Source organism: Pseudomonas sp. Hp2 (assembly GCF_006386585.1).
Lineage (GTDB): Bacteria > Pseudomonadota > Gammaproteobacteria > Xanthomonadales > Xanthomonadaceae > Pseudomonas_S > Pseudomonas_S boreopolis.
In genome coordinates this window covers 340252-395920 of the sequence record NZ_VAHJ01000002.1, presented here as the reverse complement: position 1 = coordinate 395920, position 55669 = coordinate 340252, and the positions used below count along the sequence as shown (strand labels likewise).

Here is a 55669-nt window from a genome sequence, read left to right as displayed (position 1 = left end):
CATGCCGTGATCGAGCTGTATAAGCTGCCACTCCCGGCGGCGCACCTGCATCTCGGTCCCATGACCTTGCGCGATGCGCTGCTCACCCTGGCTGGTCCGGCCTGGGAACTGCACGCGGATGACCGCGCACGACAGATTTGCTTCGAGCGGCCCGGCGACAGCGTGGCCGCCGAACCCATGCCCGAACCGACCGCCGCCGATGCGGTGCAGACCTTCCCGCTGATGCCTTCCACTCCAGGAGGCCAGCCATGAACGCTCCGCAATCTTCGCGTCGCCCGACCGCCGCCGTGGTGGTGCAAAGCCTGCTCTGGCTCTGGCTGCTCGGTCTAAGCGTCATCGTGGCCCTCGGCTACCAGGCGATGAGCGACCAGGCCGACCAGGAACGGCTCGATTCCCGTCTGCAACGCCTCGAAGCGCAGGCGGTGGCCCTGGCCGAGGCCATCGAGACCATCCAGCAGCGTCCGGCCGTCGCAACGGCGGCGGACCTCAAAGACACCCGCCAAATCCTGGAAGCACGCGCTTCCCAGGTTGAGAAAACACTAAGCGGCTACGCAGCCGCCGACGACCTTCAGGCGCTGCGCGCGGAGATCGAGCAGATCAAGACGCGCCAGACCGCCGCGCGTGCAGCAGCCCCCGTCCAGCCGCGCACATCGAGCAAGCCCGCAGCCAAGTCTGAACCGCCGCCATTGCCGTTCCGCATCGTCGGCGCCGAACTGCGCGCAGGCCAGCGCAGCGTGTCCGTCGCGCCGAGCAGTGGGGACTTCACGCCCGACCAGCTTCAGGTGCTGCTGCCCGGTGATGCGGTCGGCCCATGGCGCTTGCAGGCAATCGATGGCAGCGCCGCGGTGTTCCAAGCCGGCGACCAGACCCGTCGCGTGGCGATTCCCTGATCGGAGCACACCACATGAAGCCGTCGATCATCCTTTCCGCACTCCTACTGGCTTCAGTCCAGTGGCCCGCGTGGGCGCAGCAGTCAGCCACGGCTCCCGCCCGCAATGCGCAGAGCCAGGAGCGCCCGCTGGCCGCCCGCGTCCTGGACGACCGAGTAGCAAGCAACTGGGGCCTCCAACCCCAGGAATGGGTGCGTTACCGCGAGCTGATGGATGGGCCGCTGGGCATCTACTCGCCCAACCTGGACCCGCTGTCTGCCCTAGGCATCGAGGCACGCACCGACGAAGAACGGCGGCGCTATGCAGAGCTGCAGGTGCAAATCGAGGCACGCCGCGTCGAGAAGTTGCTCGCCTACCAACGCGCCTACGACGAAGCCTGGCAGCGCCTGAACCCCGGCATGCAGCGCGTGAACCTGCCCGACGACGGGCCGGGCGCCGGCACCGCGCGCGGCAGCGGCCGAATGGCGGTGTTCGTCAAGGACGGCTGCGCGGCCTGTGGGCAGCTCGTGCAGCGCCTGCAATCCTCGGGTGCCGAGTTCGACCTGTATATGGTGGGCAGCCGCCAGGACGATGCACGCATCCGCGACTGGGCCAAGCGCGCGCAGATCGACCCGGCGCGCGTGCGCAGCGGCAGCATTACCCTCAACCACGACGGCGGCCGCTGGCTGTCGCTGGGCCTGCCCGGTGACTTGCCCGCGGCTGTGCGCGAGGTGAACGGCCAATGGCAGCGTCAACCGTAGCGACCTCCGTCTCGCAGCTCTTGCGCGCACTGCTGCTTGCTACCGGCCTGTGCGCCTGCGCCGTCCATGCCCAGGAGGTTCCACCACCGGCCTACCAGCTCGCCGCACAGCGGGCGGGCATCCCCTCGACCGTACTCTACGCCGTGGCCTTGCAGGAGAGCGGTGTTCGGCGCAACGGGCGCATCGTCCCGTGGCCGTGGTCCCTCAATGTCGCCGGCCAGTCGCGCCGCTTCGCCACGCGCGCCGACGCCTGCTCGGGCTTGCAACAGGCAATGCGCGCCACGCCCCACACGCGCATCGATGCAGGCCTGGGCCAGATCAACCTCGGTTACCACAAGCACCGCTTCACCAGCGCGTGCGACCTGCTGGACCCTTATCGCAACCTCGCCATCGCCGCTGAGATCCTGAAGGAGCAGCACACGTCCGGCGAAGACTGGCTGTTGGCGATCGGCCGCTACCACCGTCCTGCGGGCGGCGAGCCCGCCGCCCGCTACCGGCGCAGCGTGTCGCGCCATCTCGCGCGTGTGCAGGGCGCACGCCCAAACGCCGCGGTGCTCGCCACGCGCCAGGAGACTTCCCCATGACGAAATCCCATCTGGCCCTGCGGGGCCTGCTTGTGCTGCTGGCGGGTCTGCCGCTGGCATCGCGTGCCGGCGATCCGCTGATCGTGGTCGAAGATCGCGGTGGCACGTCGGCGCTGCCGTACTACGAGGCCCTCAACCTCCAGCCGCGCGCCGATGTCCCGGCCCGGCCGCCCATTCCGACGCCACAGGTTCCCGCCACACCCGCGGACGAGGCAGCGATGCTGCCGGTGCGCAGCGCCAAACTCACGCCTGGCACCGTCGCGCGGCGCGTGATCGAAGCGCCCGGCCTGCGGCCGTTCGTGGTCATCGGCGACGACGACGCCTCCCGGGCCTGGTTGCAGCGCCGCGGCATTGCTTTGCGCGAACGCGGCGCGGTCGGCTTGGTGGTCAATGTCGAGACCGCGCAGGGCCTGGCACGGCTGCGTGCCCTGGTGCCGGGCGTGCCGCTCGCGCCCGTAGCCGGAGACGACCTGGCCGATCGCCTGGGCCTGCGGCACTACCCGGCGCTGATCACGGCCACCGGCATCGAGCAATGAAGCCATGTCGGGGAAACAGCCGATCGAGGTTCTGCTACGCCCAGCGGTGGAGCTATACACCGTCGCAGCGTGTGCAGGCGCCGCGTTTCTGTCCCTGGTGGCCCCGTGGTCGCTCGCGCTGAGCCCTGCCATGGGCGTCGGCAGCGCCCTGGCGTTCGGCGCCTACGGCGCGATCCGCTACCGCGACGCTCGCGTCATCCTGCGTTACAGGCGCAACATCCGCCGCCTGCCGCGCTACGTGATGACAAGCAAGGATGTGCCCGTCAGCCAGCAGCGGCTTTTCATCGGGCGCGGATTCCTGTGGGAGCAGAAGCACACCCATAGGCTCATGCAGACATACCGGCCGGAGTTTCGCCGCTACGCGGAGCCGACACCGGCCTATCGCCTGGCGCGTCGGCTGGAGGAACGGCTGGAATTCGCGCCGTTCCCGCTGTCCCGGCTCTCCGCTCTCACGGGCTGGGACGTTCCTTTCAACCCTGTGCGCCCGCTGCCACCTGTAGGTGGCCTGCCGCGGCTGCATGGCATCGAACCCGACGAGGTGGACGTCAGCCTGCCGCTGGGTGAGCGCGTCGGACATTCGCTGGTGCTGGGCACGACGCGCGTGGGCAAGACGCGGCTGGCCGAGCTGTTTGTGACTCAGGACATCCGTCGCAAGAACGCTGCCGGCGAGCACGAGGTCGTGATCGTTATCGATCCCAAGGGCGACGCGGATCTCCTGAAGCGGATGTACGTCGAAGCCCAGCGCACAGGCCGTGAAGGCGAGTTCTACATCTTCCATCTCGGTTGGCCGGAAATCAGCGCCCGCTACAACGCGGTAGGACGCTTCGGTCGCATCTCGGAAGTCGCCACCCGTATCGCAGGGCAACTCTCCGGTGAAGGCAACAGCGCGGCCTTCCGGGAGTTCGCGTGGCGCTTCGTCAACATCATTGCCCGCGCTTTGGTGGAACTGGGGCAGCGCCCGGACTACATGCTGATCCAGCGGCACGTCATCAACATCGACGCACTGTTTATCGAGTACGCCCAGCACTACTTCGCCAAGACCGAGCCCAAGGCCTGGGAGGTGATCGTCCAGATCGAGGCCAAGCTCAACGAGAAGAACATCCCGCGCAACATGATCGGGCGCGAGAAGCGCGTGGTCGCGCTGGAGCAGTACCTCTCCCAGGCGCGCAACTACGACCCGGTGCTCGACGGCCTGCGCTCGGCAGTTCGGTACGACAAGACCTACTTCGACAAGATCGTCGCATCGTTGCTGCCGCTGCTGGAAAAGCTCACCAGCGGCAAGATCGCCCAACTCCTGGCCCCGAACTACTCCGACCTGACCGACCCGCGCCCGATCTTCGATTGGATGCAAGTCATCAGGAAGCGCGCCATCGTCTATGTGGGACTGGACGCGCTGTCCGACGCCGAGGTTGCCGCAGCGGTCGGCAACTCCATGTTCTCCGACCTGGTTTCGGTCGCGGGTCATATCTACAAGCACGGGATCGACGATGGCCTGCCTGACGCTTCGGCTGGCGCGCGCGTGCCGATCAACGTCCATGCGGATGAATTCAATGAACTCATGGGTGACGAATTCGTGCCGCTTATCAACAAAGGCGGCGGCGCCGGGCTGCAAGTCACCGCGTACACGCAGACCCTCTCGGACATCGAGGCCCGTATCGGCAACCGCGCGAAAGCTGGCCAGGTGATCGGCAACTTCAACAACCTGTTCATGCTGCGCGTGCGCGAGACGGCCACCGCCGAACTGCTGACGCGGCAGTTGCCGAAGGTCGAGGTCTATACCACCACCATCGTCTCAGGGGCGACCGACAGCTCGGACATCCGTGGCGCGACGGATTTCACGTCGAACACCCAGGACCGCATCAGCATGTCCAGCGTGCCGATGATCGAGCCATCGCACGTAGTCGGCCTGCCAAAAGGCCAGTGCTTCGCGCTGCTGCAAGGCGGCCAGCTTTGGAAGGTTCGCATGCCGCTGCCGACACCAGACCCGGATGAAGTGATGCCGGCGGATCTGCAGCAACTGGCCGGATACATGCGCCAGAGCTACAGCGAGGCCACGCAGTGGTGGGATTTCACTAGCTCCCCTGCCTTGCAGGATGCGGCCTTGCCCGATGACCTGCTGGACGATGCTGCTCCAGCCGAGCCTGCTGCGGTGGCCACCGACACCGACCACAGTACCGACGAGGCCGCGCCATGAAGGACGCCGCCTCGACCGCGCAGCGGGAGCAGAACCAGCGCCAGGGTCTGATCGTCGGCACCATCACCTTGCCATTTCGCCTGCTCGGGGTATTGATTGGCTCGCTGCTGTTCTCGATCGTGGTGGAGTGCGTCGGCATGCACCTGTTCTGGAAGGATCAGGGCTGGCGCCATTCCCAGCAGATGTTGCAGTACGAGCTTGGGCACCTGTCCAGCCACTTCACGCGCAGCGTGGTCGTGCAGGAGCCAGGGCGCACGGCGCACGAGTTGGTGGATACAGGCTACGAATGGGTGTTCGTTCGCTCGGGGCTGCTGGCGCGCATGAGCCAGACCGCCGAGCGCGTCCGCGCGCCCAGCCACGAGCAGACGCGCAACTTCCGCTACTACATCAGCCAAGTCTATGTCTGGGCCGAGAGCTACCTCATCGCCGCAGCCTTCACGACGCTGACCTTCCTGGTGCGCCTGCTGGTCCTGGTGCTCACGTTGCCACTGATCTTCACGGCCGCTTTCGTCGGTCTGATTGACGGTCTGGTGCGACGCGACGTGCGCAGGTTCGGCGCGGGCCGCGAATCCGGGTTCATCTACCACCGTGCGAAAGCCAGCCTCATGCCGCTGGCCGTGCTGCCGTGGATCACGTACCTGGCGCTGCCGATCTCGGTGCATCCATTGCTGATCCTGTTGCCGAGCGCCGCCTTGCTGGGACTGGCCGTGAGCCTGACTGCGGGCAGCTTCAAGAAGTACCTCTAGCAGATCAATCCGGTCATCTGCAGGTTCCTATTGTTTGCGGCCTGAAACAGCCCCGATCTCCACGATCGAGCCATTGCTGATCACACAGGAATGGCGCGATGTTGGCTCCGATCTGGCTGCGCGCCGCGCATCGCGGCGTGCCCACTTTTCTCGTGACGGCCCTTGTACTGGGTCAGTCCTCGATGGCGTTGGCCGAGTCCCCGGCGCAGCGTCAGGAGTTGGTCGCAGCGCTGCGCCAGCTCGACGCGCTGGAGCGCACCGTCGCCGACAGCGCTACGCATGCCCCCATCCAGCCGGGCGAGCGCTACCACTTCGATTACCCGAGGCTGCTGGCTGACCTGGCGCGCGTGCGCGCCGGCATCCAGGCCCATCTCACACCGTCGCGCGCCCAGCCGCGCGACGCCTCCGAACTGATCGGCGACTACCGCACGGAGCGGATCGTCCCGCCATCACCGCCGACGACCACGGAGGGCAAGCCATGAACGGCGCCCAGGTCTCGGCATTTCAAGCCAACAGCGGCATCGCGCCTTCAGCGATGGCGACCGTCCTGGTCGGCGTCGTGTTCGCGGTCCTGCTCGTCTGGGGCGTCTGGGCCATGCGAACGGCCTACGTGGGGTGGTCCGAAAGCCGCCTCAACCAGCGCCAGTTCCTCGGCGTCTGCATCCGATTCGTCGCGATGTACCTCGTCCTGACTTTCTTCCTCCTCTCCTGACCTGAAAGGCATGACCATGCAAAACCGCATCCTCACTTCCCGTCTTGCCCAGCGCGCCACCGTGGCCCTGGGCACCGCAGCGCTGCCCGCGCTGTCGTTCGCGCAGGGTCTGCCGCAGTTGGAGAACCCGACCCGCGGCACAGGCAACGGCATCATGGAAACGATCCGCAACTACGGCTACGACATCATCATGCTCGTGGCTCTGCTGGTGGTGGCGTCCATGTTCATCGGCGTGTGCTACCACGCCTACGGGACCTACGCGGAAATCCACACAGGCCGCAAGACGTGGGGCCAGTTCGGCCTCACGGTCGCCATCGGCGCCGTCCTGCTCGTGATCGGCATCTGGCTGCTCACCGAAGCCACCGGCATCCTGTAAGCGAGGCCGGTATGTCCGAGCAGCAGCACGTCCGTGCGGACGGGACGGTCACGTTCCTTCCGCACCGGCTCAATCGACATCCCGTTGTGGTGCGCGGTCTCACCGCCGACGAGCTGTGGATCTGCTGCGGCCTGTCCGGCGCCGCCGGTCTGCTGGTCGGCGCACCGCTGTCGTGGGTGTTCCGCACGATCGCGCTAGCACCCACGTTCGTCGTCCTGGGCGTGGCCTTCGGCGTGTTCATCGGCGGCGGCATTCTTCGCCGCCTCAAGCGCGGGCGTCCCGACACCTGGCTGTATCGGCAACTGCAATGGCGCATTGCCACACGCCATCCGCTGATGGCGGGCTGGGTAGGCGGCCATGTGCTGATCTCGCGCTCCGGCTTCTGGACCACCCGAAGGAGCGCACGATGAGCCGCTTCAAGAACGAGATCACCCACCTGCAGGCGCACATCAAGACGCTTCGCCTGGGTGCTGGCGCCCTGATCATCGTCGCCCTGGTCATGGGTGGCGGCTGGTGGAGCGCTCCCCGCGATCTGACCATCCACGTTCCGCCTGACCTGCGCTCCGGCAGTACCAGGAAGTGGTGGGAAGTGCCGCCCGAATCGGTCTATGCGTTCACGTTCTACGTGTTCCAGACGCTCAACCGCTGGCCGACGAATGGCGAAGAGGACTACGCGCGCAACCTCCACACGCTCTCGCCGTACCTCACCCCATCCTGCCAGGCCTTCCTGCGCGCGGACTACGACTACCGCCGCAGCACGGGCGAGTTGCGCCAGCGCGTGCGCGGCATCTACGAAATCCCCGGCCGCGGCTACGGCGACGACCCCACGGCCCGCGTACGCGTGGTTTCCGACCGCGACTGGGTAGTGACGCTGGACATCACCGCCGACGAGTACTACGGCGCCGAGCAAGTCAAGCGCGCTCTGGTGCGCTATCCCGTGAAGGTCACGCGGGTGGACGTCGATCCTGCCCGCAACCCGTTCGGCCTGGCGCTCGACTGCTATGAGGGCGCGCCCCAGCGCATCAGCACGCCGGAGCCGACGCGCCCGGCGTCTGGTGGCCTGTCTCCGCAAGCGCCCCAAGGAGAAACCCCATGAAGCATCCTGTACTCACGCTGCTGGGGCTGTTGGCCGTGGCCGCGGCTCCTGCTGTCCAGGCGGTGGAGATCCTGCGCTGGGAACGTATGCCGTTGGCGGTGCCGCTGAAGGTCGGCCACGAGCGCATCGTGTTCATCGACCGCAACGTCCGCGTGGGCGTACCTGCGGGCGTCGGCGAGCGCCTACGGGTGCAGAGCGCGGGCGGCGCGGTGTACCTGCGTGCTAGCGAGCCGATCGAGCCCACGCGGCTGCAATTGCAGGACGCCGACACGGGCGCGCTGATCCTGCTGGACATTGCGGCGGAGCCAGCCAAGGACGGCGAAGCCGAGCTGGAACCAGTGCGCATCGTCGAGGGCAACAGCACCCCGGCGCGCTATGGCGATCAGCCCGGCGATGACAACGAAGCTCCGGCGCGCGCCCAGGACCAGGCCGGCGCGCGAGCGGCGCGACGCGAGACCCCGGTGTCGGTTGTCCTGACGCGCTTCGCCGCACAGAACCTCTACGCGCCGCTACGCACCGTGGAGCCGCTGCCGAGCGTCATGCGGGTGAACCTGCGCAGTGGCCTCGACCTCGGCACGCTGATGCCGACGCTGCCCGTGCGCGCGGTCGCGCTCGCGTCATGGCGTCTGGAAGACCAGTGGGTGACCGCCGTGCGCCTGACCAACAGCAGCAGCGGCTGGATCACCCTGGACCCGCGCGTGCTGCAAGGCGATTTCCTCACCGCCACCTTCCAACACGAGGCGCTTGGCCCGCGCGGGACGCCCGAGGACACGACCGTCCTGTACCTGGTGACGCGCGGGCGTGGCCTTGCGCAATCGCTGCTACCAGCGGTCAACCGCTTCGACCCGGCCGTGCATCTCCCGCAACCGGAAGCCGGTTCCCAGGATGGCACCGACCGCAAGGAGGTCCGCCATGCGCAGTAATGGACTCCTGAAGTGGCTGATGATCCCGGTTGCCGTGCTGGTGCTGTTCGTCGCCATCCGGCTGTTCTCGGGAGGCAGCACTTCGGCACCACCGACCGCGGATGCCGGCGCCAAGCTCACGCCAGCGGAAATGAAGGCGCTGGGCATCGAGGGCGATACCCCGCGCGACACCGTGGCGACGCTCGTTGCCCAAGTGAAGCAGTTGCGCACCGAGCTTCAGACCGCGCTCTCGGACAACAAATCCCAGCGCGAAGAAAACCAGCGACTGCGCCAGCGCGAGAACTCCATTGACCAGCGCATCAATTCGGCCCTCGACTCCGAGCGCACCAACCTGCGTCGCGACCAAGAGCAGGCAGCCAGCGCGCGCCAGCAGACCGAAGGACTGCTGGCCGACCTGCAACGGCGCCTGGACAGTATCGGCGGACGTGGCGGCGGCCATGCCGACCTGCCGGTGGGTCTGGGGCTGCGTGACGGCGACGAGGCCGGCATGGAAGGCGGCGTGCGCTGGGTCGAACCCGACGATGCGAGGAAAGCCGAGGGGCGCAACAGCAGTCGTGGCACGGGTAGCGGCATGAGCTTCCCGACGAGCTTCGGCCCCGCGCAGAGCACGTTGGAAACCACGGCCGAAACCGTGGCGAACGCGGGCGCACGCGCCGCAGGCGTGAAGAGCGCCAAGGCGGTCTATACCGTACCGACCAATTCGACACTGATGGGGTCGGTGGCGATGACGGCGCTGATCGGCCGCGTGCCGATCGACGGAACCGTCAACGATCCGTACCCCTTCAAGGTGTTGGTCGGACAGGACAACCTGACCGCCAATGGCATCGACATTCCCGACGTGGCCGGTGCCGTGTTCAGCGGCACCGCATCGGGCGACTGGACGCTCTCGTGCGTGCGCGGCCAGGTACGCAGCATCACCTTCGTCTTCCACGACGGCACGATCCGCACCATCCCCGAAGACCGCGACGGCAACCAGCAAAACAACCAGCAGCAGAACTCTCAAAGTGGAGGCCTGGGCTGGATCAGCGACCCATACGGCATTCCCTGCGTCAGCGGGGAGCGGCGCAGCAACGCCCAGCAGTACCTTGGCTCGCAAGCCCTGATTACCGCCGCCGGTGCCGGCGTCGCCTCGCTGATCGACAGCGACAGCGGCCAGATGTCCTACGTCGGCGCCGACGGCTCCATCGGCAGCGTCGGTATCTCGGGCAATGAAGCCGTGGGCCGCATCCTGGCCGGTGGCGTGCGCGACATGGCCGACTGGGTGAACAAGCTGTACGGCCAGGCGTTCGCCGCTGTCTATGTCCAGCCCGGCGCGAAGGTCGCCGTCCACCTCGAAAAGCCGCTCGCCATCGACTTCGATCCCGAAGGCCGCAAGGTCGATCACCGCGCAGGAGAAAGCCATGCTCTCGAACTTGAATAAGGCCCTGGCGCTGGCCCTCGCCGTCGCGGTGCTCGGCGGCTGTGCCACCAGCAAGGAAAAGCTGCTCCCCCACGGCGACAGCACGATGATGGACATCTGGCAGCAGAACGCCGGTGACGGGGGTGGTGGCGCCGGCCAGGTGGCGCGCAGGCAATTGCTCGATGCACGCCAGAGCCTGCGCCGGCCGCTGACCGAGGCCGACGTGGAGGCCGCGCCCACCGAGCAGATGCGCTACACGCGCACGGCGCGCAACGAGGTCTATCGCCAGTTCCACCGCCTGCCGAACCCCGATCTTGTCATGTATGTGTACCCGCACCTGGCGGGCACCGATCCCGTGCCGGTTCCGGGCTACACGACGGTCTTTCCCCTGTACCAGCGAGTGCAGTACGCCATGCCGGGCGAGCGCGTGGAGGACTACTGATGCGCTGGAAACTCCCCTGGCCGAAGCTGGCTGCATCCGATGGTGGCAATGACGAGCAGCCGGACGGCTGGCAGCGCCACGTCGAGGCGTTGCGCCAGGCCGGCATTGCCGAACCCGGAGCGACGGTCCAGGGCCGCAGGCCGGCGACCGTGGCGGACGAGCAGGCGATGTACGACGTTGCGCAGTCATTCGCGGAGCTGCTGCCGTGGGTGGAGTTCCTGCCGCCGTCGAAGTCCATGCTGCTGGAGGACGGGCAATCGGTCGCGGCCTTCTACGAACTGGTCCCGCTAGGCACCGAAGGTCGGGAGCCGGGCTGGCTCGCTCATGCCCGCGATGCGCTCGAAAACGCGCTCCAGGACTCGTTCGATGAGCTGGATGAGAACCCGTGGGTGCTCCAGCTCTATGCACAGGACGAGCCCAGCTTCGACCAGTACATGCAGACGCTACGCGACTACGTGCAGCCGCGCGCCCGCAGCACGGCCTTCACCGAGTTCTACCTCCGCTTCTTTGGCCACCACCTGCGCGCGGTGGCCAAGCCCGGCGGACTGTTCGAGGATACGGTGGTCACGCGGTTGCGCTGGCGCGGCCAGACGCGGCGCGTGCGCATGGTGGTCTATCGCCGGGCCGCCGGGCAGGCGAACCGCCGCGGCCAGACACCCGAGCAAATGCTGAACATCGTCTGCGATCGCCTCTGCGGCGGCTTGGCGAACGCCGGCATCCAGGCCCGGCGCATGGTCGCGGCCGATGTTCACGACTGGCTGCTGCGTTGGTTCAACCCACGCCCCACGATGCTCGGGCCCGGCGCAGAGGAGCGAGAGCGCTTCTATGCGCTGGCCCGCTATCCCGACGAGGTGGAGGAAGGTGAAATCGAGCTGGCGAGTGGTCGGGACTTCAGTCAACGGCTATTCTTCGGTCAGCCTCGCTCCGATGCCGAGCACGGCACCTGGTACTTCGACGGTATGCCGCATCGCGTACTGGTCACCGACCGGCTACGCATGCCGCCCGGTACGGGGCACCTGACCGGCGAAACCCGCAAGGGGGACGCTATCAACACGCTTTTCGATCAGATGCCCGAAGACACTACGATGTGTCTGACCATGGTGGCGACGCCCCAGGACATCCTCGAATCGCACCTGAATCACCTGGCGAAGAAGGCTGTCGGCGAAACACTGGCATCGGAACAAACGCTCAAGGATGTGCAGGAGGCACGCTCGCTCATCGGCAGCGCGCACAAGCTCTACCGCGGCACGCTGGCCTTCTATCTGCGCGGACGCGATGAAGCCGAACTTGACAGGCGCGGTCTGGACCTCGCCAACGTGATGCTCAACGCGGGGTTGCAGCCTGTGCGCGAGGACGATGAAGTCGCGCCGCTCAACAGCTACCTGCGCTGGCTACCGTGCTGCTACAACCCTGCGCAAGATCGACGGAACTGGTTCACCCAACTGATGTTCGCCCAGCATGTGGCGAATCTCTCGCCGGCGTGGGGTCGCAGCCAGGGTACGGGTCATCCGGGCAACACGTTCTTCAACCGCGGCGGCGGGCCGATCACGTTTGATCCACTGAACCGCTTGGACAGGCAGATGAACGCCCATCTGTTCCTGTTCGGCCCCACCGGCTCGGGCAAGAGCGCAACGCTCAACAACCTCTTGAACCAGGTCACGGCCATCTACCGGCCGCGGCTGTTCATCGTGGAGGCCGGCAACAGCTTCGGCTTGTTCAGCGACTTCGCAAAGCGCCTGGGTCTGACCGTGAACCGGGTCAAGCTGGCTCCTGGCTCGGGCATCAGCCTAGCGCCGTTCGCCGACGCTCGCCGGCTGATCGAAACGCCCGGCAACGTGCAGACGCTGGATGCCGATGCACTGGATGAAGAATTGCCAGCCGATTCCTCGGTCATGGAGGAGGACGAGCAGCGCGACGTGCTGGGTGAACTGGAGATCACGGCACGGCTGATGATCACAGGCGGCGAGGACAAGGAAGAAGCCCGGATGACGCGGGCCGATCGCTCGCTGATCCGCCAGTGCATCCTCGATGCCGCCGAGCACTGCGTGGCCGAGAAACGCACGGTGCTCACGCGCGACGTGCGCAACGCGCTGCGCACGCGCGGCCAGGACCCGACGCTGCCCGAGATGCGGCGCGTGCGGCTGCTGGAGATGGCGGACGCGATGGACATGTTCTGCCAAGGCACGGACGGCGAGATGTTCGATCGCGATGGCACGCCGTGGCCCGAGGCCGACATCACGCTGGTGGATCTCGCGACCTATGCCCGGGAGGGCTACAACGCGCAGCTCTCCATCGCCTACATCAGCCTGATCAGCACGGTGAACAACATCGCCGAGCGCGACCAGTACCTGGGCCGTCCGATCATCAATGTGACCGACGAAGGCCACATCATCACGAAGAACCCGCTGCTTGCGCCCTACGTTGTAAAAATTACAAAAATGTGGCGCAAGCTAGGGGCCTGGTTCTGGCTGGCTACACAAAATATCGACGATCTGCCGCGTGCCGCGGAGCCCATGCTCAACATGATTGAGTGGTGGATCTGCCTGTCGATGCCGCCCGATGAGGTCGAGAAGATTGCACGCTTCCGCGAACTCTCGCCCGCGCAGAAAGCGCTGATGCTCTCGGCGCGCAAAGAAGCGGGCAAGTTCACCGAGGGCGTCATCCTTTCCAAGAGCATGGAAGTGCTGTTCCGCGCCGTGCCGCCCAGCCTGTACTTGGCGTTGGCGCAGACCGAACCCGAAGAGAAGGCCGAGCGCTACCAGCTCATGCAGCACTACGGCTGCACCGAACTGGAAGCGGCCTTCAAGGTGGCCGAGAAGATCGACCAGGCGCGCGGCATCGAGTCGCCGGCCTTGGAACTGTCGTAAGACGGAGAACGCCATGGAACAGAAACGTCCTTCCATTCCGATGCAGGTCCAGGCGTTCCGCCGCCGCAACGGGCGACCCCGCTGGCCTTGGGCATTGGCTGCTGTGCTGGTCGCGCTGCTGCTGATCTGGCTTGTGTCGAGGTCGCCCGGCGAATCCCCGCCGCAGCCGCCCACGCCGGTCAGCATGGCACCGGTGGCCGGGCCGCCCTGGCTAATGGGCAACCCCAAAGGCCGTTTCACGCTGACGCTCTATGCCGACCTGGAGTGCCCGTTCTGCCGGGAATATTTCCCGCAGCTCAAGCGGTGGATCGGCAACAACACCGACGTGGCGCTGCAATGGCACCACCAGCCGCTGGCCGAGCACGAGCCGGCCGCGTCAGCCGAGGCACGCCTAGTGGAATGCGCTGCCGAAGCAGGTGGGCATGTCGCGTTCTGGCAGGCGATCGAATGGGTCTATGCCCACACGCGCAGCGACGGCCAGGGCTTGCCCGATGGCTTGCGCTACCCCGAATCGACGCCAGCCGTCGAGCAGTGCATGGCAAGCGAAAGGCCCAGTGCGGCTATCCGCGCCCAGGCTGCGGAAGCCACCAAGAGCGGCGTAACCGCCACGCCGTCGCTGCGCCTGCTCGATCGCCAAACGGGCCAGGCCATCCTGCTGCAGGGGCCGATCGAGGGCGATGCCTTGCTGTCAGCCATGGACATGCTGGCGGCTGACGGTCCGACCAGCACACCCACATCCGAAATGCCTGCCGACGTCGTCGGCGACATGCCCAGGTAGCCCCGGTCTTCAAGGCTACGGCGCAGTCCTCTGCGCTGACCGCGACTCGTTCGCCTTGCATCCTGGCCGCGAACGGTCACCCCAATCGCGGTGATGGATGCATCTTTTCATTCTCATCCCCAGGAGGGCTTGCCCTCGGGGGCGCGCGCCCTCCGATCTCACCGTCTGGAGGTTCGCCATGTCTTTCGCCATCAATGACTCCTGTGTGGAGTCGCTTTCCGCCGTAGCTGCCCAACACGAAGACTGGATCATCCAGCAGGCCATCGTGCTGCTGGAAAAACGGATCTTCAAAGCTGGACCATGCCTCAGCCGGCCGGCCGCCGTGCGGGACTATCTGCGCGTGAAACTGGTCGCTGAACCCAACGAGATATTTGCCGCTGTGTTCCTGGATAGCATGCACCAGGTGCTGGCCTACGAGCCATTGTTCAGGGGCACGATCAACTCGACTTCTGTTTATCCACGTGTCGTCGTACAGCGTGTGCTGGAGTTGAACGCCGCCGCGGTGATCTTCGCGCACCAGCACCCCTCGGGCATCTCCGAGCCGTCGAGCGCGGATCGTGTGCTGACCCAGCAACTGCAGGCCGCGCTGGCGCTCATCGATGTACGGGTACTGGATCACATCATCGTAGGCCAAGGTTCCCCGTTCTCCTTTGCGGAGTCAGGCCTGCTGTAACGGTCGCATTGCTTCATTGATCCTCGCGGAGGCTTCGGCCTCCGTTTTTTTATGGCGCGGGACAAGCAGGTATGCGGGCAGCCCGCGATGCGCATTGTTTGTTGGGGTGGCATCGGGTTCGCGTTTGACTATGGCCCTGATCAACTTTCGGGGCACGCGACATGCCGGCATCCTTTTCCACGTTCGCGTCGGGCTGGCGAACCCTTGGTCTCGTCGTGGCGCTGCCGGCGTCCCTGGCCGTGTTCAGCCCCGTCACCTTCGCAGCCGACGTACTGGTCGTCACCGACAGCCACCACCCGGTCAAGACCATGGGCGGCGAGCGGCTGATCGTGCTAGACGAAGCCCGCCGGATTGAAGCGGAGCTTTCTGCGGAACTGCCCGCCGCCCCCGAACAGGCGGCGGCCACCGTCAAGCGTCGGCTGAACCAAGGCGGCGCCGACCTACAGCGCCGCATCGCTTCCGCATACCAGGGCGTCACCGACGCATGGAGCCTGGGCATCACCAGCATCCCGGCTGTCGTGGTGGATCAGCGCTACGTGGTCTATGGCGAGCCGGATGTGGCCCGCGCTGTCGCGCGCATCGAGCAGCGTCGGAGGACCCAGCCATGACGCGACCATTCGACCTGATGCGCCGCATGCGGGCCGGCGTGGCTTCCTTGATGCTGCTCAGCGCCACGGGTAGCTACGCCTTGAACACCACCGCCATCGTTGCCTCGGTGGCCTCGCCCGATTGCTTGGAGTACCGGGTGGTGGGTATCTGCTACTGGCTCTACTGCACCTGGGGAGGATGCACGGTGCGCACCTCTGTCAAGGTGCGCCACTACATCCCCGATGCGGTCGTCTCCAGCTACAGCAACACGGGCGAGAACCCGTGGGTTGAAGTCCGGGCGATGAGTACGGCCAATCCGTCCGCCCAAGCGGGCGGCGATGGAACGACGAACGAGGATCACGAAAACAATCTCGCGAAATTCAAGAACGCCGAGGTGATCGGCCATCCCGGCGTCGAGGTGTTCAACCAGTTTGTTTCGTCCTCGGGCTACTTCTGCGAGGGCGCGGGAACGGCATTCATGCCGTATCTGCTCAGCACCTTGGACACGCTTGCCTGGCGCTACAACGTGCCCGAGATGGCCTACCCGGAGGCATTGATTCCCGGCATGCGCGAGGTCGGCGCACGCACCACGATGAGCCTTTGGGGCAACGTGTATCCCCGCGGCGGCTTCCTGCACCAGACCGACGACCACAAATCGGGGGCCGTGGTGGCCCAGCGTGCGGGAGATATCGTCACTCGCCGGGGGCAGTTGCACGTGTACCAGCCGCTGCTTGCCAACGCCCGCGATGGCTACTGGCCCGCCGGCGCGCTGATGGAGGGTGATGCCTCGACTGGCAAGTGGCAGGAACTCACGCCCGTCCTGTCCTCGTCCTGCACGGTTTTCCCACGCACCGGCTTCCTGACCCAGGCCCAGCAAGGCGACTACGCCTGGGCGCTGTGGCGGCCGTATGCCTGCTGCGAACGCCGTGGACAGGTGTTCCTTGGCAGCGTTGATTTCCTTTGAGGTGTCGCGATGAAGCGTTCCGACTCTATGCAGTTCTCCCCACCGGCTCGTGGCAAGATGATCTGTTTGGCGATTACCGGCGCGTTGGTTCTGGCAAGCGGCGTGGCCTGGGGCCAACTAGGCTACCAGACCAGCGGCAACGTCATCGGCGATGACGTCATGTACTCCATCGGCGGCGGCAGCGCCGTTTCGATGGGCCGCGCAGCCGGCATGCGCTCGCTCGGCGTGGGTGTCGGCTGGAACAGCAATCTGATCTGCGGCGACATGAGCATTCAGACCACGTTGAAGAATCAACTCAACGGTGTCACCAATGGCTTTCAGCAGATCATGTCCTCGGTGATCCAGAGTGCTACGAGTGCTGTGGCGTCCCTGCCGGCGTTGATCATCCAGCGTGCAGATCCAGGCCTCTACAACCTGCTCACCAACGGCGTTCTGCAAGCGCGGCTGGATTTCGACCGCTCGAAGCTGACGTGCCGCGCCATGGCCGAAAAGATGGCCGAAACGGCTGGCGGCCAACTCGGCTGGAGCCAGATGGCAGAGGGGTTGGCACTGCGTGACGCTGTTTCGAGCACGGATGCCGTCTCGGCCATCGAGCAGGCCGAGACGCGCCGTGGCAACGATGGCGTGCCCTGGGTCGGGGGAAGCAATGCCGGCGGCTCCGGTCAGCCCGCGATCAAGGTGGTCGGTGACGTCACCCGCGCGGGCTACAACCTGGTCAATGGCCGCGGGGTGACCGACACGTCGGCAATCGCTCCGGCCAGTTGCACGAGCCTGTCGTGCCAAACCTGGACCACGCCGCAGGCGGCCATCGAGTGGGCAACACGGGTGCTCGGCGAGAAGGAGCAGCGCACCTGCGACGCCTGCACCAAGACGGAGACGGTGCCCGGCGTCGGGCTGACGCCCCTGATCCAGGAGGAGTACGACGCCAAGCTGCAGGCGCTCCAGGACCTGGTCTCCAAGGCGAAGAACACGACGCCCGAAAACCTGCGGGAGGCCGGCAGCGCGTCGCTGCCCATCACGCGCGGCGTGGTCGAGGCACTGCGCGACGAACCGGACCAGCACCTGCTGTCGCAGCGCCTGGCGTCCGAGGTTGCGCTGGCGTCGGTGCTGGAGAAGGCGCTACTGCTGCAACGCACGCTGCTGACCGGCAAGAAGGAGCCCAACGTGGCGGCCAACCAGCTCGCCGTGGAGGCGGTGAACCACGAGAGCGACACGCTCGATCGCGAGATTCGCAACCTCAAGACCGAGCTGGAGCTGCGCCGGGAGCTGGCGAACAACTCGCCCATGGCGATCATCCAGCGCCACGGCACGCGCGCGGCGGGCTCGCGTGGCATCTACGAAGGCGATCCGGTGCCTGACCGCCTCGATCAGTTGCAGAAGGGCAATCCGGGAGGCCGGCCATGAGCCTGATGCGTGCGGCCTGGCTGCGCCCGCGCTGGCTGTTCAACCGGCGCGCAGCGAAGGCGCTGCTGTGGACGGTGGTACTCGCGGCCGTCGCCGTGGGTGCCAACATCGTTGGCATCTACCTCGTCGGAAGCGTCGCGGGCTGGGAGCGTTGGCTGGCGGCAGCAGCGGGCTACTTCCTGGTCTGGCGGCTGTGCCTGTATGGCGCGACGGCCTACGGCTGGGTCTGGATGCGTCGCCGGCTGCTTGCGCGTGAGGACGACGCGCAAGCGCGGCGCCGCCTGGTACGCAGCGAGATCGCCGGCGTCGTTGCCATCGTGGCGCTTGAAGCCAGCCTGTTGATGCAGGGCTGAGGGGAAGTCCGAGCCATGACGCTTTTCACAACCGACTACCTGGAGTACTACCTGACCTTGGTGTCCTGGATCGTCAACAACGGCATCTGGGCGGTACTGGTATCCAGCGGGGTATTCGCACTGCCCTTCGTGGCGATCATCGTGCAGGAATGGCTTAAGGCCCGTGCGGAAGGTGCCGACGAAGGCAACAAGGGCGTGCTCTCGGCCGCACGCATCGAGAACCGGGTGTTCGTCGCCATCGTGGTGGTGATGTTCGCCGGCATCCCCTTCATCGACGTGGACCTCAACACAATTCAGTACGACAGCTCGCGCTCGGCCCAGTGCCAGGTCAACGTGCCGCAGCCCACGGATACCGGCTGGTCCCAGTCCTTCAGCACCATCAACAACCAGAGTGCCAAGGTGCCGGTCTGGTGGGCCTTCATGCACGCGCTCTCGCGCGCCGTCACCAGCGCCTCGGTGGCGGCAATCCCGTGCGGGACAGACCTGCGACAGATGCGCATGGAGATCGACGCTACCCGCATCAATGACCCGGTTCTGGCTCAGGAAGTGGCCGATTTCACACACGACTGCTACGGACCTGCACGCGCTAAATTGTTCATGGCGCGGCCGGAGCTGGACGAAGCTCAAATGAACGACGTGACCTGGATCGGTTCGAGGTTTTTCACGGATACCGGCGGCTACTACGACAGCTACCGTTCCAGCACGGCGCGCGAGTCATGGCCCTATGACGACACCCGCGACGCAGGGCTTGCGCAGGTGGCCAGTGGCGGCGGCTACCCGACCTGCAGGCAGTGGTGGGCCGATGGCAGCAACGGCCTGCGGGCACGGCTGCTGAGCCAGGTGGACCCCAGCCTGTTGAATCGCTTGGCGGGCTGGGCCGGGTTCCTGAGCCGTACCGAGGTGGACGATTCGGTGGTCCGTACCATCGCGTCACCGCGACAGCAGAAGCTCACCCAGGGTTCGGTCTATACCGACTACGGCGGCCAGATCGACAAGACCCTGCCGAACATCGTGACGCGGGCCACGGGGGATGTAGGAATGGCGGTCGGGGCACTTGCCGCATTTCCCGCCATGGACGTGGTGCGCCAAGCGCTGCCCATGGTGCTTGCCTTGCTCAAGATGGCACTGGTCATCTGCATCCCGCTCGTACTGGTCGTCGGAACCTATGACCTGAAGACGGTCGTCACCGTCAGCGTCGTGCAGTTCGCGCTGTTCTTCACCGATTTCTGGTTCCAACTCGCACGCTGGATCGACAGCACCATCCTCGATGCGCTCTATGGGTGGGGCTTCGGCTGGAACCGGCCACACACTAACTTCGATCCGCTGGTGGGGTTGAACAATGCCTTTGGCGACCTGCTCCTGATGTTCGTCATGGGCACGATGTTCATCGTGCTGCCTACATTCTGGATCATGGCCTTGGCTTGGGCGGGCGTTCGTGCCGGCAACGTGCTGCAAGGCCTCGCCGGGGCCACCGGAGATGCCAAGGCCGCTGGCGGCAAGGGTGGAAGTATTGCGATCAATGCAGTGGGGAAAAAGTGATCTTTGCGCCGACAACCCCCGCGGCGTAGTAGGCTTATCGTAGGGAAAGATGCAGCGATCCTGACCAACTGCAACGCCAGGATTTCACACGATGACCACCAACACTCTTCGCTACCCATCCATCGTGCCGAGCGGCGAGGGAAAGTCGGTGCTCGAAGCCGTGCTTCGGCTGCAAGGGGTCGATTTCATCACTGGCCCAATTCATCTAGACGGCTCAGCAGATTTTGCTGCGGCTGATGATCAAGCACATGACCTTGAAGCGTGCATGGCAAACCTTCATGACACAGTGTTGGATGCGACCGGCAAATCCCTGTCCGATACCGATCTCCACGAGGTTCTGCTCAACCTTCCACGCGCTATCCGAAAGCAGGTGAAAACCTGGGGAGTGGCAGACACCGAAGTACGCGAGCAGATTTATCGGCACCTCCAGAACACAGCTCTGTGACGAATTAATCGTCCTCGACATGAGGATCAATGCGAAAACCGTCGTAGGTGTATAGGCCAAACCCTGCTGGTCCGTTTCGCCACTCTGGCTCGGGCAATTCATCGCCCAGGTCGGCATTGCGGGCCATCCAGGCAACCACCATGACCAACACCAGCAGCAGAGCCAGCCAGAAGGTGCTGTAGAGCAACACTCCGAGCGCGGCCAGCTTGACTATCCACACAATCGCGGCGGCGCCAGCTCGCGGCAGTCCCTTGGATACCAGCCAGTTCGACGCCCGCCGTTCGCCGCGAGCATAGGCGCGCCATCCGCGGCCAAAGGCGCGGCCGAGACGTTCTGCAGTGCTGGTGCGGGTTGTGGTATTCATGGTCGTCTCCTGCTACTGAGGGATGCCTATTCCGGTGTGCTCCACGTCATTCAGATTGGGGCTTCAATATGTTCTCTTTCTGCTTCAGGACGATCCGTCATCCGGTTCTACCGGGCCGGGGTCGGGTTCCACGCCGATGCGGTAGGTGGCAACGAAACGCGGCCAGTCCGCATGGTCAACCAGATCGATGTCCTCGATGACGCTGACCTTCGTTTCCGCACGCTCGAACAGCGCGATGCTCTTGGCGGGATAGTTGTTGCGCGACGGATAGAGCACCCCGTCGAACAGCGGCTGGCCGTCGTCGCCGAGCATCGCATGCACCTGGGCGGACACCTGCTGCGTGTGCGTGTAGTCACGGCTGGCCAACTGCTCCAGGTTCAGACCAAAGTAGCCCGCCATGACGCCCGGTGCCGTGAGATCGGCCAGAAGCACGTCGGCCACCACCCCTACGGCGCGCACCATCCTGCCCTGGACTTCTTTCAACGCGATCGAGCGCTTCGCGTCATCAAGCCACTGATGCTTGTGAAACACCGACTCCATCAGCGCCGTGGGCAGGTCGCGCCCCAGGTAGAGCACGCCGTAGGCCCGGGCCGGGTCGTCGTAGCGATTGGTGCTGCCGCGGCCATAGTACAGCGGGCTGCCCCGATAGACGACGCGGCTCACATGCTGGAGCAGTTCACCGGCATCGATCAGGAACGAAGGCAGCTCGTGGCTCATGGCGGTCTCGCTTCAATGCACCTGAACGCCCAGCACGTTGAACACGGCCTCGGCCACGTCGTCGATCGTGCCATGCGTCACCGCATCCACCGGCGAGCGACCGCCCAAGCCTTCGAGCGGTTCGGACAGTGCGCGGTAGATCGTCCAGTGATCGATACCCTCGACCTCCTGAAGCACGGTTTGGGTCAACTGCTGCTTTACCGGGTCGAGCTGCCAGTCGGGCAGCTTCTGACCGCGCGGCCCAACGTTCAGCGCCAGCAGCCGACGCGCGAGGATGTCCTTGTAGATCTGCTGGCGCGACTTGTCCGCCAGCTTGGCGAACTCGGTGGGCGGCAGGTTGTGCGGCTGGTTGAAGGCTTCCAGCAGCACAGCGCGGCCTCGCTGGACGTCGGTTTCATTCGGTGCCCAGCGCGTGTCGGCGCGCAGCGCGGCCGCCTTGCGTGCAAGGGCCTGACCAACGGTCTCGCCCTCCAAGTTAGCGGGCAGTGTCACCGCTTCCACACGCTCGTGGACGAACGCCTGCAACTCGGCCGCGAAAGCCGTGGCATCCCGGATTTCGACGGTATCCGCGAAGCGGCGCACATCTTCCACCGTGACGCGCGGCAGACGGTCGGCAATGAATTCAATGGCAGTGGGCATGGTCATCTCCCGAGTAGGTTTGAGACAGGATTCACTCTAGTCGCCTTTGTCGCGCTTGTCAACTTTGTCGCCTAGAGAGCAACCTACCTGGCGGAAGCAGCGTCTTCGCAGCATAGACCGAGGCCAGCGCCTGGTCGCCGTCCAATGCATTCGAGCGAGTTCCACATTGACGGTGGAGCCGCAATCCAAGCCCCGCTATACCGAAACGGTTAAAGGCCAAAGGGCCGAAATGGCAAGGGAATGGGGTGCAAGGGGAAAGGCCCTACCTCGAAAAGGCCAAAAGGCCTCCCGGTCGGCCCGTCATTAGGACACCTCACATGCTCTCCCTGTTCCAGCGAAAACGGCCCTCGGTCGCTGCCGATCCATCGCCAGCACCCGCCATCGATCTCCCGAAAGGGCTGCTGCGGCCTGGGTCGGCCGCTTCGCTGCTGGCGACGCCGCGCCGACAGAAGCTGCTGGAACACATCTGGCAGCGCACGTCGCTCTCGCGCAGGCAGTTCGCCACCTTGTACCGGGCGCCGCTGGAACGCTACGCCGAGCTGGTCCAGGCCTTCCCGGCTTCCGAGGCGCATCATCACGCATACCCCGGCGGCATGCTGGACCACGGCCTGGAAATCGTCGCCTACAGCCTGAAGCTCCGGCAGTCCCATTTGCTACCCATCGGTGCCAGTCCCGAGGATCAGGCGGCGCAGTCTGAGGCCTGGACCGCCGCCGTCGCCTATGCCGCGCTGCTCCACGACGTTGGCAAGATCGCCGTCGATCTGCACGTCGAACTGGCCGACGGGACCGTGTGGCATCCGTGGCATGACCCTCTGGTCCAGCCATACCGATTCCGCTACCGCGAAGACCGCGAGTACCGCCTGCACAGCGCCGCGACGGGGTTGCTCTACCGCCAACTGCTCGATCGCCACATCCTGGACTGGCTCAGCGGCTATCCATCTCTCTGGGCACCGCTGCTTTACGTCCTGGCCGGACAGTACGAGCACGCCGGCGTGCTGGGAGAACTGGTCGTACAGGCCGACCGCGCTTCCGTGGCTCAGGAGTTGGGCGGCGATCCAGCCCGCGCCATGGCAGCGCCCAAGCACGCACTGCAACGCAAGCTGCTGGACGGGTTGCGCTACCTGCTCAAGGAACAGTTGAAGCTGAACCAGCCGGAAGCCTCCGATGGCTGGCTCACCGAGGATGGTTTGTGGCTGGTGAGCAAGACAGTCTCGGACAAACTGCGCGCACATCTCCTGTCTCAAGGGATCGATGGCATTCCTGCGAACAACACTGCCGTGTTCAACGTGCTGCAGGATCACGGCATGCTCCAGCCTACCTCGGACGGCAAAGCGGTCTGGCGCGCGACCGTGACCAGCACGACCGGCTGGTCCCATTCGTTCACCCTGTTGCGTCTCGCTCCCGCGCTGATCTGGGAGTCTGGCGAGCGACCAGCACCTTTCGCAGGCACGGTAGAGATCGACGCGACGCCCGCAGAAAACGATGCCAGCACGTCGGCTCCCGCGCCTACTGTCTCGGGGAAACCAGCGCAGGGAGGTCAAGAACCTCCAATTTGGGAGGGCGACGGCACCACCATCGTTTCACCTCCCGCAGCCCAGCCCATGCCCGACGTCATGGAGGACTTGCTCGCGATGGTGGGCTTGGGTGAGTCGGCCGGCGTTGGCCAGGATGCCGAGGAGTTCTTCCACACTCCCACGCCAGCGACAGCCGCAACCTCCCTTCCATCACCTGCACCTGCGCCTACGCCTCTGTCATCGGCGACGAAGCCATCCGGGGAACATTTCATGGCTTGGCTGAAGCAGGGAATCGCCTCACGACGGCTCATCATCAACGACGCGAAGGCGCTCGTGCATACGGTGAATGACACGGCCTACCTGGTCAGCCCTGGTGTGTTCCAACGCTATGCGCAGGAGCATCCCGAAGTGGGCGCGCTTGCCAAGCAGGAGAATCAACAGGATTGGCAGTGGATGCAGAAGCGCTTCGAGAAGCTGCAGCTACATCGCAAGCACCCCAATGGCCTGAACATTTGGACTTGTGAAGTCACGGGCCCGAGGAAGTCCCGCCGACTGCATGGCTACCTCCTGGAAGATGGGTCCTTGGCATTCCCCGAAATACCGCCCAACAATCCCTATCTTGCTCTGACTCAGGAAGGATGACGCGATTCGGGCATTGATCGCCACCACCGTGTGGCGATCAATGCCCCGCGAAAGCTGGCAACATTTAGCGAACTGAGCTACTCGGCCCGCGCCAACTCCTGTGCAAGGAACGGAGCGGTTCGGCTGCCAGACGTTCGGGCCACCTGCTGAGGGGAACCCGCCACTACGATGCTGCCGCCGGCAGCGCCCGCGCCCGGCCCCACGTCGATCACCCAGTCGGCCTGGGCCACCGCGCGCATGTCGTGCTCGATCATCACCACGGTATTGCCGGCATCGACCAGGCGCTGCAACTGCACCAGCAGCCGGTCGGCATCCGACGCATGCAGTCCGGTGGTCGGCTCGTCGAGCACGTACAGGCTTCGGCCGCGCTGGCTGCGCTGAAGCTCGGTCGCCAGCTTGATGCGCTGCGCCTCGCCACCGGAAAGCTCAGTGGCCGGTTGCCCCAGGCGCAGATAGCCCAGTCCGATATCACGCAGCAGTTGCAGTGGCCTTGCCACCGCATCTTCACCCTCGAAGAATTCGCTGGCCTCGTCCACGGTCATCTGCAACACCTCGGCGATGTTGCGCCCGTTCCACTGCACCTTCAGCGTGGCCTCGTTGTAGCGTGCGCCATGGCACGTAGGGCACGGCGCGTACACGCTGGGCATGAACAGCAGTTCCACGCTCACGAAACCCTCGCCCTCGCAAGTCTCGCAGCGCCCCTTGGCAACGTTGAACGAGAACCGTCCGGCGTCATAGCGGCGGCGTCGCGCATCGGGCGTGGCGGCGAACAGCTTGCGTACATGATCGAACAGGCCGGTGTAGGTAGCCAGGTTCGACCGCGGCGTGCGCCCAATCGGTTTCTGGTCCACCTGCACCAGGCGCTGTATGGCGTCCACGTCGCCCGCCAGATGACCACCGGTCGCTTCGATCACGGCCGGCCCTTCACTGGTGGCGTTATCGGCCGCATCGTCTTCAGGCTCGTGGCCCAGGTGTAGCAGCACCAACTCCGGCAGGGCCTGCGCGACGAGGCTGGATTTGCCGGAGCCGGAGATACCCGTGACGGCTGTTAGCACGCCCAGCGGAATGCGTGCATCCACGCCATGCAGGTTGTGGCGGTGAATGCCCTGCAGCTCCAGCCAGCCGGTCGCTTCGCGTGCTCGGCTTCCCGGCGCGGGGATCTCGTCGAACAGGTAGCGTGCAGTACGCGATTCGGCAATCTTGCGCAGGCCATCCGGTTCGCCGCTGTAGAGCACGCGGCCGCCACGCTCCCCGGCATCCGGCCCGACATCGACCAGCCATTGCGCGCGGCGCATCAGGTCAAGGTCGTGCTCCACCACGAACACCGAGTTACCCGCATCGCGCAGCCGGTCGAGCGCGTCGTACAGGGCCTGGCTGTCGGAGGGATGCAGGCCCGCCGAGGGTTCGTCGAGCACGTACACGACGCCGAACAGCAGGGAACTCAATTGCGTGGCCAACCGCAGGCGTTGCAACTCGCCGGCCGAAAGCGTCGGCGTGGCTCGGTCCAGCGTCAGGTAACCCAAACCCAGCCCACGCAGTTGACGCAGGCGCGCCATCACGCCACCGGCCAGGCGCTGCGCGGCGAGGCGCTTTTCTTCCGATAGCGCCGAGGTGCGGCGCACGTCGGGCGATACCGCATGGACGGCGCGGCCGGAGGCCGCGCGTTCGGCACGGTCGCGTCGGGTCGCTTCCTTGTCCGTAGCCGCCCCCGCTGCATGGGCGCGGAAATCGCCCTGGGCGATGGGTTCGAGCAAGGCCGCCAACTGATCCAGCGGCATCTGCATGAACTCGCCGATGTCCACGCCGGCGAACGTGACCGACAGCGCCTCGGGCTTGAGCCGCTTGCCGTGGCAGGTGGGGCACGGTTTGCCCTCCATGAACCGGGACACGCGCTTTCTCATCAGCGCGCTCTGGGTGTTGGCAAAGGTGTGCAGCAAATACCGTCGGGCGCTGGTGAAGGTGCCCATGTAGCTCGGCTCCATCTTGCGTTTGAGCGCGGCGCGGGTCTCGGCAGGCGTGAAGCCGGCGTACACCGGCACCGTCGGTGTTTCCTCGGTGAACAGAATCCAGTCGCGATCCTTCTTCGGCAGGTCCTTCCACGGTCGGTCAACGTCGTAGCCCATGCTGACCAGGATGTCGCGCAGGTTCTGGCCTTGCCAGGCGGGGGGCCAGGAGGCGATCGCCCGCTCGCGGATGCTCAGGGAGGGATCGGGCACCATGTTGGCCTCGGTCACCTCGTACACATGGCCCAGGCCGTGGCAGGTCGGGCACGCTCCCTGCGGCGTGTTGGGCGAAAAATCCTCGGCGTACAGCATGGGCTGGTTGGCTGGGTAGGCGCCAGCGCGCGAATACATCATCCGCACCAGGCTGGACAAGGTGGTCACACTGCCCACAGAGGAACGCGCGTTGCTGGAGCCCCGCTGCTGTTGCAGCGCCACCGCCGGCGGTAGGCCGTCGATCGCATCGACGTCCGGTACGCCGGCCTGGTCGATCAGTCGCCGCGCATAGGGGGCCACCGACTCGAAGTAGCGCCGCTGGGCCTCGGCATAGATGGTGCCAAAGGCCAGCGAGGACTTCCCGGAGCCGGAGACACCCGAGAACACCACCAGCGCGTTACGCGGGATGGCGACATCCACGTCCTTGAGGTTGTGCTCGCGCGCGCCGCGCACTTCCACCATGCCGCTGGCGGCAGCGGTACAAGAGGATTCACCGAAAGAATTGTTTGGCATGTTTTTATCCGGTAGTTCGTCCCGCTCAGGACGGGACTTCCTGAGTTCGGGTGCCGCGGCGGCTAGCTTCGAGCGCTGCGGTGACAGAGCGGGCGTCGTAGCTGCCGCGCAGGCGGCGACCCTCGACGAAGAACGTCGGCGTGGCGTGCGCACCGCTGGCGACCGCACTGGCGAGGTCGCGCTCGACACGCTCGATCACCGCAGGGCTGTCGAGATCCGCGATGAACCGATCGACGTCGAGCCCAAGCTCTGCGGCGTAGCCGATCAGATCCTCGCGCTCCAGCGCGTGCTGACGGGTGAACACGAAGTCCAGCCACGGCCAGAACATCCCCTGATTCGATGCCGCCTCGGACGCACGCGCGGCGATCGGCCCATGCGGGTGGTGCGGCAAGTGGCGCACCACATACCGCAGGTCGTCCCCGAAGTGGGCGCGCAGATCCTCCCAAGAACCGGTAGCGTGCGCACAGTACTCGCACTCGAAGTCCACGTACTCCACCAGCGTGAGCTGCGCGTCCTCTGGCCCGCGAATGTGATCGACCTCGGGATCGACCGGCGGCTCAAGCACCATCGGCAGATCGGCGGTCTCCTCACCCCACCTGCGAGCGGCAACCTTGAAGATGAGCCACCCGAGCAACGTGGCGAGCATCATCGACACGAGCACGCCGACCGTCGCCTGGCGGCCCAGGTCGGAGGTCGTGCCGAACGCGAGCCCGATGATCAGCAGCGACACGGTGAAGCCGATCCCGGACAGCGCCGCCCCACCGAACACGCTCCCCACCCCGACGCCCTCGGGCAGCCGGCCCAGGCCGAGACGGACGGCGACGAGCGTGGTGAGCCCGATGCCCAGGAGCTTGCCGAGCACGAGCCCCGCGATGACGCCCCAGGTCACGGGCGAGCCGAAGGCCTCAGCGAGCAGCCCGCCACGCAGGTCCACCCCGGCGTTCGCCAAGGCGAAGATCGGCACGATCAGCAGCGCCGTCGGCAACCGCAGGAACTCGTGCAATCGCTCGTTCACCGAGATACCCCGGGACAGCCCGCAGTCCACCGCGCGGGCCGATGCGGCACTCGGCGACTGCCAGAAGTCGCGGAACAGTTGTCTTGCCGCAACGACCCCGTGACGTTGCGTCGCATAGGCGGGGATCAGCAGCCCCGCGGCCATCCCGGCGAGGGAGGCATGGATGCCGGAGTACAGGGTTGCGAGCCACAGCACGATCACGATCAGCACATACGGCATTGCCCGCCACTGGCGGGTGCGCCCCAGCCACCACAGCGCAACGAGACTGGCGAGGGCGATCAACAACGGGACGACCCGGATCTCCTCGCTATAGACGATGCCGATGATGGACACGGCGAGGAAGTCATCGACCACGGTCAGGGTGAGCAGGAACACACGCAACTGACCGGACAGCCGCGGACCGACGATCGCCAGGGTGCCCAGCATGAACGCCGTATCGGTGCCGACCACCGCACCCCACCCGTGCAGGCCCTGACCTCCGGCCAGCCCCACGAGCAGGACGTACACCAGAGCGGGAAGCACGACACCCGCGACACCCGCGATCAGGGCGAGACCGGCACGGCTGCGATCCCGGAGCGATCCGTGGGCGAACTCCTGACGCACCTCCAGGCCGATCAGGAAGAAGAAGACGACCATCAGGCCGTCGTTGACCCAGTGATGCAGATCCATGTGCAGGCCCAATGGCCCAAAGTTGAACCCGACGTCCAGGTGCCACAACCCGAAATAGGCATCGGATAGCGGCGAGTTCGCCCACGCCAGCGCCACAACCGTGACGATCACCAGCAGCACCGCCGCCCCGGACTCAGTGCGTAGATAGCGGGCAACTCGACTCCGTCTGATATTCGCAGAGGATTCACCGAGAGAAGCGTCTGGCATGTTCTTATTCTGTAGTTCGTGAGGTAGCGATGGGCCGATTTCGGGGGGGATATCGGTCAAGTGTACGGGCTTAGCGGCGTCGCGTCATCGAGCGAGCGCAGCCAAGTGAGCCTTTCTCCCAGCCTTCGCTCGACGCCCCTGTCCGTTGGCTGGTACCAGCCCGGCCGCGCCACGCCCTCGGGAAAATAGGTTTGCCCAGCGGCATAGCCGTTGGGCTCATCATGCGCGTAGCGGTAGCCTTCGCGATAGCCCATCTGCTTCATCAGCTTCGTCGGCGCATTGCGAAGATGGAGCGGCACAGCCTGGGAGCCGCTGCGCTTGACGAATGCCTTGGCCTGATCCCAGGCGGCATAGGCGGCATTCGACTTGGGGGCCAGAGCGAGGTAAGTCACCGCCTGGGCCAGCGGTATCTCGCCTTCGGGTGAGCCCAGCCTGTCGTAGGCCAGCGCGGCATTGAGTGCCAGTTGCAGCGCCTGCGGGTCGGCATTGCCGATGTCTTCGCTGGCCATCACCACCATGCGGCGGGTCACCTGGCTCACGTCGCCGCTGCCGTCGAGGATGCGGGCCAGCCAATACAGGGCCGCATCGGGGTCGGAGCCCCGTAGCGACTTGTGGAAGGCTGAGAGCTGCCAGTAGAACTCGTCACCGCCCTTGTCGAACCTGCGCAGCGATGGACTCGTGGACAGATTGGCGAACTCGCCATCGACCACGGTCTTGCCCGCGCCCGACGCCGCATTCGTCACCTGCTCAAGCAGATTGAGGAAGCGCCTGCCATCGCCATCGGCAAAGCCCTTTAGCAGGTCCAGCGCGTCCGCGTCCAACTTGACGCCCTGGAGATGCGGCAGTGCGCGTTCGTAGAGCTGGTTCAGTTCGTCGCTGGACAGCGGTTCGAGGGTATAGACCTGCGCGCGCGAGAGCAGTGCGGAATTGACCGCCAACCCCGGATGCTCGGTCGTCCCCCCCACCAGGGTCAGGAGCCCCGACTCGACATGGGGCAGCAGGGCATCCTGCTGCGCCTTGTTGAAGCGATGGATCTCATCGACGAAAAGCACCGTCGATCGACCATGGTTGTCCAGTTCAGCCTGGGCCTCGTCGATGGCTTGCCGGATGTCCTTCACCCCGGCCAGCACGGCCGAGATGGCGATGAATCGGCTGTCGGTCGCACTGGCGGCCAGGCGCCCCAGGGTGGTCTTGCCCACGCCTGGCGGCCCCCAGAGGATGAACGAGTGCAACTTGCCCGCCTCGAACGCGAGACGCAGCGGCTTGCCGGGGCCGAGCAAGTGCCGTTGCCCGACGAATTCATCCAGCGTCTTGGGCCGCAGGAGTTCGGCCAAGGGAGGCTTGGGCTTTGTCGTGAATAGATCGGTCAAGTTGCTCTCCCTGGCATTTCTGATAGTTGACGTTCCGATAAGGTGGGCACCTCAATCCAGAGAGCCGGATTTATCCAACGCTGTGGGCTCTTTGTCGGCAATCGCATGCATGATGATGCGAGAGCCGCGGTAGCCGATGCTGTGGTTCCATACCCAGCTCAAAGCGACGCTGAGACGATTTCGCGTACCGATCAGAAAGTAGATATGCGCGAGCTTCCAGATCCACCACGCAAAGGCACCACGCAGCTTAACCCGCCCCATGTCAATCACGGCCAGGCTGCGGCCGATGGTGGCCAGGTTCCCCTGATGCCGGTATATGAAAGGCCCGTCAGCGGACTTGCCTTTCAAACGCCGTCCAATGAGGTTGGCGACGTACTTCCCTTGCTGTTTGGCGGCCGGGGCGATGCCCGGTACGGGCTTCCCGTCGGCCATAGTGCACGAGGCGGTATCGCCGATGGCGAAGACCTCCGGGCGACCAGCCACCGTCAGGTCGGGACCAACGACCACTCGACCCGCACGATCAGACGCAGCACCCAACCAGCGAGCCGCGGGAGACGCCTTGACCCCTGCGGCCCAGACGATGGTCTTGGCCGAAAGGGGCTTGCCGCCATACACCACGCCGTCGGCCGAGCATTCGGTGACCGGCGTACCCAGCACGACCTCGACCCCGAGCTTTTCGAGTGCCTGGCGCGTATAGGCCGAAAGATCCTCTGGAAAGACCGACAACAGACGCGGGCCCGCCTCGATCAGTACAACCCGGGACGTGCTCGGGTCAATAGAGCGGAAGTCACGCGCCAGCGTGTCTCGTGCAAGCTCGGCGATGGTCCCGGCCAATTCAACCCCGGTGGGACCACCACCGATGATGACGAACGTCTGCAGCGCGGCACGCTGCTGAGGATCGCTCGTGAGCTCGGCCTCCTCGAAAGCCGCGAGGATTCGGCCCCGAATGGCCGTGGCATCTTCCAGCGTCTTCAACCCCGGCGCAAAAGCCCCCCATTCGTCGTGTCCGAAATAGGCATGGGTAGCGCCTGTCGCGAGTACGAGCGTGTCGTAGGTTTGGCGTGAGCCATTGTTGAGAATGACCTGACGCGCGTCCTGGTCGATGCCTTCCACTTCCGCCATCAAGGTGTTCACTTCCGGGCGATTGCGGAAGAGATAGCGAATAGGCCATGCGATCTCGGATGTCGAAAGTGACGCCCCTGCAACCTGGTAAAGCAAGGGTTGGAACAGGTGATGATTGCGCCGATCGATGATCGTCACATCGACCTCGGCACCAGCAAGCTCGTTGGCAACCTCGATCCCGCCGAAGCCCGCTCCGATAATGACGACGTGATGTCGGTTTTTGGAGGTCTTTGTCATAACCTGATCTCATCTCTCTCAGCGTTTCAGCGCCGATGCGTGGTATGCCATATGCTCGCCAATGAAACTGGCAATGAAGTAGTAGCTGTGGTCGTAGCCAGGGCGCAGATTCAACGTGAGCGGGTGCCCCGTCTCGTCGCAGGCTTTGCGCAGCAGATCGGGCTGAAGCTGACTCTCCAGGAACTCGTCGCCCAAGCCCTGATCCACCAGCAGCGGCAGACGCTCCTGCACGGTGCGAATCAGCTCCACGGTGTCGTACTGCTTCCACGCCTCCCGGTCGCTGCCCAGGTACGCCTCGAAGGCCTTGTGTCCCCAGGGAACCTGGGTGGGCGCGACGATGGGCGAGAAGGCCGAGACGCTTCGATAACGGCCCGGGTTGCGCAGGGCGATGACCAGGGCGCCATGCCCGCCCATGGAATGGCCGCTGATGCTCCGCTCCGCCGTCACGGGAAAGTGGGCCTCGATCAGCGCCGGTAGTTCCTGCACCACGTAGTCATACATCCGATGATTCGCAGCCCAGGGTTCCTGCGTGGCGTTGACGTAGAAACCCGCCCCCTGTCCGAGGTCATAGGCGGGATCGTCGGCAACGCCTTCGCCGCGTGCGCTGGTATCGGGCGCGACGACGGCAATGCCATGTTCGGCTGCGTAGCGCTGGACGGCGGACTTGGTGATGAAGTTCTGCTCGGTGCAGGTGAGGCCTGAAAGCCAGTACAGCACCGGCACCTTGCTGTGCTGTGCCTGCGGAGGCAGATAGACGCCGACCTTCATCGTGCAACCGAGCGTCGTGGATTCATGCTGATAAACGTCCTGCCAACCATCAAAGCTGGCGTGATGTTCGATGCGTTCCATGGTGTTCTCCTATGTTCAAAGGAACGGCGCAGCTCTCGCGCACCAGGACGGCAGCTCTTCAGGAAGATTTCTCTTCCGCTGCCGTGTCACCGTGGGCGTGTCTGATCCTGCGCACGATCCACCAGATCGTCAGCATCACCGCAGGCACCAGAACCGCCATCACCGGCGCCACGCTGTCGTGAACCATCGGAATGCCCTTGAGTAAATAGCCGAGAAGACTCACGACGTAATAAGAAATTGCCGCGACCGACAGGCCTTCGACGGTTTGCTGAAGGCGCAATTGCATCTTGGCCCGGTTGTTCATCGACGCAAGCAGATCGCGGTTCTGGCGTTCAAGCTCGACGTCGATCCAGGAACGCAGCAACGCGATGGCCCGGGTCAGCTTGTCGGAGAGCTTGGTCTGGCGCTCCTTTACGGATTGGCATGTCCGCATGGCGGGAGCGATGCGACGCTGCAGGAAATCCGCCCAGGTGAAGTACCCGGATACGGCTTCTTCCGAAAGCGCTGCCAGCCTTTCCTCGACGATCTCGTAGTAGGCACGGCTGGCGCCGAAGCGATAGAGATTCGCCGCAACGCCAGCTTCCAGCTCGGCAGCCAGGGCGGTCAATTCGGACAGCAGCACGTCGCTGTCGCGCCGTTCCACCAAGCTCGTACACATCTCGTCGGTGATCGCCGCAAGGCGCGACTCCATGCGCCGCAGCTCCGACGTCATCGACCGCGTCAACGGCAAGGACAGCAACGCCAAGGTGCGGTAAGTCTCGATCTCCAGCAGACGTTGAGCCAGCGCACCCGCCCGCGCCGGGGTCAAATCGCGGGCCAGGACGAGCATCTGCGTCAGGCCATCCTCATCCTGTCGAAAGTCGGTCAGGATGGCGGCAGAGCCGTTCTCCACCAGCGAGTAGCACAGGCTGGCAGGATCGAAGCGATCGACCTCCTTCTCCGTTTCCGGCGTCCACGGAAGAAGTCTCAAACGGATGCCGGATACGACCGGGCCGGGAGGAACAAATCCATGCTTGAACGGATTTTCGCCGCACGGCTCTCCCGTCTCGGAATCCAGCGAAGCGCACCATAGATACGTCGAGAACTCGGTGTGCTTTTCGCAGTGCAGGTCTCCTTCATCCCATGTCACGCCGTGAAGCGGCGTAGCATGGTCGGGTTCGGCAACGCCGAAGCGATGAGACAACTCACTCATCGCCATCTGATCCCTGGCCTGATCGCCTTCGGTAATGAAAGCGAGCTGCAATATGCTGCGGGGGGCCTGAATCAACAGATGCGGGCGCGCATGCACTTCACCCACGGCCGCAGCACGATCGGCATAGGCCGGCATGCCGTACACGGTGGCGGTCGGGGCGGGTTGTACGGTCGTCGTATTGATGTTGGCCGGCTCTTGCATAACGACCTCATTTCTCATTGGTTGAAAAACACGCTTCAAAGCAAATGCCCGCAGCCATGCGTTTCGCACATGGCTGCGGGCCGATCTTCATGAGCGGGCACCGCTCTACACGGTCCGTCCAATAGGCTCGCCGTGTAGAGGCTTGTGCTGGCCTTTTCAGAACGCCCTCAGCTTCCTGGCTTTCAGACGAAGGTGTACGCGCAAACCTTGTTGCCCGCCGGATCACGCAGGTAGGCCGCATAGGCACCCGGCAGGTGGCCACGCGGGCCGGGCTGGCCCTCGTCGGTGCCGCCTGCGGCAAGGCCGGCGGCGTGGAAGGCGTCCACTTCGGCGGGAGTGGCGGCCGCAAAGCCGACCGTCACGCCGTTGCCGGAAGGCGCTTCACCATTGCCCGGACGAGCGATGATGAAAGCCGGCTTTTCGCGACCGAAAAGCACCCATCCGTTGCCGAAAGGACCGAGGTTCTTGATGCCGAGAGCACCCAGAGCGGCGTCATAGAACGCGGTCGACTTCTGGAGGTCGGCGGCGCCGACGAAGACGTGCGAGAAGATACCGTCGCCGGAAATGACAGGATTGGACATGGTTAATTTCCTTGGTGGTTGGTGTTGAATGGATAGTGGGTGATCAGTAGTGGATCACCGTGCGAATCGACTTGCCTTCATGCATCAGGTCGAAGGCCTTGTTGATGTCGTCGAGGCCCATGGTGTGGGTGACGAACGGGGCGAGATCGATCTCGCCTTTCATTGCGTCTTCCACCATGCCGGGAAGCTGAGTGCGGCCCTTGACCCCACCGAAAGCCGAACCCTTCCAGGTGCGACCGGTGACCAACTGGAACGGGCGGGTCGAAATTTCCTTGCCAGCACCAGCCACGCCGATGACGATCGACTGGCCCCAGCCGCGGTGGGCAGCTTCCAGAGCCGAACGCATCACGTCGACGTTGCCGATGCACTCGAAGGTGTGATCGACACCCCAGCCGGTCATCTCGATCAGAACCTCGTGAATCGGCTTGTCGAAGTCCTTCGGGTTGAGACATTCGGTCGCGCCGAAGGTACGAGCCAGTTCGAACTTCGCCGGATTGGTATCGATGGCGATGATGCGGCCCGCTTTGGCCTGGCGTGCACCTTGAATCGCAGCGAGACCGATGCCGCCGAGGCCGAAGATGGCCACCGAGTCGCCGGGCTGTACCTTGGCCGTGTTGTGCACGGCGCCGATGCCGGTGGTCACGCCGCAGCCCAGCAGGCAGACGTGCTCGGGATTGGCGTCCGGGTTGATCTTGGCCAGCGAGACTTCGGCGACGACCGTGTATTCGCTGAAGGTCGAGCAGCCCATGTAGTGGTAAAGCGGCTGACCGTTGTACGAGAAGCGAGTCGTACCATCGGGCATCAGCCCCTTACCCTGGGTTGCACGAACCGCGACACACAGGTTGGTCTTGCCGGACTTGCAGAACAGGCACTCGCCGCACTCGGCGGTATAGAGGGGAATGACGTGATCGCCAGGCTTCACGCTGGTCACACCTTCACCCACCTCCACGACGATACCCGCACCTTCATGACCCAGCACGACCGGGAAGAGACCTTCGGGGTCGTCGCCCGACAGGGTGAAGGCGTCGGTATGACAAACGCCGGTGTTCGTGATCTTGATGAGCACCTCGCCCTTGCGCGGCGGCTCGACGTCGATCTCGACGATTTCTAGCGGCTTTCCTGGCCCAAAGGCAACTGCTGCACGTGATTTCATGATGTCGCTTCCTTTACTAGCTAACTAAATTTGCCCTCACCGAGGGCACCCTGGTGCCTCTACCGCAGATAGGAGCGGACGATAGAGATGGTCTCGTCAATGGACTTGTTCTGCGAATCGCTCCTGATTTCGCTACTGGGAAACTCTTCCCGCAGATAGCTCTCCAGAACGGTTGCCATCAATCCGTTGACTGCCCCACGAACGGCCGCAAGCTGCTGAAGAATTGCAGGACATTCCGCACCTGCATCAAGCGCTTGCTCAAGAGTCGCTACCTGACCTTTGATGCGCCTGATGCGCGTCAGTGCTTGCTTCTTTTCTTCCGGGCTGTGTGGCATCGAACACCTCTCTACTTGGGTACATCGCCGCATTATACAATACTCCCCCATAGTATATGCGGCCGAACTTCGCCACAAATTCTGTGCTCTTCGAGCACTCTTACAGGCTAGTACAGATTTGTTCCCAAGAAGCGCAAAACATTCAAATCAATGAATATTTTTTGCATGTATCGACAGCATCGGGGCAAGTTCAAAACTGGTCAAACTGGAAAAATCTATGTGCAGATAGACATGGCCTATGTACACGGATTCATCGAGCTGAAGCTATCAAGATGACCCCGGCTAGGCGACCTTACGACCCGAGTACCGAGCATTCCGCAGTGCAGGCAACATCTGACCGTCCCAGTCGCGATCGACTGCAACCTGGGCCTGTTCTTGGTTTCGTTCGAGCGCATCTACGTCAAGATCAGCGATCGCCCATGTCTGCGTGCCGCAAGTCGTCGCGAGAATGCCATCCTCCGGGAATCCACGATCCATTGGTGCGTAGATCGTGGCCTCGCCAGTGTTCGTGTCCAGCGCCGGACTCCAGTCGGCAGTTCCAGTCGTCACGGCCTGCGCGATGAACATTCGGTTCTCCAGTGCCCGCGCCATGCAGCCCACACGGACCCGGGTTGCACCTGCTCGGGTGTCGGTACAGCTCGGGACCAGCAGCAGGCGCGCCCCCGCCTCTCGCTGGGCTCGCACGGGCAATGGAAACTCACTGTCGTAGCAGACAGCGATGCCGGCACGCACGCCTTTCAGATCGAACACCTTGAGTTCGTCGCCACCCTCGATGACGCCGGTGTCTTTCTCGAACCCCGTTAACTGCAATTTGTCCTGGTAGTCGCGTGTACCGTCAGGCGCAAACCACCAAGCCCGGTTGCGATAGCGGTTCAGTCCAACCTGGGTCAAAAACGTACCGGCCTGAATGGTCATGCATAACTCGCGCGACAAGTCGGCATACAGTGCCAGCCACGGAGACTGCAAGGCCTGCAGCGCGGCCAGAGAGGCGTTGAAATCATGGCGAATGCTCGGCTCGCACGTTGCAGCCAGTTCGAGGGATAGATACTCGGGCAACACGGCCAGTTCCGCCCCGCCACGACGCGCCTCCTCCAGAACCAGTCGCTGCCGCGCAGCAAATGCCTCGAAGTCCGTGGGCTGGCCCACTGCGTATTTCGCAACTGCCACTTTCATTTCGCGTTCTCCAGGGAGTGCAGCCACATCGTGAGCGTCTGCTCGGTTTCGCTTGGCTCACCCACCTGCTTCCAGGGCAGCGTAACCTTCATGTCCGACTGCCGCACGTAGCCACGACGGGTCCAGAAGGGATCATTACTGCGGTAGTTGGAAGGACGCCGAGGATCGTCGTCTGCTCGATCCACCGACGCAAACGATGTCCACTGCATGCCGCCCAACGAACGAGCATGCGCTTCGCGTTCGTCAAAGAAGCGGTGGCCCAGGCCAAGCCCCCGGAAGGCCGGGAGCAGGACTGATTCGCCGCAGTAAAACACTGCCTCCATCGGGACTCCTCGATCGGCGAACGGCACCTGGAAGGCCGGCTCTGCATCGCCGAGAGGCAACCCCGTGGACGCACCCACGACCAGGTCATCAGCGAGCGCGAGCACCAGCAGGCTGTCTGCCGAACGAGCGTACATGGAAAGGTAGTGCTTCTCGTATTCGATGTCGCCCTCGTACAGGTATGGAAAGCTGCGGAAGACCTTCGCCCGCAGATGTGCCACGGTGTCGAACCATTCGGCAATGTCCGATCCACGACGAACCAGCACCTGCACGTCGCTGGTCATTTCAGGCATCCCCTCCGACCTGTGCGATCCAGTCGCCGAGGTTGTAGTAGTTGGTGACACGAGCGATCTTGCCATCGCGGATGTCGAAGAACGCGCCACCCGGCAGCACGTAGCGCTGGCCCTGTGCTTCCGGCAGTCCGTCGTCCGTCACTTTGTATTCGCCATGCACCACATACTCCGCGCCTGCGCGCAGGCCGTCGGCGCTGACCATCACCACGATGCCGCGCAGTTGCTCGCCATAGCAGCGATCCATGCGCCGCAGGAAGGCGCGGAAGGCTTCGCGACCGACCTCACGAGCGCCTTGGTTCAAGTCGTGCGCAACGTCATCGGTCAACATGGACAGCATGGCCTCGCGATCGCCGCGGTTGAAGGCGTCGTAGTAGGCGGTGATGAGAGTCGCAGCGTTCATTCGCGTTCCTTGTTGGGTTGTTAGGCGCGGAGCATTCGGGGGTGTTGCCAGTTTGGGCAACCGCGCCTCCCTTGTATATGGAATTGTTGCGATTTTATAATTCCACTATCTGGAACAATTAACGAGCAGCGAAACTGGCCATGAGGTGTTCGTCATGAACAAGGAAATGGAACTACTGCGCATCTTTCGGGTGGCGGCCGAAAGCAGCAGTTTTCGCGATGCGGCCGTCCGGCTGGGGACTTCTCCGCAAGGTGTCACCCGTGCCATCCAGCAACTGGAGCAACACTACGGCGAGGTGTTGTTTCATCGAAGCACACGCCAGGTGCGCATCACCGCCTTCGGCGAAGGGCTGTTAGACCAGGTGCGCCCGGCATTGGAGCGGTTCGAGGATCTATGGCGGACGCCTGGGTCCGACCAGCAGGCATCCCTGTCCGGCACGGTTCGCATCACCGCACCGCACAGTTTGGGCACCAGAGCGGTGCTGCCTGCACTGGAACGCGTGGCCGCGCGTCATCCTGGTATCACTCTGGATGTGCGCCTGTCCGATCGCATCAGCAACACGGTTGACGAAGGGATTGACGTTGGGATCAGGGTCGGATTCATGCGCGATAGCCGCTTCGTCGCGCGCAAGGCGGCCGACATGAGACTCCCAATCGTTGCCGCTCCGCGCCTGATCAAGAAAGTGGGTGTACCTGAAAACATCGATGCGCTAAGCAGCCTGCCGGTCACCGTGGCCTTGGATATCAATACCGGCCGCCCCTGGCCTTGGCACTTCAAGGCGGGACGCCAGTGGACACCCACCGCTCCCACCCTCGTCGCCGACAACGCCGACATGGAAATGGGGGCAGCGTTGGCCGGAATCGCGTTCGCGCAACTGGCGGACTACATGGCTGCCCCCTACATTGCCAGCGGGAAGCTCGTGCGAGTGCTGGAGACCGAAGAACCTCCGGCATGGGGGTTGTACGTCTATCGGCCTCAGCGTGGCCCCATTCCGGGAAGGGTTCGAGCGGTATTTGATGAAATGCTGGTCGCCGTTGGATCGTTGCCAGCTTTGCGCTGACACGCCGCAAGACGCTGTAGGACACCTGCCTTGGAAAGCGGGGCACTGAGCCTCGGCGGTTCACCCCTCCGTTTGAATGATGAGCCGACCGTCTGCCCCTTGCGCCAAGTGCAGATCGGTCGGCCATGCAATCCAATGCCGGCGAACGATTAGATATAAATAAATTGCCGGTACAACCCATCCAACTGATGACGGATATCTTCCACGCGCTGCTCGTCGCCAGTATCAGTAAATTCGAGCAACTGTTGCTCCTTGGCAGTAATTTGGTCGCAAAGGTCGGACAAATTCTCGCAAAAAGCCTCGGTATGAACTGTGGGCTCCTCCGTACTCGTCTCTTCTCCTGCTAGTTTTCGCACAGAGGAGACCGGAGAAATTCCATTTTCTTCGTTAAAGGCAATTTGAAGCTGCCTGCGCCTATTTGTCTCATCGATCGCCTGTTTCATCGCCGGAGTCGTCACGTCGGCGTACAAGATCGCCTTTCCGTTTTCATTCCGAGCAACTCGACCTATCATCTGAATGAGTGCCTGGGCCGACCGCAGGAAGCCTGCCCGATCCGCATCGAGAATAGCAACCAATGATGCCTCGGGAATATCCAGCCCTTCGCGCAAAAGGCTAATCCCAATCAAAACATCGAACTCTCCTGCGCGCAGGCCATTGATGATCTCAACACGATCCTCCGCTTTTATGTCCGAATGCATGTAGCGCGCTCGAATCCCATGGTCCGTCAAGAAATCCGTTAGCTCTTCTGCACTGACCTTCGTCAGCGTGGTCACGAGCACGCGATTTTTCTTCTTCACGCACTTCGATATTTCAGCAAGCAGATCATCTATGTACCCATCCGATTTGCGCACCTCAACCTCGGGATCAAGCAGTCCCGTCGGCCTGATAACCTGTTCGACAACCCTGTCTTTCGACACCTTCAACTCGTAGTCACCCGGCGTCGCGGAAACGAAGATGGTCTGTGGCTTGACCTTCTCGAATTCACCAAAGTTCAACGGGCGATTGTTCTTAGACGAAGGCAAGCGGAACCCGTAATCTATCAACGTCTCCTTGCGCGCCTGATCCCCCCGGTACATTGCGGATATCTGTGGCACCATGACGTGGGATTCATCGACGAACAGAAGCCCATCTTTCGGCAGGTAATCCAGCAATGTGATCGGAGGCGAGGCCGGGTCCCGGTCGCTGAAGTAGCAGGAATAATTCTCCATCCCCGAACAATAGCCTACCTCGCGCATCATCTCCACGTCATGCGTGATCCGCTCGTACAGCCTGTTTGCCTCGACCAAGCGATTATTTCTGTTAAGCTCGGCAACCCGCTCTTCCATATCAGCGAGTATCTTCTTGGACGCGGAATCTATTTTATTCGTGGGCGGTGCAAAAAGCGTCTTTGGCGAAACCAAGTAATGGTCAATTGCCCCCAGCGTTTTACCTGTAACAGGGTCTAGCCATTGAACAGACGCAACAGAGTCATCCAGCAGTTCCACCCGAACTGCCCTATGCTCGGAATCAGCAGGAAAGATATCGATCACATCACCTTGCACCCGAAACGTTGCACGTTTGAGAGTGCGCTCAGTGCGATCATATTGCAGCAGAGCCAAGCGACGAATCAGCTCTCTCTGGTTTATTTTGACGCCAGGGGACAGAGCGATCTGTAACGCTCGGTACGCATCCGGGTCACCCAGGCCGTAGATTGAAGACACCGAAGCGACGACGATCACATCGCGGCGCTCAATCAAGGATTTGGTCGTGGACAGGCGTAGGCGCTCAAGGTGGTCGTTGATGGCCGAGTCCTTTGGAATGAAACGATCGGTGCCCGGCATATAGATCTCGGGCTGAAAATAATCGTAGTAGGAAACGAAGTACTCGACAGCATTCTCGGGAAAGAAGTGCTTCATTTCACCATAAAGCTGCGCGGTCAACGTCTTGTTAGGAGCCAAGATCAATGTGGGCCGCTTCAGACGATGAATCACATTCGCCATCGTAAAGGTCTTACCTGAGCCGGTGATACCTTTCAGCGTCTGGTGTGTCGCACCTTCTTCTATGTCCGACAGTAGGCGCGCTATCGCCTCTGGCTGGTCCCCCGCCGGCGTATAGCTGGAGTGCAGAATGAACGTACCGGTTGACATTAGATATCTCCTAATTGAGCTACTTCAATTTGTCCTGATGTATCGGCTATTTCAGAAGACCTATAGCAGTACCAAACTGGGGTGTAAATGACGGCGATCCTGCCGCGCCCCACCTGGGCGCAGGCGTCGCCAACATGATAGCCCAACACATGGGCGGGCTTCCCAGTGCATATCCGCCGATCGCCACGACGTCAGCCAGCGGCCCGTCTGCCAATGCACCTGGAGCCACTCGCCTCGTTGAGCGCCGACATCGAGCCGTGGCGGGCGAGGTTGCTCTGTACGCCCAATGTGTGGCGCCGGCTCCCGCCGATACGCGCCTTTGTCTCTCTCAGCCCTCCAGACGAGGCGTTGGAAACGTGGAGCTACGTCGCCCCTCTAAAGATGCACGATCTCAACATTCGGCCATTTGCCTGCAAGGTACTCGGCCACTAGCCTCCGATGGCAGTGATGGGGCTTGTCTTCGCTGCAAAGCAGGCAACTGTTATCAATCTTTTCTTTATCGATTGACTCAATCTTTCGGGACGACATTAAATCCAGAAATTTCCTGGCGTAGATATCCCAATCTCCCCCTTTTATTTTATATTCCTCGAACATGTCTTTGGTTGGAGCAAGTGCTGGTAGATGTTCATATTCCATCCCGCACAACGCCTCGGAAAAATATCGAAGATCCTCGCGTTTAGCGAAGCCGGCCAATTGCGAAACATTATTCAGGCGAACATCGACAAGGCGCTTGGCACCAGAAGCACTTAACTTGGTGAAGAAGGACCGCGCGGAGGTCTTAGTGAATCCAATCGTGAATATCTTCATCTGCCTCATTCCCCTCGTTCCTTCATCCATAAATGGCTGTTATTGAGCTACCGCCAGGCATGTCCGTCAATCGCAGCTAAGGAAACGCTGGGGGCATGGTGTACTAGCTGCGCCACAACGGCCACGGCAGGCTCCATTCTCTCGCCGCTTCAACGACTCGCGGCCACGACCCGAACAGCTCAAGAGCTTAGCACCGCCTTTTGCGGTTGCGTGCCTCACCACTCACGCTTACTCCCTTCCAGAACGCGCCAACTGCTAAGCTACATGAGGACGACTCGCCCCACAGCGCGAAGCACCTGTGTTCGCGCTATTGGCTGTCCCGTGCGTTGTGGTGCTGACCGTCGATGACGAGTCGAACCTACTGTATGGGCACTGCGCGCAGCAGCCTTTCATGCGTGCCAGCTATGTGTCCAAGGTTGGACGCGGATCGAAGCGTGCGCAGGGTTTTTCGTGAAAGTATAAAATCTAATCAACTTTATCAGAAGAAAATATATGATCGTAAGAAACTTTGAATACTTGCTTGCTTTGCACCGTGAAGGCCATTTTGGCAACGCGGCCAAAAGCTGCAATGTTTCTCAGCCGACACTCTCCGCGGGCATTAAGCAATTGGAGGAAGACATGGGTGTCGAGATCGTGCGTCATGGCCGACGCTATGACGGCCTCACTTCTGAAGGGATGCGCGTACTGTCTTGGGCTCAGCAGATGTATGACGACTGCAAAGGGCTGGAGCGAGAACTCTCCGCACTACGGCGAGGTATAGAGGGGCAATTCCGGCTAGGGATACTCCCAGGAACTGCCGGTGTAGCGCCCACATTAAGCATCGCCCTTGCTGAAAAAACGCCCTTACTTCAACAATCAGTTCTGGTTTCCGGCGCTTCTTCCCTGCTACAGGCGATTCGAGAAAACAATTTGGATATCGCACTCATGCATTTGGAGGATATCCCAGGGGAATACTTCGATACTCACCTTCTGTACCGTGAACGCATTTTCCTTTTTCACGCCGCGAGAACACAGCAACCCCGAAGCACAACGTGGGACCATGTTCTCAATAGACAACTCTGCGTGCTGAACTCGGCAGTACCTGAACCCATTCAAGATAGGCTGACGCAATGTACCGCACAGACTATTCGCACTGATTCAATTGACGTGCTATCGGCACACGTGGCGACAGGAAAATATTCGGCAGTTCTTCCGCAATCTCTCGCCGGCCAACTCGCGCACATTCCAAATCTCCACGCAATCGCAATCAATGGACCAATGTCGCACTCAAATGTCGGATTCGTTGCTGGGAAAAATGCGTTCGAGGCACCGTCATCGCGTGCATTGCTCGAAATGGTGCACACCCCCGAACTCGCTGCCACGCTTCAATCCGTTATATCGATCCATCGTCGGTTCCAGCCCAAAGCAGACTCATCTCAAAGCCCCCTGAAATAGCGAGTCTTGAAGAGCAACTCTGTATTGCTTCAACCAGGCGAAGATTGCAGGCATGCCGTGTGCGCCGCTAACAGGCGCCACGTGCTGAGCAACCCATCGAAGTCCACCAGGTCCAGGGGCAACTAGGGGGACAGGAGTACCTGCTGCGTGCGGCGTCCTCATGTTTCGCTGGGTCGAGCTGACTGTTCCTAGATCAAGCTAGGAGGCGCGATGTAGCGATGATCGTTGCCCTCTCCCGGCTAGGAGACGAGCACGGCTCGACGAGCCCGCGTAGATAGATTGTGCCTATCTGCACATAGATTATTCCAGTTTGACCACTTCTGAGCTTGATCCGATGCTGTCAAGACCGCAGAAGGAGACGCGGCCAACGGCTAGGCAGTACCACGATCGTTCTTCTTGACAGCGGTAAGTCTCGTTTCCCACTTCGATTTAGAAGATGGAAACATTAACGCACAGAGGTGACGAAATGACTCCGACCGGTAACCGAATCGTGACTTTCGAGAAGCCCTTGGAAATGAAGGTCAACACCTTCAAATTTCCAGAGCTGATAACCCCTCAAGGGAAAAGCGCACCCCATGGCGCTATCCTCAAAATAGTTACCACAAATATCTGTGGCAGCGACCTTCACATTTATCGCGGTTCGTTTGCTGTTCCCAAGGGAATGACCATGGGCCATGAAATGACCGGCGAAGTGATCGAAGTGGGATCAGACGTCGAAGTCGTGAAGAAGGGCGACATCGTTTCCGTTCCCTTCAATGTGGGGTGTGGGCGTTGTTACAACTGCAAGCATATGCGCTCCGATGTATGCGAGAACACCAACCCCGAAATCGACTGCGGAGCCTACGGGTTCAACCTCGGTGGCTGGACGGGGGGCCAAGGTGATTATCTCTTCGTACCGTATGCGGATTTCAATCTCCTTCGCTTCCCTGACAAGGATGCCGCCATGGAAAAAATCCGCGATCTGACCCTTCTCTCTGACGTACTACCCACAGCTTTCCATGGGTTCGCTGGCCCAGACTGGCCAGCCGCACCGGCCTACGTCGTCGGCGAGAACATCCTGATCTTCGGTGCCGGGCCGGTCGGCAGAGCGGGTGCCGCCTGCGCCAGACTTCTGGGTGCAGGCGCCATCATCGTTGCCGATTACATTCAAGAGCGGCTGGACCTTCTCAAGCCACACGGCGTGGAAACCATCAACCTTTCCGACGGCGTGCCGATCGAGGAGCATCTCGAACGCATTACCGGGCACAGGGAGGTGGATCGCGTCATCGACTATGTTGGTGTGGACTGCCGCGGGTTTGGCGCGGAGGCTGACAAGATCGTGGAGAGCGCTGTTACCAACGCAATGCTCAAATATGTCCGCTTCGGCGGAATGACCAGTACGGTCGGTGTGTACTGCGCAAACCCGATCTCGAAAGACCCGAAAGCCAAGAAAGGCCATATGGATCTGGAATGGTCCAACGCCTGGATCAAGTCGCCGCGAATGTCGGCTGGTCAATCTCCGACGGCCAACTACAACCACGCGTTAATGCGGGCGATACTGAACGATCGCATGCCTTACCTTTCGCCGATGATGAACACTAAGTTCATCAAGCTCGAAGACGCGCCCGCCGCGTACAAGGAGTTCGACGCGGGTTCTGCATACAAGTACGTCATCGACCCGCATGGTTCAGTGCGGCAGTAAGCATCCGGCGCGGGCTAAGCATCAGGATGTCTCACACTTTCTGGTGAGAGGCATTCTGGCTCCGCAGGTCCCCGGCCAGCAACTGGAGCCGGCGAATATTTTCGCCGGCATTTGCCTGCTGCCCCAAGGCGTTGTGATTTTGACGGGGTACTTGCCTTGGCTCGGGCCAGGAGCAGAGCCTCAGCATCCGCAGGTGATGATCAACCGCAGGCGTGTTCGGGCGCCTGGTTCGCAATCGACCAAGGGTCGGACGGAGGCGATGCACGGCGTCCATTGACGTGCATGGCTGGACATAGCCTTCGTCTGATCCTGACCACCCCACGGACTTGATCAGGCTCGCCTGGTGTTGTGCCGGCCTCGGGCCATCGCACGATCAACCCAGCCCTGGCTCATTCAGCCAGAAGTTTCCAAAGACGTGGCCGAACTCGCCGCCGCCAGAATGGCAGTCACTTCTATAGGGAGATAGCACAGTGTTGGATAAGTCGGAACGGGAGGGTGGCCTATGGAGCTGCGCCATCTTCGCTGCTTCGTAGTTCTTGCTGAGGAGCTACATTTCACGCGGGCGGCTGAGCGCCTGCATATCGAACAACCACCGCTATCACGAGCCATCAAGGAACTTGAGGACGAGTTGGGCGTAGTGCTCTTCGACCGCAACCGGCGAGGAACAGTTCTGACGGCGGCGGGTGCGGTCTTCTTGCAAGATGTACGCCGTCTATTCACTGTGCTGGAACAGGCTCGTGAAAACGCCAAGGCTGTGGCAGCGGGCTTGCGCGGTAGCCTGCGCATTGCAGTATCAGATGGAGCTATCGATCCACGGCTGTCGGCATTTCTGGCTCGTTGTCGCGCCGAGGAGCCGGAGATCGAAATACGCTTGTCAGAGGTGCCTCTGGCAGAGCAAGTGCGTGGCTTGCGTTCGGGCGACTTCATGATCGGGTTCGCGCACACGGCCGATGTCGGCGACGGTATCGCTGCCGAAGCAATCTGGCGCGACCCGCTGGTGATTGCTGTGCCAGCTCGACACTCATTGCTCACCTACAAGGAGGTGCCACTTCAAGAACTCCAAGGCCATCCACTTGTCCTGTGCGACCCGCAGGTATGCGAGGGCTATTGCCGCGAACTCAAGCGGCTGCTCAACACGTTGGAGCACAAGCTGAATGTTGTCGAGGAAGTATCCTCGCTCGACATGATGCTCACCTTGGTCGGCGCCGGCTACGGCATCGGCTTCATGACGGCGACCAAGATTCCCATCTCCCAACGGCCGGATGTGGTGATCCGCCCCTTGGCGATGGATTCTGCCGTGATCACGACCTACCTGCTTCGGCCCGACGGCAGCAATTTATCGGCTTCGGTGGAGCGATTTATCGTTCGCCTACGCGACTCTTCGGACGGTTGACGAAGCCTGGCAGGCCAGACACTCAGGGATCAGTGTCGGCACGCAGATTGCGTTCGGTCGCCGTCATCAGGTCAGCCGCGCTTATTCCGAGTGCCGTAGAAATTTTCAGTATGAGCGGAAGCGTGGGCACGTGCTCACCACGCTCGATCTTACCCATGTGAGAACGCGAAATGCTTGCCCGAGATGCGAACTCGTCTTGCGCGACTCCCTGAGCGACGCGCGCAGCGCGCACGGCCTGTCCGAAGGCTAACGCCGACTCGGATTCATACGTCGATGTGCCAGAAGGACGGCCTGGCTGAATTGTTGATTTCTGCATTAGCAGAAGCGTCAAACAATCTGCCACAATTAACCACGTTAAAAATAACGACGTTAAACTTCACTCTTTCCTGCGACGCTGGTTTGCCTTTCTGGACAGATCGCTTATTGGGGGCCCTCATGCATGACGCCACCAGCCAGTTTTCCCATTTCAGGCTTGCTATCGCACCTGGAGTGCCATCCTCTTGCCTCACAACGCTTCTTGCCCTACAGCGAGCGGAGGAGCCGGAAGTCACCATCGCGTTCTTTGAGACCTCAGGCGACGACCTGATGACGGGCCTTGAGGAAGGCCGCTATGACGCTGGAATGTCGCTTCGGAACACTGGTGCTCCGGCCGTGAAAAGCCAGCCGCTCTGGGTCGAGAACATGGCCGTTGCAATGCCGCTGGGGTCCCCCTTACTTGCCCAGGCGAAAATCACGCTTGCCGAGCTTCTGGACTATCCGGTGTTTCGCTGGCCGACGGAGGCATGCCTACTGCTCGATCAGCGACTGTCTTCCCTTCCGTTGAGCCAACAGAGCATTCAGCATGTGACTTCGTTCGAGATGATGGCGCTTTGGGTCACCGCTGGCTACGGAGTGGGGCTCTCCGCGCAATCGCGCATTGAGCGTGCCCATGCGTGGGGGATCACTATGCGCCCGCTTTCAGACGGCCCCTACGAGATCGTGACATACCTGCAGCGGCCCCACGCCCAAGCCGACTCCGTTTTTGAGCGGTTCGAGCGCAGAGCGATGGAAGTTGCCAGGGCAGGCGCTGCGTAGCAGGCGCCCGCGGCCATAGGTTGAAGCGCGAGTGTCAGGCACCCTCAAGCACCACTGCGCTATCAACCAACCGGCGGACGCTTTGCCGCACATCCTCGGGGATGGGGTGCGGGGCAATAGTCTCGGGCGTATCCGCATGGTGCTGGTAGTCGCCCGTGATGACCCGGATGATCGCGGGCACGTTGGTCGGCGTGACCGTATCAATGGCCGCGCGGTCCCCCAGGTCAGGGTGCGGCTGGGTCAGCATGCGGTACAGGTCCCACGAATCCGCGTGTGGATACTGATTCATGAGCACCTGAGCCAGCCTGTGCTTGAGCGGTACAAGTTGCCAGTCGGGAACGCGTTGTCCCCGGTTGCCCAAGCTGATGGACAGCAGCTTGCCCGCCTTCAGCTCGCGGTTGATCTGGTCCTTGGATTTTCCGGCCAGCTTGCCGAACAGCGGGACCGGCAGGTTGTTCGGCGACTCGTACATGGCCAGCATTTCTTCCCGCTCGCGCTGGATTGCAGAGACTTCGGGCTCCGGGGCATGCGTCGGCGGTGGCGGCACCTGCGACAGCCGCTGGAACGTGATCCCGCCGCTGTTCGGGGTCACGACGATGGGCGTGGCCACCACTGGCGGGGCGACGGAGGGAGCCTGCTCGGCCACCGCGGGGGCCGCGTCCATCGCGTCCTCCACTTCCGCCATCGCCGGCACCCCGTCGATACGGATGGTCAGGTGCGCGCTCGCGGCTCCCACTTCGCCCTGTTCGAGCAGGTCGAGGCGATCGGCCCAGTCCTGCATCATCCGGCGGCGCGGCTCCACGTACTTGGCGTGGTTGTAGGCCGAACTCACCTTGTTCGGGTCGGAGTGCGAAAGTTGCGCGTCCACCCAAATCTTGGGGTAGCCGATCTCGTTGAGCGCCGTCGAGATGGTGCCACGAATGCCGTGGCCGGTCAGACGCCCCTCGTAGCCCATGAGCTGCAAGGCCTTGTTGAGAGTGTTCTCGCTGATGCGCTTCTTGAGTTCGCTACGGTGCGACAGCAGGTATTTTTGCGCCGGCCGCATTGCGCCCAGGAGGTAGCGGACGATCTCGATGGCCTGCAGGGACAGCGGCACGATATAGGGGGGCACGTCCTGCGGCCGCTTCCCCGCCTTGCGCATTTCGTCCTGGAGCTGCTTGACGATCTGCGGCGGGATGATCCACAAGCCCCTGTCGAGGTCGAACTGTTCAGGTTCGGCCAACCGCAGTTCGCCGGTGCGCACCCCGGTCAGGAACAGTAGCCGGACGCCAAGCTGGGTCTGCCAGCCACGGGGGTTGTAGAGCCGGAGCCTCTGAAGGAACTCGGGCATCTCGGGCAGGTGCAGGTAGGGGTTGTGGGCCACCGGGGGCTTGGGCTCGGCCACCACGTCCAGGTCCGCGGCCGGGTTGACTTCCAGTCCCTCGGCGATGACCAGCGCATATCGGAACATCTGGTTGAACCAGGTGCGGACTTTCTCGGCGGTGGTGAACGCCTTGCGCTTCTCGATCGCCGCCAGGACGCCCAGGAGCTGGGGGCGACGAATGTCGTAGATCGACATCTTTCCCAGAGTGGGCAGCACGTCCTTGTTGAAGATGCGCAGGATCTGGGAAAGCGTGCTCTGACGGCCTTCCTTGAGTTCCTTGCGGCGATGCTCTACCCAAGCATCGAAGACGGTCTTGAAGGTGTATTCGCCCGCCAGCTTGGCCGCGTGCCGTTTCTGGTCGCGCTCGACCTGGGGATCGATCCCCCTGGCGAGCAGGGCCTGGGCCTTGTCCCGCTCGGTCCGGGCCTCGCGCAGGCTGAGGGCAGGATAGCCACCCAGGCACAGGCGCTTTTGCTTGCCCAGCCAGTAGTAGCGGAATTGCCATGACTTGCCGCCTGCGGCTGAGACCATCAGGCCCAGGCAGTCGTTGTCGGAGAGGGTGTAGCGTTTTCCGGTGGTCTTCGCCTGCCGGACGGTCAGATCAGAGAGCGCCATTTCGAGACTCCTAAGTAATGACTTAGGCCCTATGCTCGTCATGGTTCCCGCTCAGCCCCAGCAACTATCCGGTAGCCAACCCACCCATATTCTTGTGCCTTATTTGGTCACTCAAAAACGGTAGCTGTGGGTGGATTTCCGTGGCACTCGCTGGAATGAAAAAAGGAGCCGAAGCTCCTTTTTTCAATGACCTACAGACCCCAGTAGAAGTCTGTGGATCAAAATTTGGAGCGGGAAACGAGACTCGAACTCGCGACCTCAACCTTGGCAAGGTTGCGCTCTACCAACTGAGCTATTCCCGCTTGTTTTCGAGAACCACGACGCGTGGTTCGGTGGAGGCCTGGGTCGGAATTGAACCGGCGTACGCGGATTTGCAGTCCGCTGCATGACCACTCTGCCACCAGGCCTGGAACATCCCCGGCGCGCCCTCCGCCGGAACAACGAGGCCCCGCGTACGGGGCCTCGTGAGAATCTGGAGCGGGAAACGAGACTCGAACTCGCGACCTCAACCTTGGCAAGGTTGCGCTCTACCAACTGAGCTATTCCCGCTTGGGAGGCGAAATTCTACATTGAACGAGGAACCTGTCAACTGTTGGATCCGGCTTTTTTTGCCGCTCCGCGCGCCGCGGCCTTCTCGTCCTCGCGCAGGCTCGGCCACGCCGCGTGCAGGTACTGGAACCCCGACCACAACGTGAGGATCGCCGCGATCGCCAGCATCCAGTCGCCGACGTGGAAAGCGAACGTGCCCATCCAGATGCCGTCCCCGGCGATGCGCCCCGGCATCACCGAGTACAACAGGCACAGCAGCGCCACCATCTGCGCGGTGGTCTTGATCTTGCCGATCAACGCCACGCGCACCTTGGCGCGCTGGCCGATCTCGGCCATCCATTCGCGCAACGCCGACACCGCGATCTCGCGGCCGACGATCACCGCCGCCCAGAACGCCATCCACGGCGTGGGATGGCCTTGCACGATCAGGAACAGCGCCACCGCCACCATCAGCTTGTCCGCCACCGGATCCAGGAACGCGCCGAACGCCGAATACTGGTGGTAGCGCCGCGCCACCCAGCCGTCGAGCCAGTCCGTGATCGCGGCCAGCGCGAAGATCGCCGCCGAAGCGAAGTTCGTCCACTTGTAAGGCAGGTAGAACACCACGACCAGCACCGGGATCATCACGATCCGCAGCAAGGTCAGCCAGGTGGGGATGGTCAACTTCATCTGGTTCTCTACTCGCCGGACGCGTCAGGCGTCGGCAACCCGTGCAGGTTAGCGTAGATTCTCGCCGCCAGCGCGGCGTTGACGCCTTCCACACGCGCGATTTCCGCCTCGCCCGCGGCCTTGAGCCCGGCCAATCCGCCGAAATGCTTGAGCAGGTTGGCGCGGCGGCGCGGGCCGATGCCCGGGATGTCCTCCAGCTTGCTGGTCATGCGCGCCTTCTGCCGCCGGCCGCGATGGCCGGTGATGGCGAAACGGTGCGCCTCGTCGCGCACCTGCTGGACGAACTGCAGCGCCGGCGACGCCGCGCCCGGCCGCAGCTCGCGGCCGTCCGGCAACACCAGCGCCTCGTGGCCGGCACGGCGCTCCTCGCCCTTGGCGACGCCGACCAGCGCCACGTTCTCCACCCCCAGGTCGGCCAGCGCGGCCTGCGCCTGCGCCAGTTGTCCCGCGCCGCCGTCGATCAGCAGCACGTCCGGCAGCACGCCGTTCTCTTCCACCGCGCGGCGGAACCGGCGGTCGATCGCCTGGCGCATCGCCGCATAGTCGTCGCCCGGCTCGATCCCGGAGATGTTGTAGCGCCGGTATTGGCCCCGCACCGGGCCGTTCGCATCGAACACCACGCACGAAGCCACCGTCGCCTCGCCCATGGTGTGGCTGATGTCGAAGCACTCCACGCGCTTGAGCGGCTCGGCCAGCCCCAGCATCTCGCGCAGCGCGTCGCTGCGCGCATGCTGCGCGCTCTGGCTGTCGAGTTCGGTCGCCAGGGTGAGCTGCGCGTTGCGGCTGGCCAGCTCGACGTAGCCGGCGCGCTCGCCGCGCACGTTCCACTTCAGCGAGACCTTGTGCTCGGCCGAGGCGCCCAGCGCGTCCTCGATCAGGTCGAGGTCCGGGATGCCGCGGTCCAGCAGGATCTCGCGCGGCGGCGCGTGCTCGGCGTAGTACTGCGAGACGAAGGCCGCCAGGATCTCCTCCTGGCTGTCCTCGCCGTTGGTGCGCGGGAAGAACGCCCGCGTGCCCAGGTTGCGCCCGTCGCGGAAGCTCAGCAGCAGCACGCAGGCCTGGTTCATCTGGGTGGCGACCGCCAGCACGTCCAGGTCGGCCGCGCGGCCGTCCACGTACTGGCGGTTCTGCATGCTGCGCAACGACGACAGCAGGTCGCGCAGGCGCGCCGCGCGCTCGAACTCCAGCTTCTCGCTGGCCTGCTGCATCGCCTGCATCAGCTCGTCCGCGAGCAGGTCGCTCTTGCCTTCCAGGAACAGCGTGGCCCGGCGCACCGCCTCGGCATAGTCGTCGGCGCCGACCAGGTCCACGCAGGGCGCGCTGCAGCGCCCGATCTGGTATTGCAGGCACGGCCGCGAGCGGTTGCGGAACACGCTGTCCTCGCAACTGCGCAGGCGGAACAGCTTGTGCATCAGGTTGAGCGTCTCGCGCACCGCGGTGACGCTGGCGTACGGCCCGAAATAGCGGCCCGGGATCGCGCGCGGGCCGCGGTGCAGGGCGATGCGGGGCCACTGCTCGCGGGTCAGCATCACGTAGGGATAGCTCTTGTCGTCGCGCAGGGCCACGTTGTAGCGCGGCGCGAGCGACTTGATCAGCTGGTTCTCCAGCAGCAGCGCCTCGGCCTCGCTCCGGGTCACGGTGACGTCCATGCGCGCGACCTGCGACAGCATGGACATGATCCGGGTGGTCTTGGGGCTGCCGTTGAAATAGCTGCCCACGCGGTTGCGCAGCGCCCGCGCCTTGCCCACGTACAGCAAGGTGTCGTCGGCCGCGTACATGCGGTAGACGCCCGGCGCCGTGCTCAGCTTGGCGGCGAACGCTTTTCCGTCGAACTCGGCCTTGGGCCTGGAGCGTGCCGTGCCCTTGTTCATGGGATGCGCCGCCCGGTGCGATGCCCGCCGCGTCGCGCAGCCTGCCCGCCCGGGCCGCGCCGCGCCGCTTGGCTGGACGCGCCCCGGGCGGCTTCGCACTCACGGGAAGGGACATGACACGCTCTGGATTTCATTCTTCTATCGGTACGTCGCTCAGCTCGCCGGTGGCGATGTCGTAGCGCAGCACGGCATGCGCATCGGTTTCGGAAATCCACACCGCGCCGGCCGCCACGGCGAGGCCGGTGGGTCCGTGCAGGCGGCGCGGCAAGGCCACGGTCGCCAGTTCGCCGCCGCCCAGCCGCAGCGAACGCAGGCAGCCGTTGCCGCTGTCGGCGATCCACAGCACCGGCGAATCCGGCGCCAACGCGATGCCCTGCGGGAACTGCATGCGCGCGCGCGACCGCGGGCCGTCCTCGTGGCCGGACTCCCACACGCCCTGCCCCCCGACCAGCGTCTGCACCAGGTCGCCGCGCAGCTGCATCGAGCGGATCGCCGAGCCCAGCGCGTCGCTGACGTACAGCACCTGCCGCACCGCCGCCAGCGCCGTCGGCTGCGCGAAGGCGGCCAGGTGGCCGCTGCCGTCGCGCGTTTCCAGCGCGCCGGCCCCGGCGCGCCACGACAGCCGCCTGTGCCCCAGGTCGTAGCTCCAGATCCGGTTGTCGCCGGACATCGCGATCAGCACCTGGTTGTCGGCGATCGCCAAGCCCTGCGGGTGGTTCAGGCCGACCGCGCCCGGCTGCGCCACGATCCCGTCCACCGGTTCGCCGGCCCTGCCGTTGCCGCACAGCGTGTCGACCTGCCCGTTGCGCAGGTCGATGCGCCGCAGCGCATGGTTGCCGGTATCGGCGACGTAGAGCACTTCGCGCTCCAGCGCCAGGCCGTGCGGCCGCTTGAAGGCGGCCTCGCCGGTGCCGCCATCGATGAAATCGGCGGTCCCGGTGCCGAACTGACGCAAGATGCGGCCGCCGTGGCTGCATTCCAAGATGCGATGGTGGCCGCTGTCGGCGACGTAGAGCCGATCCGGCGTCGCCACCAGGCCGGTGGGAAAGCGCAGCGGCAGCCTCGGCTCGGGATTCAGCTCGCGCGCGCCGCGCGGGTCGTCGTCGCCGGACAGGGACTGGTCCTCGCACAGCGCCTGCAGTGCGCGCTCCAGCTCGCCTCCGGTCCCGACCAGGCGCTGCCGTTCGCGGCCCTGCGCGTCGAGCAGGACGACGGTCGGCCAGGATTCGATGCGGAACCGGCGCCAGGTTTCCCAGTCGCTGTCCAGCAGCGCCGGCGCATCGATTCCCTGGCTGCGCAACAGCTTCAGCGCGCGCCGCGGGTCGCGTTCGCTGTCGAAGCGCGGCACCTGCACGACGATGACCCGCAGCCGCCCAGGATTGCGCGCCTGCCAGTGCGCCAGTTCGGCCAGGCGCTGTGCCGACCACACCGAGCCCGCGTTGACGAACGCGAGCGCCAGTGCCCGGCCACGATGCTCCTGCAGCGTGGAAGGCCTGGCATTGAGCCAGGTCGGGAATTCCGGGAATTCCGGCGCGAGCTGGGCGTTCATGCGTCGATTATGCCCGGTTGCCGGCGAACCGGCCCACAGTCGCGGCGGCCGCGCGGTCGACCAGCCGCCATACCCGCTCGAAGTCCTCCGCGCCGCCCGTGTAGGGGTCCGGGATGTCCGCGCGTTCCTCGATGCCGGCCCACGGCAACCACAGCACCGCCTTGTGCCGGTGCTCGGCGGGCGCGATCCGCAGCAGGTCGCGGCGGTTGTTGGCATCGGCGCACAGCAGCCAATCGAAGGCCTCGAAGTCCTTCGGCCGGACCTGCCGCGCGCGCAATCCGGAGATGTCCACGCCGTGTCCCAGCGCGCAACGGATCGCGCGGCGGTCCGGCGGCTCCCCGGCGTGCCAACCGCCGGTGCCGGCCGAGTCGACCTCGACCACGTCCGACAGCCCTGCCCCGGCGATCCGCGCCTGCAGGGCGCCTTCGCCCATCGGCGAGCGGCAGATGTTGCCCAGGCACACCACCAACAGCCTCATCGGGCCGCCAGCCGCGCCTCGGCGCGCTCCAGGTCCTGCGGTGTGTCGATGCCCGGTGGGAACTGCTCCGGCGTCAGCGCGACCGCGATCCGGTACCCGGCTTCCAGCACCCGCAGTTGCTCCAGTGACTCGATCCGCTCCAGCGTACCGGCCGGCATCGCCGCGAACCGGCGCAGGAAGCCGGCGCTATAGCCATAGATGCCGATATGCCGGAGCCACTCGCCCTCCGGCTTGCGCTCGCGCGAAACGGCAAAGCCATCGCGATGCCAGGGAATCGTGGCCCGGCTGAAGTACATCGCATCGCCGCGCGCGTTGCGTACCAGCTTGACCACGTTCGGGTCGAACAGCTCATGCGCATCCTCGATCGGCGTGGCCAGCGTGGCCATCTCGGCCCCCGAGCTGCCCAGCAGCTCGGCCACCGCGCGGATGCCCGACGCCGGCGCGAACGGCTCGTCGCCCTGCAGGTTCACCACCCGCACGTCGTCGGCCCAGCCGGCGATCCGCGCGCATTCCGCCAGGCGGTCGGTCCCCGAAGCGTGCGTGGACGCGGTCATCGCCACGTGCACGCCTTCGATGCCCGCCACCGCTTCGGCGATCCGCGCGTCGTCGGTGGCCACCCAGACCGCCTGGGCGCCGGCCGCCAGGGCGCGCTCGGCCACATGCTGGATGAGCGGCCGACCGCCCAGCAGGCGCAACGGTTTGCCCGGCAGCCGCGAGGCGGCATAGCGGGCGGGAATGGCGACGACGAAGCGCTCAGCCATGGCGCCGGCCCATTCGGAACGCTTCCTTAACAAAGTACATCCGCATCGATTGCATCCACCCAGGCGTTTAACTGAGAATAATTTTCATTCGTTGTCGCATTTGGAGGCGACGACGACGGAACCCCGGCCGTCACGGCGGGAACCAGCATTCCCCCAACATTCTATAGACCCCATGACTTCGAACGCTCCGGGCCCGGCCTCCGCCGTGCCGCTCCTGCAGACCGCCCTGCGCCGCAATGCGCTGTTCCTGCCGATGCTGGCCGCCCT

55 protein-coding genes and 3 tRNA genes (2 of these 58 running past the window's edge) are annotated in these 55669 nt (G+C 63.6%); 31 read left to right on the top strand and 27 right to left on the bottom strand.

Annotated features, from left to right (window positions below):
• The 24 genes from pilL2 to FD678_RS06680 all read left to right on the top strand — a co-directional run.
• A protein-coding gene (gene pilL2 / locus FD678_RS06795; protein ID WP_029886381.1) for a PFGI-1 class ICE element type IV pilus protein PilL2 crosses the window boundary here: on the top strand, positions 1-252 show its final stretch. It extends 348 nt beyond the left edge of the window; the window shows 252 of its 600 coding nt (coding positions 349-600); the start codon falls outside the window, past its left edge; it ends in the stop codon at positions 250-252.
• Complete coding sequence (locus tag FD678_RS06790; RefSeq protein WP_029886382.1) at positions 249-890, top strand: hypothetical protein; 642 nt, start codon at positions 249-251, stop codon at positions 888-890. Before pilL2 ends, FD678_RS06790 begins: the two co-directional genes overlap by 4 nt.
• Positions 891-904: 14 nt before the next feature.
• The gene (locus FD678_RS06785; RefSeq protein WP_009459680.1) at positions 905-1630 is read left to right on the top strand and encodes a TIGR03759 family integrating conjugative element protein; all 726 of its coding nucleotides are present in this window, start codon (positions 905-907) and stop codon (positions 1628-1630) included.
• Positions 1612-2214 (top strand): transglycosylase SLT domain-containing protein, encoded by a 603-nt coding sequence (locus tag FD678_RS06780; protein WP_029886383.1) that lies wholly within the window; start codon positions 1612-1614, stop codon positions 2212-2214. Before FD678_RS06785 ends, FD678_RS06780 begins: the two co-directional genes overlap by 19 nt.
• Complete coding sequence (locus FD678_RS06775; RefSeq protein WP_029886384.1) at positions 2211-2750, top strand: integrating conjugative element protein; 540 nt, start codon at positions 2211-2213, stop codon at positions 2748-2750. Before FD678_RS06780 ends, FD678_RS06775 begins: the two co-directional genes overlap by 4 nt.
• Before the next feature lie 4 nt (positions 2751-2754).
• Positions 2755-4944: a type IV conjugative transfer system coupling protein TraD gene (gene traD / locus FD678_RS06770; RefSeq protein ID WP_033972370.1), complete on the top strand. Its 2190-nt coding sequence runs from the start codon at positions 2755-2757 to the stop codon at positions 4942-4944.
• A complete protein-coding gene (locus FD678_RS06765) occupies positions 4941-5690 on the top strand; it encodes a TIGR03747 family integrating conjugative element membrane protein (RefSeq protein WP_033972371.1) in 750 nt (249 codons plus the stop codon). Before traD ends, FD678_RS06765 begins: the two co-directional genes overlap by 4 nt.
• Positions 5691-5788: 98 nt before the next feature.
• A complete protein-coding gene (locus FD678_RS06760; RefSeq protein ID WP_033972373.1) occupies positions 5789-6172 on the top strand; it encodes an integrative conjugative element protein, RAQPRD family in 384 nt (127 codons plus the stop codon).
• Positions 6169-6402: a TIGR03758 family integrating conjugative element protein gene (locus FD678_RS06755; protein WP_009459672.1), complete on the top strand. Its 234-nt coding sequence runs from the start codon at positions 6169-6171 to the stop codon at positions 6400-6402. The genes FD678_RS06760 and FD678_RS06755 overlap by 4 nt, the downstream gene beginning before the upstream one ends.
• Positions 6403-6418: 16 nt before the next feature.
• Positions 6419-6778 carry a TIGR03745 family integrating conjugative element membrane protein gene (locus FD678_RS06750; protein ID WP_024308620.1) on the top strand — a complete coding sequence of 120 codons (360 nt, stop codon included), beginning with the start codon at positions 6419-6421 and terminating at the stop codon, positions 6776-6778.
• An 11-nt stretch (positions 6779-6789) separates the two neighbouring features.
• Positions 6790-7188, top strand: a complete 399-nt coding sequence (locus FD678_RS06745; RefSeq protein ID WP_009459668.1) for a TIGR03750 family conjugal transfer protein — start codon at positions 6790-6792, stop codon at positions 7186-7188.
• Positions 7185-7874: a PFL_4703 family integrating conjugative element protein gene (locus FD678_RS06740; protein WP_009459666.1), complete on the top strand. Its 690-nt coding sequence runs from the start codon at positions 7185-7187 to the stop codon at positions 7872-7874. Before FD678_RS06745 ends, FD678_RS06740 begins: the two co-directional genes overlap by 4 nt.
• Positions 7871-8797 carry a TIGR03749 family integrating conjugative element protein gene (locus tag FD678_RS06735; RefSeq protein ID WP_033972374.1) on the top strand — a complete coding sequence of 309 codons (927 nt, stop codon included), beginning with the start codon at positions 7871-7873 and terminating at the stop codon, positions 8795-8797. Before FD678_RS06740 ends, FD678_RS06735 begins: the two co-directional genes overlap by 4 nt.
• Positions 8787-10217, top strand: a complete 1431-nt coding sequence (locus FD678_RS06730; RefSeq protein ID WP_023464783.1) for a TIGR03752 family integrating conjugative element protein — start codon at positions 8787-8789, stop codon at positions 10215-10217. Before FD678_RS06735 ends, FD678_RS06730 begins: the two co-directional genes overlap by 11 nt.
• Positions 10198-10638 carry a TIGR03751 family conjugal transfer lipoprotein gene (locus tag FD678_RS06725; protein ID WP_029885961.1) on the top strand — a complete coding sequence of 147 codons (441 nt, stop codon included), beginning with the start codon at positions 10198-10200 and terminating at the stop codon, positions 10636-10638. The genes FD678_RS06730 and FD678_RS06725 overlap by 20 nt, the downstream gene beginning before the upstream one ends.
• Entirely contained in the window at positions 10638-13505 is a 2868-nt protein-coding gene (locus FD678_RS06720; RefSeq protein WP_029885962.1) for a conjugative transfer ATPase, read from the top strand. The genes FD678_RS06725 and FD678_RS06720 overlap by 1 nt, the downstream gene beginning before the upstream one ends.
• A 13-nt stretch (positions 13506-13518) precedes the next feature.
• Positions 13519-14283 carry a DsbA family protein gene (locus FD678_RS06715; protein WP_029885963.1) on the top strand — a complete coding sequence of 255 codons (765 nt, stop codon included), beginning with the start codon at positions 13519-13521 and terminating at the stop codon, positions 14281-14283.
• 178 nt (positions 14284-14461) lie between these two features.
• Positions 14462-14956, top strand: coding sequence for a RadC family protein (gene radC, locus FD678_RS06710; protein WP_024007868.1), 495 nt, complete (start codon positions 14462-14464; stop codon positions 14954-14956).
• Between the two features lie 161 nt (positions 14957-15117).
• A complete protein-coding gene (locus tag FD678_RS06705; RefSeq protein ID WP_029885964.1) occupies positions 15118-15564 on the top strand; it encodes a TIGR03757 family integrating conjugative element protein in 447 nt (148 codons plus the stop codon).
• On the top strand, positions 15561-16508 hold the full coding sequence (locus FD678_RS06700; RefSeq protein ID WP_029885965.1) for a TIGR03756 family integrating conjugative element protein: 948 nt from the start codon (positions 15561-15563) through the stop codon (positions 16506-16508). The genes FD678_RS06705 and FD678_RS06700 overlap by 4 nt, the downstream gene beginning before the upstream one ends.
• 57 nt (positions 16509-16565) lie before the next feature.
• On the top strand, positions 16566-17912 hold the full coding sequence (locus FD678_RS06695) for an integrating conjugative element protein (RefSeq protein WP_427194980.1): 1347 nt from the start codon (positions 16566-16568) through the stop codon (positions 17910-17912).
• Positions 17909-18265 (top strand): hypothetical protein, encoded by a 357-nt coding sequence (locus FD678_RS06690; protein ID WP_029885967.1) that lies wholly within the window; start codon positions 17909-17911, stop codon positions 18263-18265. Before FD678_RS06695 ends, FD678_RS06690 begins: the two co-directional genes overlap by 4 nt.
• A gap of 15 nt (positions 18266-18280) precedes the next feature.
• Entirely contained in the window at positions 18281-19804 is a 1524-nt protein-coding gene (locus FD678_RS06685) for a conjugal transfer protein TraG N-terminal domain-containing protein (RefSeq protein ID WP_029885968.1), read from the top strand.
• Positions 19805-19895: 91 nt separating this feature from the next.
• Entirely contained in the window at positions 19896-20249 is a 354-nt protein-coding gene (locus tag FD678_RS06680) for a hypothetical protein (protein ID WP_029885969.1), read from the top strand.
• 4 nt (positions 20250-20253) lie between these two features.
• On the opposite strand, the gene FD678_RS06675 is transcribed toward FD678_RS06680, so the two are convergent.
• The 3 genes from FD678_RS06675 to FD678_RS06665 all read right to left on the bottom strand — a co-directional run bounded on the left by FD678_RS06675 (position 20254) and on the right by FD678_RS06665 (position 21969).
• The gene (locus tag FD678_RS06675; protein WP_029885970.1) at positions 20254-20613 is read right to left on the bottom strand and encodes a DUF3742 family protein; all 360 of its coding nucleotides are present in this window, start codon (positions 20611-20613) and stop codon (positions 20254-20256) included.
• Between the two features lie 84 nt (positions 20614-20697).
• Positions 20698-21330: an RES family NAD+ phosphorylase gene (locus FD678_RS06670; RefSeq protein ID WP_029885971.1), complete on the bottom strand. Its 633-nt coding sequence runs from the start codon at positions 21328-21330 to the stop codon at positions 20698-20700.
• Between the two features lie 12 nt (positions 21331-21342).
• Complete coding sequence (locus FD678_RS06665) at positions 21343-21969, bottom strand: hypothetical protein (RefSeq protein ID WP_029885972.1); 627 nt, start codon at positions 21967-21969, stop codon at positions 21343-21345.
• A gap of 317 nt (positions 21970-22286) precedes the next feature.
• On the opposite strand from FD678_RS06665, the gene mobH reads away from it, so the two are divergent.
• Positions 22287-24125, top strand: a complete 1839-nt coding sequence (gene mobH / locus FD678_RS06655) for a MobH family relaxase (protein ID WP_023435209.1) — start codon at positions 22287-22289, stop codon at positions 24123-24125.
• Between the two features lie 77 nt (positions 24126-24202).
• On the opposite strand, the gene FD678_RS06650 is transcribed toward mobH, so the two are convergent.
• The 12 genes from FD678_RS06650 to FD678_RS06595 all read right to left on the bottom strand — a co-directional run bounded on the left by FD678_RS06650 (position 24203) and on the right by FD678_RS06595 (position 37972).
• Positions 24203-26854 (bottom strand): excinuclease ABC subunit UvrA, encoded by a 2652-nt coding sequence (locus FD678_RS06650; RefSeq protein ID WP_029885973.1) that lies wholly within the window; start codon positions 26852-26854, stop codon positions 24203-24205.
• Positions 26855-26879: 25 nt separating this feature from the next.
• A complete protein-coding gene (gene nhaA, locus FD678_RS06645; RefSeq protein WP_029885974.1) occupies positions 26880-28745 on the bottom strand; it encodes a Na+/H+ antiporter NhaA in 1866 nt (621 codons plus the stop codon).
• Positions 28746-28801: 56 nt separating this feature from the next.
• Positions 28802-30115 carry a replication-associated recombination protein A gene (locus tag FD678_RS06640; RefSeq protein WP_006402503.1) on the bottom strand — a complete coding sequence of 438 codons (1314 nt, stop codon included), beginning with the start codon at positions 30113-30115 and terminating at the stop codon, positions 28802-28804.
• A 51-nt stretch (positions 30116-30166) separates the two neighbouring features.
• Positions 30167-31474 carry an NAD(P)/FAD-dependent oxidoreductase gene (locus tag FD678_RS06635; protein ID WP_023103888.1) on the bottom strand — a complete coding sequence of 436 codons (1308 nt, stop codon included), beginning with the start codon at positions 31472-31474 and terminating at the stop codon, positions 30167-30169.
• Positions 31475-31492: 18 nt separating this feature from the next.
• Positions 31493-32323 carry an S-formylglutathione hydrolase gene (gene fghA / locus FD678_RS06630; RefSeq protein ID WP_023103887.1) on the bottom strand — a complete coding sequence of 277 codons (831 nt, stop codon included), beginning with the start codon at positions 32321-32323 and terminating at the stop codon, positions 31493-31495.
• 58 nt (positions 32324-32381) lie between these two features.
• The gene (locus FD678_RS06625; RefSeq protein WP_023435206.1) at positions 32382-33716 is read right to left on the bottom strand and encodes a DUF3422 family protein; all 1335 of its coding nucleotides are present in this window, start codon (positions 33714-33716) and stop codon (positions 32382-32384) included.
• A 182-nt stretch (positions 33717-33898) separates the two neighbouring features.
• Positions 33899-34297 (bottom strand): VOC family protein, encoded by a 399-nt coding sequence (locus tag FD678_RS06620; RefSeq protein ID WP_023435205.1) that lies wholly within the window; start codon positions 34295-34297, stop codon positions 33899-33901.
• Between the two features lie 43 nt (positions 34298-34340).
• Complete coding sequence (locus tag FD678_RS06615; protein ID WP_023435204.1) at positions 34341-35450, bottom strand: S-(hydroxymethyl)glutathione dehydrogenase/class III alcohol dehydrogenase; 1110 nt, start codon at positions 35448-35450, stop codon at positions 34341-34343.
• Positions 35451-35509: 59 nt separating this feature from the next.
• Positions 35510-35785, bottom strand: coding sequence for a formaldehyde-responsive transcriptional repressor FrmR (gene frmR, locus FD678_RS06610; protein WP_007182548.1), 276 nt, complete (start codon positions 35783-35785; stop codon positions 35510-35512).
• 282 nt (positions 35786-36067) lie between these two features.
• On the bottom strand, positions 36068-36958 hold the full coding sequence (locus FD678_RS06605) for a carbon-nitrogen hydrolase family protein (RefSeq protein ID WP_006402492.1): 891 nt from the start codon (positions 36956-36958) through the stop codon (positions 36068-36070).
• A complete protein-coding gene (locus tag FD678_RS06600; RefSeq protein ID WP_023435203.1) occupies positions 36955-37563 on the bottom strand; it encodes a GNAT family acetyltransferase in 609 nt (202 codons plus the stop codon). The genes FD678_RS06605 and FD678_RS06600 overlap by 4 nt, the downstream gene beginning before the upstream one ends.
• 1 nt (position 37564) lies before the next feature.
• Entirely contained in the window at positions 37565-37972 is a 408-nt protein-coding gene (locus FD678_RS06595) for a ketosteroid isomerase-related protein (RefSeq protein WP_023435202.1), read from the bottom strand.
• Between the two features lie 154 nt (positions 37973-38126).
• Here FD678_RS06595 and FD678_RS06590 point away from each other — a divergent pair, with 154 nt between their 5' ends.
• Positions 38127-39032 (top strand): LysR family transcriptional regulator, encoded by a 906-nt coding sequence (locus FD678_RS06590; RefSeq protein WP_023435201.1) that lies wholly within the window; start codon positions 38127-38129, stop codon positions 39030-39032.
• A 149-nt stretch (positions 39033-39181) separates the two neighbouring features.
• On the opposite strand, the gene uvrB is transcribed toward FD678_RS06590, so the two are convergent.
• Positions 39182-41158, bottom strand: a complete 1977-nt coding sequence (gene uvrB, locus FD678_RS06585; RefSeq protein ID WP_023435200.1) for an excinuclease ABC subunit UvrB — start codon at positions 41156-41158, stop codon at positions 39182-39184.
• 375 nt (positions 41159-41533) lie between these two features.
• Entirely contained in the window at positions 41534-41965 is a 432-nt protein-coding gene (locus tag FD678_RS06575; RefSeq protein ID WP_029885976.1) for a DUF488 domain-containing protein, read from the bottom strand.
• A gap of 492 nt (positions 41966-42457) precedes the next feature.
• On the opposite strand from FD678_RS06575, the gene FD678_RS06570 reads away from it, so the two are divergent.
• From FD678_RS06570 to FD678_RS06560, 3 genes are all read left to right on the top strand, one after another.
• A complete protein-coding gene (locus FD678_RS06570) occupies positions 42458-43399 on the top strand; it encodes a LysR family transcriptional regulator (RefSeq protein ID WP_140720595.1) in 942 nt (313 codons plus the stop codon).
• Between the two features lie 436 nt (positions 43400-43835).
• Entirely contained in the window at positions 43836-45080 is a 1245-nt protein-coding gene (locus tag FD678_RS06565; RefSeq protein ID WP_011871469.1) for a glutathione-independent formaldehyde dehydrogenase, read from the top strand.
• 502 nt (positions 45081-45582) lie between these two features.
• Positions 45583-46473: a LysR family transcriptional regulator gene (locus tag FD678_RS06560; protein WP_023435198.1), complete on the top strand. Its 891-nt coding sequence runs from the start codon at positions 45583-45585 to the stop codon at positions 46471-46473.
• A gap of 22 nt (positions 46474-46495) precedes the next feature.
• On the opposite strand, the gene FD678_RS06555 is transcribed toward FD678_RS06560, so the two are convergent.
• Positions 46496-46789, bottom strand: coding sequence for a helix-turn-helix domain-containing protein (locus FD678_RS06555; RefSeq protein WP_009459591.1), 294 nt, complete (start codon positions 46787-46789; stop codon positions 46496-46498).
• Here FD678_RS06555 and FD678_RS06550 point away from each other — a divergent pair.
• A complete protein-coding gene (locus FD678_RS06550) occupies positions 46747-47547 on the top strand; it encodes a substrate-binding domain-containing protein (RefSeq protein ID WP_426789288.1) in 801 nt (266 codons plus the stop codon). The genes FD678_RS06555 and FD678_RS06550 overlap by 43 nt on opposite strands.
• A gap of 34 nt (positions 47548-47581) precedes the next feature.
• Here the strand turns inward: FD678_RS06550 and FD678_RS06545 are convergent, their stop codons facing one another.
• The 9 genes from FD678_RS06545 to kdsB form a co-directional block, all read right to left on the bottom strand.
• Entirely contained in the window at positions 47582-49525 is a 1944-nt protein-coding gene (locus FD678_RS06545; protein ID WP_023435196.1) for a tyrosine-type recombinase/integrase, read from the bottom strand.
• Positions 49526-49751: 226 nt separating this feature from the next.
• Positions 49752-49827 (bottom strand) — tRNA-Gly (locus FD678_RS06540).
• Between the two features lie 31 nt (positions 49828-49858).
• A tRNA-Cys gene (locus FD678_RS06535) sits at positions 49859-49932 on the bottom strand.
• Positions 49933-49998: 66 nt separating this feature from the next.
• Positions 49999-50074 (bottom strand) — tRNA-Gly (locus tag FD678_RS06530).
• Positions 50075-50110: 36 nt separating this feature from the next.
• Positions 50111-50737: a CDP-diacylglycerol--glycerol-3-phosphate 3-phosphatidyltransferase gene (gene pgsA, locus FD678_RS06525; RefSeq protein WP_218569606.1), complete on the bottom strand. Its 627-nt coding sequence runs from the start codon at positions 50735-50737 to the stop codon at positions 50111-50113.
• A 14-nt stretch (positions 50738-50751) separates the two neighbouring features.
• Positions 50752-52614: an excinuclease ABC subunit UvrC gene (gene uvrC / locus FD678_RS06520; protein WP_140720590.1), complete on the bottom strand. Its 1863-nt coding sequence runs from the start codon at positions 52612-52614 to the stop codon at positions 50752-50754.
• Positions 52615-52744: 130 nt separating this feature from the next.
• Complete coding sequence (locus FD678_RS06515) at positions 52745-54163, bottom strand: hypothetical protein (protein ID WP_140720588.1); 1419 nt, start codon at positions 54161-54163, stop codon at positions 52745-52747.
• Between the two features lie 7 nt (positions 54164-54170).
• The gene (locus FD678_RS06510) at positions 54171-54641 is read right to left on the bottom strand and encodes a low molecular weight protein-tyrosine-phosphatase (protein WP_140720585.1); all 471 of its coding nucleotides are present in this window, start codon (positions 54639-54641) and stop codon (positions 54171-54173) included.
• Positions 54638-55402: a 3-deoxy-manno-octulosonate cytidylyltransferase gene (kdsB, locus tag FD678_RS06505; RefSeq protein ID WP_140720583.1), complete on the bottom strand. Its 765-nt coding sequence runs from the start codon at positions 55400-55402 to the stop codon at positions 54638-54640. Before kdsB ends, FD678_RS06510 begins: the two co-directional genes overlap by 4 nt.
• Positions 55403-55574: 172 nt before the next feature.
• Here kdsB and FD678_RS06500 point away from each other — a divergent pair, with 172 nt between their 5' ends.
• Positions 55575-55669, top strand: the beginning of a protein-coding gene (locus FD678_RS06500) for a TonB-dependent siderophore receptor (protein WP_218569555.1). 2065 nt of this gene lie beyond the right edge of the window; the window shows 95 of its 2160 coding nt (coding positions 1-95); it begins with the start codon at positions 55575-55577; its stop codon lies beyond the right edge, outside the window.

Excerpts from the sequence above, each read along its gene's own strand:
- FD678_RS06790 (WP_029886382.1), top strand. The coding sequence starts at position 249 with ATGAACGCTCCGCAATCTTCGCGTCGCCCGACCGCCGCCGTGGTGGTG.
- FD678_RS06785 (WP_009459680.1), top strand. The coding sequence starts at position 905 with ATGAAGCCGTCGATCATCCTTTCCGCACTCCTACTGGCTTCAGTCCAG.
- FD678_RS06780 (WP_029886383.1), top strand. The coding sequence starts at position 1,612 with ATGGCAGCGTCAACCGTAGCGACCTCCGTCTCGCAGCTCTTGCGCGCA.
- FD678_RS06775 (WP_029886384.1), top strand. The coding sequence starts at position 2,211 with ATGACGAAATCCCATCTGGCCCTGCGGGGCCTGCTTGTGCTGCTGGCG.
- traD (WP_033972370.1), top strand. The coding sequence starts at position 2,755 with ATGTCGGGGAAACAGCCGATCGAGGTTCTGCTACGCCCAGCGGTGGAG.
- FD678_RS06765 (WP_033972371.1), top strand. The coding sequence starts at position 4,941 with ATGAAGGACGCCGCCTCGACCGCGCAGCGGGAGCAGAACCAGCGCCAG.
- FD678_RS06760 (WP_033972373.1), top strand. The coding sequence starts at position 5,789 with ATGTTGGCTCCGATCTGGCTGCGCGCCGCGCATCGCGGCGTGCCCACT.
- FD678_RS06755 (WP_009459672.1), top strand. The coding sequence starts at position 6,169 with ATGAACGGCGCCCAGGTCTCGGCATTTCAAGCCAACAGCGGCATCGCG.
- FD678_RS06750 (WP_024308620.1), top strand. The coding sequence starts at position 6,419 with ATGCAAAACCGCATCCTCACTTCCCGTCTTGCCCAGCGCGCCACCGTG.
- FD678_RS06745 (WP_009459668.1), top strand. The coding sequence starts at position 6,790 with ATGTCCGAGCAGCAGCACGTCCGTGCGGACGGGACGGTCACGTTCCTT.
- FD678_RS06740 (WP_009459666.1), top strand. The coding sequence starts at position 7,185 with ATGAGCCGCTTCAAGAACGAGATCACCCACCTGCAGGCGCACATCAAG.
- FD678_RS06735 (WP_033972374.1), top strand. The coding sequence starts at position 7,871 with ATGAAGCATCCTGTACTCACGCTGCTGGGGCTGTTGGCCGTGGCCGCG.
- FD678_RS06730 (WP_023464783.1), top strand. The coding sequence starts at position 8,787 with ATGCGCAGTAATGGACTCCTGAAGTGGCTGATGATCCCGGTTGCCGTG.
- FD678_RS06725 (WP_029885961.1), top strand. The coding sequence starts at position 10,198 with ATGCTCTCGAACTTGAATAAGGCCCTGGCGCTGGCCCTCGCCGTCGCG.
- FD678_RS06720 (WP_029885962.1), top strand. The coding sequence starts at position 10,638 with ATGCGCTGGAAACTCCCCTGGCCGAAGCTGGCTGCATCCGATGGTGGC.
- FD678_RS06715 (WP_029885963.1), top strand. The coding sequence starts at position 13,519 with ATGGAACAGAAACGTCCTTCCATTCCGATGCAGGTCCAGGCGTTCCGC.
- radC (WP_024007868.1), top strand. The coding sequence starts at position 14,462 with ATGTCTTTCGCCATCAATGACTCCTGTGTGGAGTCGCTTTCCGCCGTA.
- FD678_RS06705 (WP_029885964.1), top strand. The coding sequence starts at position 15,118 with ATGCCGGCATCCTTTTCCACGTTCGCGTCGGGCTGGCGAACCCTTGGT.
- FD678_RS06700 (WP_029885965.1), top strand. The coding sequence starts at position 15,561 with ATGACGCGACCATTCGACCTGATGCGCCGCATGCGGGCCGGCGTGGCT.
- FD678_RS06695 (WP_427194980.1), top strand. The coding sequence starts at position 16,566 with ATGATCTGTTTGGCGATTACCGGCGCGTTGGTTCTGGCAAGCGGCGTG.
- FD678_RS06690 (WP_029885967.1), top strand. The coding sequence starts at position 17,909 with ATGAGCCTGATGCGTGCGGCCTGGCTGCGCCCGCGCTGGCTGTTCAAC.
- FD678_RS06685 (WP_029885968.1), top strand. The coding sequence starts at position 18,281 with ATGACGCTTTTCACAACCGACTACCTGGAGTACTACCTGACCTTGGTG.
- FD678_RS06680 (WP_029885969.1), top strand. The coding sequence starts at position 19,896 with ATGACCACCAACACTCTTCGCTACCCATCCATCGTGCCGAGCGGCGAG.
- FD678_RS06675 (WP_029885970.1), bottom strand. The coding sequence starts at position 20,613 with ATGAATACCACAACCCGCACCAGCACTGCAGAACGTCTCGGCCGCGCC.
- FD678_RS06670 (WP_029885971.1), bottom strand. The coding sequence starts at position 21,330 with ATGAGCCACGAGCTGCCTTCGTTCCTGATCGATGCCGGTGAACTGCTC.
- FD678_RS06665 (WP_029885972.1), bottom strand. The coding sequence starts at position 21,969 with ATGCCCACTGCCATTGAATTCATTGCCGACCGTCTGCCGCGCGTCACG.
- mobH (WP_023435209.1), top strand. The coding sequence starts at position 22,287 with ATGCTCTCCCTGTTCCAGCGAAAACGGCCCTCGGTCGCTGCCGATCCA.
- FD678_RS06650 (WP_029885973.1), bottom strand. The coding sequence starts at position 26,854 with ATGCCAAACAATTCTTTCGGTGAATCCTCTTGTACCGCTGCCGCCAGC.
- nhaA (WP_029885974.1), bottom strand. The coding sequence starts at position 28,745 with ATGCCAGACGCTTCTCTCGGTGAATCCTCTGCGAATATCAGACGGAGT.
- FD678_RS06635 (WP_023103888.1), bottom strand. The coding sequence starts at position 31,474 with ATGACAAAGACCTCCAAAAACCGACATCACGTCGTCATTATCGGAGCG.
- fghA (WP_023103887.1), bottom strand. The coding sequence starts at position 32,323 with ATGGAACGCATCGAACATCACGCCAGCTTTGATGGTTGGCAGGACGTT.
- FD678_RS06625 (WP_023435206.1), bottom strand. The coding sequence starts at position 33,716 with ATGCAAGAGCCGGCCAACATCAATACGACGACCGTACAACCCGCCCCG.
- FD678_RS06620 (WP_023435205.1), bottom strand. The coding sequence starts at position 34,297 with ATGTCCAATCCTGTCATTTCCGGCGACGGTATCTTCTCGCACGTCTTC.
- FD678_RS06615 (WP_023435204.1), bottom strand. The coding sequence starts at position 35,450 with ATGAAATCACGTGCAGCAGTTGCCTTTGGGCCAGGAAAGCCGCTAGAA.
- frmR (WP_007182548.1), bottom strand. The coding sequence starts at position 35,785 with ATGCCACACAGCCCGGAAGAAAAGAAGCAAGCACTGACGCGCATCAGG.
- FD678_RS06605 (WP_006402492.1), bottom strand. The coding sequence starts at position 36,958 with ATGAAAGTGGCAGTTGCGAAATACGCAGTGGGCCAGCCCACGGACTTC.
- FD678_RS06600 (WP_023435203.1), bottom strand. The coding sequence starts at position 37,563 with ATGACCAGCGACGTGCAGGTGCTGGTTCGTCGTGGATCGGACATTGCC.
- FD678_RS06595 (WP_023435202.1), bottom strand. The coding sequence starts at position 37,972 with ATGAACGCTGCGACTCTCATCACCGCCTACTACGACGCCTTCAACCGC.
- FD678_RS06590 (WP_023435201.1), top strand. The coding sequence starts at position 38,127 with ATGAACAAGGAAATGGAACTACTGCGCATCTTTCGGGTGGCGGCCGAA.
- uvrB (WP_023435200.1), bottom strand. The coding sequence starts at position 41,158 with ATGTCAACCGGTACGTTCATTCTGCACTCCAGCTATACGCCGGCGGGG.
- FD678_RS06575 (WP_029885976.1), bottom strand. The coding sequence starts at position 41,965 with ATGAAGATATTCACGATTGGATTCACTAAGACCTCCGCGCGGTCCTTC.
- FD678_RS06570 (WP_140720595.1), top strand. The coding sequence starts at position 42,458 with ATGATCGTAAGAAACTTTGAATACTTGCTTGCTTTGCACCGTGAAGGC.
- FD678_RS06565 (WP_011871469.1), top strand. The coding sequence starts at position 43,836 with ATGGAAACATTAACGCACAGAGGTGACGAAATGACTCCGACCGGTAAC.
- FD678_RS06560 (WP_023435198.1), top strand. The coding sequence starts at position 45,583 with ATGGAGCTGCGCCATCTTCGCTGCTTCGTAGTTCTTGCTGAGGAGCTA.
- FD678_RS06550 (WP_426789288.1), top strand. The coding sequence starts at position 46,747 with ATGTGCCAGAAGGACGGCCTGGCTGAATTGTTGATTTCTGCATTAGCA.
- FD678_RS06555 (WP_009459591.1), bottom strand. The coding sequence starts at position 46,789 with ATGCAGAAATCAACAATTCAGCCAGGCCGTCCTTCTGGCACATCGACG.
- FD678_RS06545 (WP_023435196.1), bottom strand. The coding sequence starts at position 49,525 with ATGGCGCTCTCTGATCTGACCGTCCGGCAGGCGAAGACCACCGGAAAA.
- uvrC (WP_140720590.1), bottom strand. The coding sequence starts at position 52,614 with ATGAACAAGGGCACGGCACGCTCCAGGCCCAAGGCCGAGTTCGACGGA.
- FD678_RS06515 (WP_140720588.1), bottom strand. The coding sequence starts at position 54,163 with ATGAACGCCCAGCTCGCGCCGGAATTCCCGGAATTCCCGACCTGGCTC.
- FD678_RS06510 (WP_140720585.1), bottom strand. The coding sequence starts at position 54,641 with ATGAGGCTGTTGGTGGTGTGCCTGGGCAACATCTGCCGCTCGCCGATG.
- kdsB (WP_140720583.1), bottom strand. The coding sequence starts at position 55,402 with ATGGCTGAGCGCTTCGTCGTCGCCATTCCCGCCCGCTATGCCGCCTCG.